Origin of the sequence: Pedobacter westerhofensis (genome assembly GCF_900182595.1) — a bacterium.
In the GTDB taxonomy this organism is placed as follows: domain Bacteria; phylum Bacteroidota; class Bacteroidia; order Sphingobacteriales; family Sphingobacteriaceae; genus Pedobacter; species Pedobacter westerhofensis.
In genome coordinates this window covers 576,714-630,285 of record NZ_FXTN01000003.1, presented here as the reverse complement: position 1 = coordinate 630,285, position 53,572 = coordinate 576,714, and the positions used below count along the sequence as shown (strand labels likewise).

The 53,572-nt window shown below is 43.1% G+C and carries 46 protein-coding genes, 3 tRNA genes and 1 rRNA gene (1 of these 50 running past the window's edge); 33 read left to right on the top strand and 17 right to left on the bottom strand.

The features are described 5' to 3' along the window. Positions 1-261: 261 nt before the first annotated feature. Positions 262-373 (top strand): 5S ribosomal RNA (rrf, locus tag FN831_RS08095). Between the two features lie 72 nt (positions 374-445). Here rrf and FN831_RS08090 read toward each other — a convergent pair. Both FN831_RS08090 and FN831_RS08085 read right to left on the bottom strand, forming a co-directional pair. Beyond that, positions 446-1,081: an FMN-binding negative transcriptional regulator gene (locus FN831_RS08090; protein WP_142527694.1), complete on the bottom strand. Its 636-nt coding sequence runs from the start codon at positions 1,079-1,081 to the stop codon at positions 446-448. A gap of 32 nt (positions 1,082-1,113) precedes the next feature. Further along, on the bottom strand, positions 1,114-1,590 hold the full coding sequence (locus tag FN831_RS08085; protein ID WP_142527693.1) for an Lrp/AsnC ligand binding domain-containing protein: 477 nt from the start codon (positions 1,588-1,590) through the stop codon (positions 1,114-1,116). Between the two features lie 154 nt (positions 1,591-1,744). Between FN831_RS08085 and FN831_RS27670 the strand changes: the two genes are divergently transcribed. Together FN831_RS27670 and FN831_RS27665 are read left to right on the top strand one after the other, a co-directional pair. Beyond that, positions 1,745-1,852: transfer RNA gene (locus tag FN831_RS27670), tRNA-Asp, on the top strand. 26 nt (positions 1,853-1,878) lie between these two features. After that, a tRNA-Asp gene (locus tag FN831_RS27665) sits at positions 1,879-2,024 on the top strand. Between the two features lie 77 nt (positions 2,025-2,101). On the opposite strand, the gene FN831_RS08080 is transcribed toward FN831_RS27665, so the two are convergent. Continuing rightward, positions 2,102-3,412 carry an amidohydrolase family protein gene (locus tag FN831_RS08080; protein ID WP_142527691.1) on the bottom strand — a complete coding sequence of 437 codons (1,311 nt, stop codon included), beginning with the start codon at positions 3,410-3,412 and terminating at the stop codon, positions 2,102-2,104. Further along, on the bottom strand, positions 3,405-6,419 hold the full coding sequence (locus tag FN831_RS08075) for an amidohydrolase family protein (RefSeq protein ID WP_142527690.1): 3,015 nt from the start codon (positions 6,417-6,419) through the stop codon (positions 3,405-3,407). Before FN831_RS08075 ends, FN831_RS08080 begins: the two co-directional genes overlap by 8 nt. Positions 6,420-6,611: 192 nt before the next feature. On the opposite strand from FN831_RS08075, the gene FN831_RS08070 reads away from it, so the two are divergent. From FN831_RS08070 to FN831_RS08035, 8 genes are all read left to right on the top strand, one after another. After that, positions 6,612-7,058, top strand: coding sequence for a cytochrome B (locus FN831_RS08070; protein WP_246101423.1), 447 nt, complete (start codon positions 6,612-6,614; stop codon positions 7,056-7,058). Positions 7,059-7,261: 203 nt separating this feature from the next. After that, complete coding sequence (locus FN831_RS08065) at positions 7,262-8,674, top strand: anthranilate synthase component I family protein (protein ID WP_142527689.1); 1,413 nt, start codon at positions 7,262-7,264, stop codon at positions 8,672-8,674. 11 nt (positions 8,675-8,685) lie between these two features. Then, on the top strand, positions 8,686-9,258 hold the full coding sequence (locus tag FN831_RS08060; protein ID WP_142527688.1) for an anthranilate synthase component II: 573 nt from the start codon (positions 8,686-8,688) through the stop codon (positions 9,256-9,258). A gap of 18 nt (positions 9,259-9,276) precedes the next feature. Continuing rightward, positions 9,277-10,068 carry an indole-3-glycerol phosphate synthase TrpC gene (trpC, locus tag FN831_RS08055; RefSeq protein WP_142527687.1) on the top strand — a complete coding sequence of 264 codons (792 nt, stop codon included), beginning with the start codon at positions 9,277-9,279 and terminating at the stop codon, positions 10,066-10,068. A 22-nt stretch (positions 10,069-10,090) separates the two neighbouring features. Then, on the top strand, positions 10,091-11,287 hold the full coding sequence (gene hflX / locus FN831_RS08050) for a GTPase HflX (RefSeq protein WP_142527686.1): 1,197 nt from the start codon (positions 10,091-10,093) through the stop codon (positions 11,285-11,287). A gap of 17 nt (positions 11,288-11,304) precedes the next feature. After that, positions 11,305-11,688 (top strand): 30S ribosome-binding factor RbfA, encoded by a 384-nt coding sequence (gene rbfA, locus FN831_RS08045; protein ID WP_142527685.1) that lies wholly within the window; start codon positions 11,305-11,307, stop codon positions 11,686-11,688. Between the two features lie 13 nt (positions 11,689-11,701). Next, the gene (locus FN831_RS08040; protein WP_142527684.1) at positions 11,702-12,394 is read left to right on the top strand and encodes a peptidoglycan DD-metalloendopeptidase family protein; all 693 of its coding nucleotides are present in this window, start codon (positions 11,702-11,704) and stop codon (positions 12,392-12,394) included. Between the two features lie 19 nt (positions 12,395-12,413). Further along, on the top strand, positions 12,414-13,064 hold the full coding sequence (locus FN831_RS08035) for an energy transducer TonB (RefSeq protein WP_142527683.1): 651 nt from the start codon (positions 12,414-12,416) through the stop codon (positions 13,062-13,064). 3 nt (positions 13,065-13,067) lie between these two features. On the opposite strand, the gene FN831_RS08030 is transcribed toward FN831_RS08035, so the two are convergent. Further along, positions 13,068-13,961 (bottom strand): diacylglycerol/lipid kinase family protein, encoded by an 894-nt coding sequence (locus tag FN831_RS08030; protein ID WP_142527682.1) that lies wholly within the window; start codon positions 13,959-13,961, stop codon positions 13,068-13,070. Positions 13,962-14,012: 51 nt separating this feature from the next. Here FN831_RS08030 and FN831_RS08025 point away from each other — a divergent pair, with 51 nt between their 5' ends. Continuing rightward, positions 14,013-14,993, top strand: coding sequence for an App1 family protein (locus FN831_RS08025; RefSeq protein WP_142527681.1), 981 nt, complete (start codon positions 14,013-14,015; stop codon positions 14,991-14,993). Here the strand turns inward: FN831_RS08025 and FN831_RS08020 are convergent. Then, positions 14,990-16,189, bottom strand: a complete 1,200-nt coding sequence (locus FN831_RS08020) for a DUF1501 domain-containing protein (protein WP_142527680.1) — start codon at positions 16,187-16,189, stop codon at positions 14,990-14,992. The two genes, FN831_RS08025 and FN831_RS08020, sit on opposite strands and share 4 nt — an antisense overlap. A 13-nt stretch (positions 16,190-16,202) precedes the next feature. Further along, positions 16,203-17,630 carry a DUF1800 domain-containing protein gene (locus FN831_RS08015; protein WP_246101421.1) on the bottom strand — a complete coding sequence of 476 codons (1,428 nt, stop codon included), beginning with the start codon at positions 17,628-17,630 and terminating at the stop codon, positions 16,203-16,205. A gap of 70 nt (positions 17,631-17,700) precedes the next feature. On the opposite strand from FN831_RS08015, the gene aat reads away from it, so the two are divergent. After that, positions 17,701-18,330, top strand: a complete 630-nt coding sequence (gene aat, locus FN831_RS08010; protein WP_142527678.1) for a leucyl/phenylalanyl-tRNA--protein transferase — start codon at positions 17,701-17,703, stop codon at positions 18,328-18,330. Here the strand turns inward: aat and FN831_RS08005 are convergent. Next, positions 18,327-21,224 carry a DEAD/DEAH box helicase gene (locus FN831_RS08005; RefSeq protein WP_142527677.1) on the bottom strand — a complete coding sequence of 966 codons (2,898 nt, stop codon included), beginning with the start codon at positions 21,222-21,224 and terminating at the stop codon, positions 18,327-18,329. The genes aat and FN831_RS08005 overlap by 4 nt on opposite strands. A 261-nt stretch (positions 21,225-21,485) precedes the next feature. Here FN831_RS08005 and FN831_RS08000 point away from each other — a divergent pair, with 261 nt between their 5' ends. Further along, positions 21,486-22,112: a GIN domain-containing protein gene (locus FN831_RS08000; protein WP_142527675.1), complete on the top strand. Its 627-nt coding sequence runs from the start codon at positions 21,486-21,488 to the stop codon at positions 22,110-22,112. Between the two features lie 64 nt (positions 22,113-22,176). On the opposite strand, the gene amaB is transcribed toward FN831_RS08000, so the two are convergent. Further along, complete coding sequence (gene amaB / locus FN831_RS07995; RefSeq protein WP_142527674.1) at positions 22,177-23,718, bottom strand: L-piperidine-6-carboxylate dehydrogenase; 1,542 nt, start codon at positions 23,716-23,718, stop codon at positions 22,177-22,179. A 320-nt stretch (positions 23,719-24,038) separates the two neighbouring features. On the opposite strand from amaB, the gene FN831_RS07990 reads away from it, so the two are divergent. The 7 genes from FN831_RS07990 (at position 24,039) to FN831_RS07960 (ending at position 30,008) form a co-directional block, all read left to right on the top strand. Beyond that, positions 24,039-25,442 (top strand): tetratricopeptide repeat protein, encoded by a 1,404-nt coding sequence (locus FN831_RS07990; RefSeq protein ID WP_142527673.1) that lies wholly within the window; start codon positions 24,039-24,041, stop codon positions 25,440-25,442. 147 nt (positions 25,443-25,589) lie between these two features. Further along, positions 25,590-26,357, top strand: coding sequence for a phosphosulfolactate synthase (locus FN831_RS07985; protein ID WP_142527672.1), 768 nt, complete (start codon positions 25,590-25,592; stop codon positions 26,355-26,357). A 13-nt stretch (positions 26,358-26,370) separates the two neighbouring features. Continuing rightward, the gene (locus FN831_RS07980) at positions 26,371-27,114 is read left to right on the top strand and encodes a shikimate dehydrogenase family protein (RefSeq protein ID WP_142527671.1); all 744 of its coding nucleotides are present in this window, start codon (positions 26,371-26,373) and stop codon (positions 27,112-27,114) included. Between the two features lie 9 nt (positions 27,115-27,123). Then, the gene (gene gldD / locus FN831_RS07975; protein WP_142527670.1) at positions 27,124-27,711 is read left to right on the top strand and encodes a gliding motility lipoprotein GldD; all 588 of its coding nucleotides are present in this window, start codon (positions 27,124-27,126) and stop codon (positions 27,709-27,711) included. 11 nt (positions 27,712-27,722) lie between these two features. Beyond that, complete coding sequence (locus FN831_RS07970; RefSeq protein ID WP_142527669.1) at positions 27,723-28,361, top strand: MBL fold metallo-hydrolase; 639 nt, start codon at positions 27,723-27,725, stop codon at positions 28,359-28,361. Between the two features lie 32 nt (positions 28,362-28,393). Further along, positions 28,394-29,626 carry an ABC transporter permease gene (locus FN831_RS07965; RefSeq protein ID WP_142527668.1) on the top strand — a complete coding sequence of 411 codons (1,233 nt, stop codon included), beginning with the start codon at positions 28,394-28,396 and terminating at the stop codon, positions 29,624-29,626. Position 29,627: 1 nt separating this feature from the next. Continuing rightward, complete coding sequence (locus FN831_RS07960; RefSeq protein ID WP_142527667.1) at positions 29,628-30,008, top strand: hypothetical protein; 381 nt, start codon at positions 29,628-29,630, stop codon at positions 30,006-30,008. 2 nt (positions 30,009-30,010) lie between these two features. On the opposite strand, the gene FN831_RS07955 is transcribed toward FN831_RS07960, so the two are convergent. Together FN831_RS07955 and mqnB are read right to left on the bottom strand one after the other, a co-directional pair. Next, positions 30,011-30,862 carry a menaquinone biosynthesis family protein gene (locus FN831_RS07955; protein ID WP_142527666.1) on the bottom strand — a complete coding sequence of 284 codons (852 nt, stop codon included), beginning with the start codon at positions 30,860-30,862 and terminating at the stop codon, positions 30,011-30,013. Positions 30,863-30,896: 34 nt separating this feature from the next. Continuing rightward, positions 30,897-31,529 (bottom strand): futalosine hydrolase, encoded by a 633-nt coding sequence (gene mqnB / locus FN831_RS07950; RefSeq protein ID WP_142527665.1) that lies wholly within the window; start codon positions 31,527-31,529, stop codon positions 30,897-30,899. Positions 31,530-31,707: 178 nt separating this feature from the next. Between mqnB and FN831_RS07945 the strand changes: the two genes are divergently transcribed. The 4 genes from FN831_RS07945 (at position 31,708) to FN831_RS07930 (ending at position 37,453) form a co-directional block, all read left to right on the top strand. Continuing rightward, positions 31,708-32,118 (top strand): 6-pyruvoyl trahydropterin synthase family protein, encoded by a 411-nt coding sequence (locus FN831_RS07945; RefSeq protein ID WP_142527664.1) that lies wholly within the window; start codon positions 31,708-31,710, stop codon positions 32,116-32,118. Positions 32,119-32,129: 11 nt separating this feature from the next. Next, on the top strand, positions 32,130-32,765 hold the full coding sequence (gene folE / locus FN831_RS07940) for a GTP cyclohydrolase I FolE (protein ID WP_142527663.1): 636 nt from the start codon (positions 32,130-32,132) through the stop codon (positions 32,763-32,765). Positions 32,766-32,824: 59 nt separating this feature from the next. Further along, complete coding sequence (gene fabD, locus FN831_RS07935) at positions 32,825-33,709, top strand: ACP S-malonyltransferase (RefSeq protein ID WP_142527662.1); 885 nt, start codon at positions 32,825-32,827, stop codon at positions 33,707-33,709. 129 nt (positions 33,710-33,838) lie between these two features. After that, complete coding sequence (locus FN831_RS07930; protein WP_246101419.1) at positions 33,839-37,453, top strand: ATP-binding protein; 3,615 nt, start codon at positions 33,839-33,841, stop codon at positions 37,451-37,453. A 3-nt stretch (positions 37,454-37,456) separates the two neighbouring features. Here the strand turns inward: FN831_RS07930 and FN831_RS07925 are convergent, their stop codons facing one another. Further along, a complete protein-coding gene (locus FN831_RS07925; RefSeq protein WP_142527660.1) occupies positions 37,457-38,365 on the bottom strand; it encodes a hypothetical protein in 909 nt (302 codons plus the stop codon). 218 nt (positions 38,366-38,583) lie between these two features. Between FN831_RS07925 and FN831_RS07920 the strand changes: the two genes are divergently transcribed. Next, positions 38,584-40,116, top strand: a complete 1,533-nt coding sequence (locus FN831_RS07920) for a glycoside hydrolase family 10 protein (RefSeq protein ID WP_142527659.1) — start codon at positions 38,584-38,586, stop codon at positions 40,114-40,116. 35 nt (positions 40,117-40,151) lie between these two features. Here the strand turns inward: FN831_RS07920 and FN831_RS07915 are convergent, their stop codons facing one another. Continuing rightward, positions 40,152-43,004 (bottom strand): M16 family metallopeptidase, encoded by a 2,853-nt coding sequence (locus FN831_RS07915; RefSeq protein ID WP_142527658.1) that lies wholly within the window; start codon positions 43,002-43,004, stop codon positions 40,152-40,154. 125 nt (positions 43,005-43,129) lie between these two features. Between FN831_RS07915 and FN831_RS07910 the strand changes: the two genes are divergently transcribed. Both FN831_RS07910 and FN831_RS07905 read left to right on the top strand, forming a co-directional pair. Next, complete coding sequence (locus tag FN831_RS07910) at positions 43,130-43,345, top strand: hypothetical protein (RefSeq protein ID WP_142527657.1); 216 nt, start codon at positions 43,130-43,132, stop codon at positions 43,343-43,345. Between the two features lie 91 nt (positions 43,346-43,436). Next, positions 43,437-45,131, top strand: coding sequence for a S41 family peptidase (locus FN831_RS07905; RefSeq protein WP_142527656.1), 1,695 nt, complete (start codon positions 43,437-43,439; stop codon positions 45,129-45,131). Here the strand turns inward: FN831_RS07905 and FN831_RS07900 are convergent. Both FN831_RS07900 and FN831_RS07895 read right to left on the bottom strand, forming a co-directional pair. Next, a complete protein-coding gene (locus FN831_RS07900) occupies positions 45,128-45,454 on the bottom strand; it encodes a 2Fe-2S iron-sulfur cluster-binding protein (RefSeq protein WP_142527655.1) in 327 nt (108 codons plus the stop codon). The two genes, FN831_RS07905 and FN831_RS07900, sit on opposite strands and share 4 nt — an antisense overlap. 2 nt (positions 45,455-45,456) lie before the next feature. Then, entirely contained in the window at positions 45,457-46,467 is a 1,011-nt protein-coding gene (locus FN831_RS07895) for an NAD(P)/FAD-dependent oxidoreductase (RefSeq protein ID WP_142527654.1), read from the bottom strand. Between the two features lie 192 nt (positions 46,468-46,659). Between FN831_RS07895 and FN831_RS07890 the strand changes: the two genes are divergently transcribed. The 4 genes from FN831_RS07890 to FN831_RS07875 all read left to right on the top strand — a co-directional run bounded on the left by FN831_RS07890 (position 46,660) and on the right by FN831_RS07875 (position 50,170). Then, positions 46,660-47,415 (top strand): UDP-2,3-diacylglucosamine diphosphatase, encoded by a 756-nt coding sequence (locus FN831_RS07890; protein WP_142527653.1) that lies wholly within the window; start codon positions 46,660-46,662, stop codon positions 47,413-47,415. A 56-nt stretch (positions 47,416-47,471) separates the two neighbouring features. Then, complete coding sequence (prfA, locus tag FN831_RS07885; RefSeq protein ID WP_142527652.1) at positions 47,472-48,545, top strand: peptide chain release factor 1; 1,074 nt, start codon at positions 47,472-47,474, stop codon at positions 48,543-48,545. Positions 48,546-48,633: 88 nt separating this feature from the next. Continuing rightward, positions 48,634-48,707: transfer RNA gene (locus FN831_RS07880), tRNA-Asp, on the top strand. Positions 48,708-48,952: 245 nt separating this feature from the next. Beyond that, positions 48,953-50,170, top strand: coding sequence for a site-specific integrase (locus FN831_RS07875; RefSeq protein WP_142527651.1), 1,218 nt, complete (start codon positions 48,953-48,955; stop codon positions 50,168-50,170). Between the two features lie 723 nt (positions 50,171-50,893). Here FN831_RS07875 and FN831_RS07870 read toward each other — a convergent pair. Together FN831_RS07870 and FN831_RS07865 are read right to left on the bottom strand one after the other, a co-directional pair. After that, the gene (locus FN831_RS07870) at positions 50,894-51,682 is read right to left on the bottom strand and encodes a hypothetical protein (protein ID WP_142527650.1); all 789 of its coding nucleotides are present in this window, start codon (positions 51,680-51,682) and stop codon (positions 50,894-50,896) included. An 8-nt stretch (positions 51,683-51,690) separates the two neighbouring features. Further along, positions 51,691-52,314 carry a hypothetical protein gene (locus FN831_RS07865; RefSeq protein WP_142527649.1) on the bottom strand — a complete coding sequence of 208 codons (624 nt, stop codon included), beginning with the start codon at positions 52,312-52,314 and terminating at the stop codon, positions 51,691-51,693. Positions 52,315-52,791: 477 nt separating this feature from the next. Here FN831_RS07865 and FN831_RS07860 point away from each other — a divergent pair, with 477 nt between their 5' ends. Further along, positions 52,792-53,572 carry the 5' portion of a hypothetical protein gene (locus tag FN831_RS07860; RefSeq protein WP_142527648.1) on the top strand. The gene runs 458 nt beyond the window's last position, so 781 of the gene's 1,239 nt are visible here — the first part of the coding sequence; the start codon lies at positions 52,792-52,794; its stop codon lies off the right edge, out of view.

The following is a 53,572-nucleotide window of genomic DNA, read 5'->3' as shown; positions in this document are numbered from 1 at the left end:
AGTCGAGTAATACTAATCATCCGAAGCTTTCAAAAAGCAGAATACTGTTGTTTGTTCTTCCTTACTAACTTCTTTCAATAATATGTCATTGTTTACAGTGATGAGGATCCAAAGGGTGTTTTAAACCCTGAAGGTGATCAAAGCTTAAACATTTATAACATATCAAAAATATAATCAGTCAACTGATCAGCAGCATGAGCCAAAGGCAAAAGCCGAAGCACATACGAAGCATGAAACAAGCAGTTGATTCGATACAGACATTTAGGTGCCTATATCGGTGGTGTCCACCTCTTCCCATTCCGAACAGAGAAGTTAAGCCCACCAGAGCCGATGGTACTGCGGTAACACGTGGGAGAGTAGGTCGGTGCCAAATCTTAAAGAAAGCCTTTCAGGAAACTGAGAGGCTTTTCTGGTATATTAGTATGCTAATTCAGATAGATCAACTTTATCTGGTTTTTAACCCGCTATTCTTCTTTATATTGGATTCCATGTATTCACCAGTGATACGTACTGAGCTGTCATTACTCTCTGCAAGGTGCTTAATGATTCTTTCCTGCTCTAAAGTTGTTTTATTCTGGCTTAACTTCTGACTGGCCTGCAGGTCAGTTACTGTCATAGTAAAAGGTACTATACCATTTAACATCTTGTCCTTAAAACTATCAGATAATGAATCCCACTGCATCTTATAATCCGCTTCATATGCGAGGATCATATCTTCAAGCGCATGTAGGATCTGTGAACGTTCATGCAGTACAGTACACTTCCCATAAGCATGCACCGCATAGTAATTCCAGGTAGGAACGCTTTCAATCTTATCATAAAGCTTTGGTGAAATATATGCATGTGGTTCACTGAAAATAACGAGCACACTTTGTTCTTCGATGTTTTTCCATTGCAGATTTGCTTTGGCAAAATGGCCGGTTAAGATAATGTCATCATGATCGTATTTGACGGTAAGGGGGAGATGTGTAGCCTGGGGTACATTATCAATAGCGGAAATTAAAGTTGCAAAACTAAATCGTTTCATAAATGATACAATTTCTGTTCTGTCAGATATTTGGTTTGCTTTAGGGATATACATAATTGGAACTTAAATCATCTGAACCTTCAAATTTAACCTAATTCAATCTGTCTTCTGATGCTTTCTTCAAGAGAGATCAAAGTCTCTGTTCTTTGTATACCCGCTACGGCCTGGATCTCTTCATTCAATACATGTCTCAAATGATTCGTATCCCTGCAGATAATCTTGGCAAACATACTGTAAGCTCCGGTAGTGTAATGAAGCTCCACAACCTCTTTAATATTGCTTAATTGCGCAACAGCATCCTTATATTGAATTCCTTTTTCAAGGTAAATTCCTAAAAAGGCACAAATATCATATCCCGCTTTTTGCGGATCGATGATAAGATGTGAACCTTTGATAATCCCCATTTCCTGCAGTTTCTTCATCCTGACGTGTATTGTACCACCTGAAACGATCAAATCTTTTGCGATTTCCGTATAAGGTTTCGTAGCATCCTGCATTAATTGCTTTAAAATATCAATATCGAGGTTATCAATTTCTAAATTTTGGCTTTCTTTTTTCAGCATGATTTCAATTAATTCTAATGATGCTCTAATATAATTACAATAGTCATAATAATAAAATTATATCATTAATATATTTGTAATGTATGGTAAGTCTTGTTACATTTGTATCAAGCAATTAAGAAAAACGGATTCTTTTTTACAATTGTTTACACTCTGTAGGGTGGCGAAACTGGCAGACGCACCTCCTTGTCTCGGTGGTGGAGAAAATGGGAAACCTGAAAAGGCTAACCACTCCTTGAAGGTTCGACTCCTTCTCCTACAGCTAAAGAATAGACGTTCTTTATTTAATGTTGGGTGGTGAAATTGGCAGACACACCTTCTTGTCTCGGTGGTGGGGATCATGGGATAAACACAGTTTATGGGTTGACCACAAATTAATTTTTTGAACTGAGGCTAACTTCCCCTTGAAGGTTCGACTCCTTCCCCAACAGCCAGTTTTTTTATTTAATAAGTTAGTTAATTAGGCAACCTGGAGGCGGGTTGCCTTTTTTATTGTTTAAGAAAAAACGGATTAGTTTGCAGCCTTCAATCCATATTTTTCACTGAACTTTTTATCCAGCTGTTTATGCAGGTTGTCCAGGTTGATATCCCTGCCCTGGATAAATGCTTTCTCTACATGATTTGTTCTCATATCGAGCGCATCGCCTGCTGAGATAAATAGTGTGGCATCTTTTCCCGTTTCCAGGCTACCTGTTGTTTTGTCAATACCCAAAATCTTTGCGGTATTCAGCGTAATTGCAGATAATGCTTTTTCTTTATCGAGTCCCCAGGCTACAGCAGTTCCGGCCATAAAAGGCAGGTTTCTTTGCTGCCAGTATCCTTCAATACTAATAGCAACGTTGATCCCTGCATTCGCAAGTACAGCGGCGTTTTTGTAAGGCATATTCACGTCGTCATCCGTAGAGTTTGGAAGCGCATGTGGTTGCTTCACAATAACTGAAATGCCATTTTCTTTCAGGAAGTCGGTAATCAGATAAGCTTCGTCTCCTCCAACGATCACCGGTTTGATATTAAACTTCTTTGCAAAATTGACCGATGCCACAATATCCTTTTGTGAATCTGCCGTAATAAACAATTGCTGTTTGCCATCAAACAGATGTTTCATTGCAGCAAAACGTGTATTGGTTACAGTAGGTTTGCCGATTGCGGCGTAACCTTTTGCTTCTGAAAAAAACTGTTCCAGTTCATTTATTGCATTTTGTCTGCGTTCGGCTATCACCTCGGGAGTTAACAATTGCCTGCGGCCCCCGAATTCTCCCCTTGACTGTGGAATAGCCGGCCAGGTCATATGCATGGCATCGTCAGTTTTGACAACAGCATCTTCCCAGTTCCAGGCGTCTAGCTGTACTACCGAAGAGCTGCCGGAGATTGTTCCACCTTCAGGGGTGATCTCTGCCATCAGGATGCCATTGCTCCTTAACGTTGCAGGAACTTTTGAATCTGTGTTGTAAGCTACCAGTGAACGGATATGCGGATTGAAATTCCCGATCTCGGCAAAATCCAGCGTGGCTTTTACTGAGGAAAACTCTGCAAGGCCGAGGTTGGTAATTGGTGCAATCAAACCAGGATAAACATGTTTGCCGTCTGCTTTGATCACTTCTATATCCTGTGGCGCCTGACCATTTGCAGTAACTGAAAGAATCTTGCCTCCACTAAAAACAATAGTTCCATTGGAGATAACCGTGCCGTTGCCCACATGGATAGTGGCACCGGTAATGGCAATTGTTTTTGTTTGTTTTGCTGCCGGGACGATATTGGCCTGTGCAAAACAGCCGATGGTGCCTGCTGTGCTCAACAACAGGGTAAATAAATACTTATTCATGTGTTTTTACTCCTTCCAGTTCATTTAATGCTGCAGAATAATCTTCCAATGATTCGCAGTTGTATATACGCGGTGTGTCTGCTGATGGGCGTTGTGTTTTCGCGCCTTTGCTTTTACTTTCAACCATCTTTTGTATGATCCGGGCTTTCTCAGACTGCTGCTGTGCACGGATTTGTGCATCTTTCTCCATATCCCAGTAAGGTATTCCGTCTACAAAGGTCTTTTCGGCCCTTGCATAGATCGATAAAGGATTGTCTGACCAGATCACCACATCGGCATCTTTGCCAGCTTTGATGCTTCCTACACGCTGATCGATATGCAGCATCTTTGCGGGGTTCAGCGTTACGAACTTTAAAGCTTCCTCTTCCGGCACATTACCATATAAAACTGATTTGCCTGCTTCCTGGTTCAGGTGGCGCGCCATTTCTGCATCATCAGAATTAAAGGCCGTGGTAATACCCACATTATGCATGATTTTTCCATTGTAAGGTATAGCCTCGGCAACCTCCATTTTGTAAGCCCACCAGTCGGAGAATGTAGAACCTGCAATGCCGTGTGACTTCATTTTATCTGCCACTTTATAACCTTCCAGGATGTGCGTAAAAGTATTGATTTTAAAACCTATGCTGTCTGCAGCGTGTATCAGCATGTTAATTTCTGACTGCACATAAGAGTGGCAGGTGATGAAACGCTTGTTGTCCAGTATTTCTACAATGGCATCCAGTTCCAGATCTCTGCGGACCGTATTTCCTTTGGCGGTTAAACCGGCCTTATATTCTTTTGCACGTGTAAATTCATCGATATAGGTTTGCTCAACGCCCATCCGTGTTACGGGGAAGCGCAGACCGGAACCGAAGTTACTTTGCTTTACGTTTTCGCCCAGCGCAAATTTGATAAAGCCATCATTGCCGCCGAACTTTAATTCTTCAGGTGTTTTTCCCCAGCGCAGTTTGATCAGCTGCGACTGGCCGCCGATCGGGTTTGCAGAGCCATGCAGCAGGTGAGAGGTAGTTACACCGCCCGCCAGTTGCCTGTAGATATTCACATCTTCAGAATTGACCACATCCGCAACGCGTACTTCGGCAGATGAAGACTGTGCGCCTTCATTTACGCCACCGGTAATGGCGATATGCGAGTGCTCATCGATAATCCCCGCAGTGATATGTTTGCCCGTGGCATCAATTACTTTTGCGCTGCCGGCAGAAAGGCCTTTTCCAACAGCTTTGATCTTTCCGTTTTCGAGCAGTACATCTGCATTAAGCAGCACGCCTTCTTTTTCGTTGGTCCATACCGTAGCATTTTTCAGCAGTACAGTTTCCTGCTTAGGGCTATTTTCAGTACCAAAGGCAACAAAAGGATAGATGAGCTTGCCGGCAGTAATAACAGCCCTGGGCTTCTCTTTTTTTGGTGGTTCTGTATTTGCTGAGATAAACTGTGCAGACCATTTTCCGGCAGTTCCGGAAGCCAGGACAGATTCGCCGCGTAACATCACAGGATTTGCCGAAGTAAGGTAGCCGCTGAGCCTCACCTCACCTGATGGTGTTTTTTTGAGGTTAAAACTGATTCCTACCCAGTCGCCATTACGGGTGATACTGGCTGTTATTTTTGTAGTATCTGCTCCCGGGCGCTGAACAAAAGCACTCGTTCCGTTAATTTTCAGGTTTAACGAGCCGAGGCTGTCTACAGTCAGATTGTAAATACCGGTTAGGTCGTTCACATTCATTTTGCTGACCACAAAACGTTTGCCCTGCACCCAGTTTTCAAAGATTACGTTGCTGCTTTTAAACAGATTATCGGAGGTAATCAGGAAGTTGGCTAGTTTACCTTTTTCCAGTGTGCCTGCCTGATCAGAGATCCCGATCATCGCTGCCGGAACTTCCGTTAATGATAGTAATGCCTGTTTCTCGGTAAGTCCGTTATCAATAGCCGTGCGGATGTTGGCCCAGAAGTCCTTCATGCTCTCCAGGCCGTAGGCCGTGAGGGAAAACCTGATACCTGCTTTCTCTAATGCTGCAGGGTTCGCCGGGGCCATTTCCCAGCCTTTCATCTGTGCCAGAGTAATATTTCTTGCTTCGGCAGGATCTTCGGCATCATATGCTTTCACAAAATTTACCGGGATAATCAGGCTGGCGCCAGTGGCTTTTACAGCGTCGATCCGCTGGTACTCATCACCTGTTGATTTGATAATGTATTGTTTGCCGAACTCTTTGGCGATCTTATCTGCGCGGAGTACGTTCTGCCAGCCATCAGCTTCGAAGATCTGGGGCAGGGCCTGCTGCCTGTTAAATTCCTGCAGCGAAATATTATATTCTTCTTTTTGCCTGCCATACCATTGCGCATCATAATAGGTTTGCCGTATCAATGCGATAGAGCCCATTAATGATGTCGGATAATCGTTCTGCGAACTTCCTTTGTTAAAAGAGTAGTTGGCCGCTGTCTGGTCTTTGAGGAAGATCTTGTTTTCCCTTTCATCACTGAGGCTCACTGCAGCAGAGGTACCTCGTGCAATGCCGTCGTGGTTCAGGGTGTTTACGCTTCCAAATCCTGCTTTGCGCAGCTCATCTGCTTTTTTGGTATCAATGGTAAACATTGTACGGGCCTCTGTTTCGGGACGGATGGCCTCGTTCCAGTTATAGGACCCTTTTTTTGTAGAGATAAATATGGATTGTCTGCCGCCGAAACCGCCTCCTGCTGTTCGGGCAGGTTCAGGAATACCATAGGTAGTAAAGGGGTCAATCAAAGAAGGGTAAATAAATTTGCCTTTGAGGTCGATCACCACATATCCGGCCGGAACAGTGGTTCCTGAGCCTACTGACTGGATGGTTTGACCTTTCACCAGCAATGTGCCATTGCTGATTGTTTGGTTAGCATTCACTACAATTGTAGCATTGGTAAAGGCAAACAGTCCCGGCCGGGTATCATATGACCCGTTGACAGGATAAGTTTGCTGACCAAATAAAACTGTAGCTGAAAAAACTAACGCGAGCGTAAGTAGCTGTTTCATCATGAATTGTAAATAGTGAGTTAATGATTTAAATTTAGAAAAAATAATGAGTCGTACGATTATCTATCAATCTTATTACCTGATTTTATAAAAGGCCTATTTAGAGGCAGTCTTTATAATGATTATAAATTTCACAAAGTATATATGGCCTGATATAACAGCAAGGATTTTGTTATTTTTGAAGAAAAAACTACTATGGGTATTTATGAAATCTTGAAGAGTGCACACTCCGGATGGCGTTATCTGGTAATCATTTTATTACTGGTGGCATTTATCAATGCGTTAATGGGATATCTGGGCAGAAAACCCTATACAGAAGGTAACCGCAAATTAAATGTGTTTACATTAATCAGTGCGCACATTCAACTCGTTTTGGGATTGCTGCTATACTTTATGCGCGACTGGTATAAAGGGGATATGTCTGTTGCGGTACAGCGTTACTGGAAAATGGAACACATCGCCATGATGCTGGTTGCTATTATCCTCATCACGGTAGGAAATGCAAAATCCAAAAGAATGGACAGTGCCTTAATGAAGCACCGTAAAATATTTGTGTATTTTGGTCTGGGACTTTTACTGATCACGGGAGCCATTTTCGGGATGATCCATGCCGACCCTACGCGCCACTTGTTCGCGATGTAAATAAATTGATGATTTAATTTTGGTTTATTAGATTTATTTCTATTTTTGCTACACATGATTTACAATATACATACCTGGCAATGGCGCGGTTATTCTGAAAAGAGTATCGTCGTAGCCCTGTGTACCTTATAGTTTATCAACCTAAACCAAACCACACATACTAACCCGACGTACCACGTCGGGTTTTTTTCGTTTTACAGCATATGGAAAGAGTTAAGATTACCACTATTTTTAAGAAGAGACTTGCAGATACCATTACTCCGGTAAGTATTTATCTACGTTTAAGAGACGTTTTTCCGAATACGCTTTTGTTGGAAAGCTCGGATTACCATAGCCGTGAAAACTCGGTGAGCTATGTTTGTGCAGATCCTGTAGCCGGGATTACGCTGCAGGGCGGTAAATTATCCACCTACTTTCCGGGCGGTGAAAAAGAGGTAAAGGAAAACTTTGTCCTCACTGAGGAAATTGATGCTTTTAAAGCGATGTTTGATATTGAGCCTGTTGAAGAAAAGCGCTATCTGTCTACAGGTTTGTTTGGTTATTTTACCTGGAATACGGTACAGCATTTTGAAGACATAACCCTGCAGGCCAAAGCGCGGAAAAATGAAGAAATCCCTCTGATGCAATACCATGTTTACCGTTATATTATAGCGGTAGATCACTTTAAAAATGAAGTAACCCTATTCAGGAACAACTTCAACGGCGAGGAGAACGGCGGACTGGAGAAGATTGAATACCTGATACAGAACAAGAACTTTCCAGAGTACAGTTTTAATACCGTGGGTGAAGAAGCCTCCAATATGACCAATGAAGGTTTTATGGAGATTGTGGAGAAAATGAAAAAGCATATCCTTCGCGGGGATGTTTTCCAGATTGTTCCTTCACGTGCTTTTAGCCAGGGTTTCCAGGGCGACGAATTTAATGTTTACCGCTGTTTGCGATCCATCAATCCATCGCCTTATCTGTTTTATTTCGACTACGGAAGTTTTAAGCTTTTTGGTTCTTCGCCCGAGGCGCAGATCACGATTAAAAACGGGGTGGCCAATATCTTCCCTATTGCGGGAACATTTAAACGTACCGGTAATGACGAAGAAGATGCTGAGATCGCAAAGAAACTGGAGCAGGACCCAAAGGAGAGCGCAGAGCACGTGATGCTGGTAGATCTGGCACGGAACGACCTGAGCAGGCACTGTACTAACGTGGAGGTAAAATCGTTTAAAGAAGTACAATATTATTCACATCTGATCCACCTCGTATCCAAGGTGAGCGGCAAACTGCAAAAGGGCATTTCTGCATTTAAGATTGTTGCAGATACTTATCCTGCAGGTACTTTGAGCGGGGCCCCAAAATATAAGGCCATGCAGCTCATTGATGAATATGAGGGTTTGGGCAGGAATTTTTATGCCGGGGCAATTGGATATATGGGATTTGGCGACGAGTTTAACCATGCGATTATGATCAGGACTTTCATGAGTAAAAATAATCAGCTTCATTACCGTGCCGGTGCAGGAATTGTGGCCGACTCCATTGCGATCAATGAACTGAACGAAGTAAATAATAAGATTGCTGCCCTGCGCAAAGCGGTGGAGATGGCTAAAGAAATTAATGTGATTTAAGATCAGAAAAGATGAATAAAAAAATATTGGTTATTGACAACTATGATTCATTTACGTACAACCTGGTCCATCTGATCAACGAGCTTGGCGGAGAGGTAGAAGTGTGGAGGAATGATAAGTTCGCGATTGAAGATGTGGAGCAGTTTGATAAGATTTTATTATCGCCAGGACCAGGCGTGCCTGAGGAAGCCGGTTTATTGCTGGAGGTAATACGTACATATGCGGCGAGCAAGAGCATCCTGGGTATTTGTCTGGGTCAGCAGGCTATTGCCGAAGCCTTTGGCGGTTCGTTGTTAAACCTGGGCCGCCCGATGCACGGAATAGCGACTCCGGTGGATGTGGTAGATGCAGAAGAAATTCTGTTTAAAGATTGTCCTGCTACTATCAATGTAGGACGTTATCACTCATGGGTGGTGAATCAGGACGACCTGCCTTCCTGCCTGCAGATCACGGCCACGGATGCCAGCACAGAGATCATGGCACTGAAACATAAAACTTTTGACGTGCGCGGCGTACAGTTCCATCCGGAGAGTGTGCTTACTGAACACGGAAAACAAATGATGAAAAACTGGTTGGAGAGTTAAACCCCTTATGGATTAAAAATGAATATTTTAGATAAAATCGTACTGCGGAAAACGGAAGAGGTGGAGCAGGCAAAAAAACTGGTCTCTATCAAAGAACTGGAAAGCGGGGCATATTTTAACAGAACACCGTATTCGCTTAAAGAATTTATGCTGGCAAAAGACCGTAATGGTATCATTGCAGAGTTTAAACGCCGTTCTCCATCCAAAGGAGTGATCAATGACCACTCCAGCGTGGTAGAAGTAACCAATGGATATGCAGCAGCGGGTGCCTCGGCAATTTCTGTACTGACGGATATCGATTTTTTTGGAGGCCATCCCAACGATTTGCTTGAAGCACGTGCAGCCAATACGGTTCCACTGTTGCGGAAAGATTTTATGATCGATGAATACCAGATTGTAGAAGCAAAAGGCCTGGGTGCTGACATTATTTTACTGATTGCTGCCATCCTGACACCTGCCCAGATCGATACCTTTGCGAAGCTTGCAAAAAGTTTGGATTTAAATGTATTGCTCGAAGTGCATAACCTTGAAGAACTGCAGCGCAGTATCAATCCTAATGTAGATGCGATAGGGGTGAATAACCGTAACCTGGGAGACTTTACCGTGAACATTCAGACCTCATTTGACCTTGTAAAGGAAATTCCGGCAGAATTCTTAAAAGTTTCGGAAAGTGCGATCAGTGATCCCAAAATTATTAACGAATTGAAAAATGCGGGATTTAATGGCTTTCTGATTGGAGAGAACTTTATGAAGACATCTGATCCTGGTGCTGCAATGCGCACTTTTGCCGGGGAGATGATCTCGGTATAACTTTTGTATCTTTGTATTTTACATGGGAAAAGAGAAAACTTATGATACCGCGGTTAAACAGGAACGTGCTGTTCTTGTTGGCGTGGTAAGACCGGGCGAAAAACCGGAAGAAACAAAAGAATATTTGGATGAGCTGGCCTTTCTTGTAGATACGGCCGGCGGTGTGGTGGAAAATACTTTTACACAAAAGATGCAGAAGCCGGATCGTGGCACTTTTGTAGGTACCGGAAAACTCGAAGAAATAAAAGCTTACGTTAAATCTGAAGAGATAGACATGGTTGTGTTTGACGATGAATTATCGCCTTCACAACTGCGGAATATAGAACGTGAACTGGAAGTGAAGATCCTGGACAGGAGCAACCTAATCCTGGATATTTTTGCCGGAAGGGCGCAGACTGCACAGGCCAAAACGCAGGTAGAACTGGCGCAACTACAATACCTATTGCCAAGGCTTACCCGCTTGTGGACTCACTTAGAGCGCCAGAAGGGTGGTATTGGTATGCGCGGTCCGGGTGAAACCCAGATTGAGAGCGACAGGAGGATGATCCTTGAGAAAATCTCCCTGCTCAAAGGACGCCTGAAACTGATCGACAAGCAGAACGAAACGCAGCGCAAAAACCGCGCAGCATTAATCAGGGTAGCCCTTGTAGGCTATACCAACGTGGGTAAGTCTACGATAATGAACATGATCTCCAAATCAGAAGTGTTTGCCGAGAACAAATTGTTTGCTACACTGGATACTACAGTTAGAAAAGTAGTGATTGAAAACCTGCCTTTTTTATTGTCTGATACCGTTGGATTTATCCGCAAGCTGCCTCACCATCTGGTAGAATGCTTTAAATCTACCCTGGATGAAGTTAGGGAAGCCGATATCCTGATCCACGTGGTAGATGTATCTCATGCAAGCTTTGAGGACCAGATCAACGTAGTAAATGAAACGCTGAAGGATCTGGGCGCCAGGGACAAGGACACCATCGTTGTTTTCAATAAGATTGATGCTTATGTGAGCCCGGAAGCCGATGAGTTCAATGAAGAGGAAGAAAAGGCTCCTTTTACGCTTGAAGAATTCAAAAAAAGCTGGATGGCGCAACATAATACGCCTTCATTGTTTATTTCGGCATTGCATAAGGAGAACCTGGAAGAATTTAAGCAGCTTTTATATGATAAGATCGTCGCTTTACACGTAGAGCGCTATCCTTATGACAAATTATTATACTAATACTAACATCAAAAATCATGGAAAGTAAACGTCAACAGAAATTTGCTGGTGTACTGCAAGAGGAATTAGCGACAATATTTCAGAGAGAAGGAGCAGAGTACCTACCCAATACACTGGTTACAATTACAAAAGTTCGTGTGTCTCCGGATTTGGCTGTAGCAAAAGTATATCTAAGCTTTTTAAGTACAAATAATACAGGTTTGTCCATTGCTACCGTAAACTCTCACGCGAGTGAGATCAGGTATAAACTGGGTACGCGCATCCGCCACCAGGCGAGAGTAGTGCCAACCCTCACTTTTTTCCTGGATGATACCAATACATATGTAGAACATATGGATAAAATCTTTGATAAGATTTCCAGAGAACGTAAAGAACACGGGGAAGAAGAAACTGAAGATTAAATAATCTGGTGCCATGGAAGATTTAAAGGCATGGTTACTGAATAATGCAGAAAAGATCAGCAGTGTGGTAGATTTTAACCCCGCTGCTGATCGTCTTTATCCTTTTGATTTTACTGTACAGAATCATGAACTTACCGATGATATCCTTGGAGATACGGCTGTTTTCTCTGCATGGGCATCAAACAAACTTGAAGTTTCCGGAAGCCGTTACGGCATTGGCGGATATAATGAGCACAGAACAATCTATACCCGCAGTGCACATTTCGATACTGAGGAAGAACCCCGCAGGTTACATCTTGGGGTAGACATCTGGGGAGAGGCCGGAACTCCTGTGTATAATTTTTATGATGGTGTAATACATAGCTTCAGGAATAATGATCAGTTTGGAGATTATGGCGCAACAATTATCATGAAATACGATCTGGGAGGAGAAGTACTGCATGTACTGTATGGCCACCTCAGCCTGGCCTCAATAAAGGGGCTGCAGGAAGGGGAATTTATAGCCGGCGGGGCGCAAATTGCTGCTTTAGGCAATCAACAGGAGAACGGGCAATGGCCACCGCATCTTCATATGCAGCTTATATATGATATGGAGGGCAAAAGAGGAGATTATCCCGGTGTCTGTCAGTTGTCTAAAAGCGCTGCTTATCTGGAAAACTGTCCCGATCCGGGGCTGATTCTGCGGTATACCTTTGGGGCTGCCTGAAAATTTAGTAAATTAGCATATGAACAAGATCCTGATTATACTTCTTCTTTTCTTTGGCTTCGGTCTAAAGGCGCAGCCTGTATTAAAGGGAGGTCTGGCAGCTTTTATCAACGAAAATATTATTTATCCAGCATACTCGTACCAGAACTGTGTGCAGGGAACGATCCGTATCAGCTTTAAGCTCAACAGGCTTGGTGAAGTATATTCATCCAACGTAAGTAGCGGGCCGGGTATAGATCTGGACCAGGAAGCACTGAGGCTGATCAGGATGAGCAGCGGGCATTGGAAGGTTCCGGCCGATTACGATACCACCTATGTTCTGGTGGCGCCTGTTGATTTCAGGCTCTCCAGCGAGGATTGTAACAGGGCAACGCAGCAGGATATGAATAAGGCCATTGCGGTTTATAAAGCCAATCAGGGGCTTACGGATGCGATCACCAACTTTTACCGCAACAAAGCGCAGGGTAAATACAATGAGTCGGAAGAGCAGAAGGTCACTGCGCTCAAAGCCGAACTTGGATATGACGATGATTATCTGAATAAGAAGATTGAGGAGGGTAAGAAAAAACTGAAGCAGAAAGACCGGCAGGGAGCCTGTGAAGATTTTCTTTTTGTAAAGTATATGGGATCTTCTCTGGCGGATGAGCTGTTAGCTAAATACTGCAGGTAAAGACTACAACTGAAATTCAGGATTTACAATCACGGATATAGCCGCTGGCAATATTTCTGCGTGAACCTCGCCAACTTTCCCCATATATTCTCCGTCCACCTGAAAATGCACTTTATGCCGGGTTTTAATCTTTAACTTTTTGGTGTGAAAAAGCTCAATTTTTTCCGGGTTAAATGGAAGGTTGGTAAAGCGGATCTTCAGTATTTCGGAGAATGAATATTTTTTTACGAGTATCACCTCAAAGACATCGTCATCCAGTTTGCCCTCCGGGTTGATCTTTACGCCGGTGCCATACATTGTTGCATTGGCAATCACAACCATAGCGGCTTCTGAGGAGAAAGTTTCTTCACCCATGCTGATCTCTACATCCATTTTATGATGGTTCCATAACGCTTTCCAGGTAGCCTTTGCGTAGCCCAGCATCCCCCTCTGTGCGAGGTCGTCAAACTTTTTAACGATATATGCGTTAAAGCCGATATCTGAAAGGTGGATACAAAGCTCGCCGTTTACAGACACCGCATGGATCTCTTTCGGTTCGCCGGATACAGTAAGTTCAAGTGCTGCCTGTATATCTGCGGGGATCCCCAGTTCTTTAGCCATGCCGTTTGCAGAACCTGCGGGTATGATTCCGATAGGTGTTTTTGTGCTTTTTAAACATTCGGCAACCAGCTTCAGCGTTCCGTCTCCGCCAACGGCAACCACACGGTCGGCCTTTGATTTGCTGATCGCATCTTTGATCTGATCCAGGTTACAGTCTTTCTGTAATTCATAGATCTCTGCCTTGTTGATGCCATTGCTGAAGAAATCAGTAATCACTGATTTGAAATCAGTGTCGTCACTTCCGGATCCCGGATTAACGATAAAGAGTAATTTTATTCCTTTTTCTTCAACTGACATTACTATTGTTTAAGAACCAAACAACTTCTTCAATGCTCTGTTTGAATTATAATGAATAATAATTCTTTCAGCATCAAACTCTATCATGGCTATGGCCACACCCACAATCTGGTGGTATACGGCCATGCCTTTAAATTCAGGGCAGAGAGCACGCAGAATTATAGCGATAACCTTTTTACCAATATCAGGTATCTTTTCAGGCTGTTCCTTTTAAAGCCCTATCCCTGGGCACAGGTGCAACTGACATTTAAAGACCAGGTGATCCGGCAAAATACCGAATACGACGGCTTCTTTAAGTTTGAGTGGGAGGCAGCCGAAAATATCAGTGCCGGCTGGCACGAGGTAAAGGCAGAGCTGCTTGATAAACAGGGACAGGTGCTTGCGGTAACCACAGGTGACGTATATGTGCCGCATATCACGCAGTATGCGTTTATCTCGGATATTGATGATACGGTCATGATTTCCCACTCTGCCACGATAGGCCGTAGATTAAGAGAGCTGTTCATCAAAAACCCGCATACCAGGAAAACCTTTACGGATGTAGCCCGGCATTACGAGCTGCTGGCTTTGTCGCATACCGATGCAGCACATCCCAATCCTTTCTTTTATGTATCCAGTAGTGAGTGGAACCTTTATGATTATCTGGTAGAAACTTTTAGCTTTAATAAGCTTCCGGAGGGTGTATTCCTGCTCAATCAGATCAAACGCTGGAAGAACCTGATCAAAACAGGCAAGACAGGCCACGAGGGAAAACTGATCAGGGTAATGCGCATTCTGGATGTATTTCCCAATCAGAAGTTTGTGTTTTTTGGAGACAATTCGCAGCAGGACCCGGATATCTATTCTTCAATTGCGGTAAAATATCCGAAGAACATTGAGGCGATCTACATCCGCAATATCAGGCCGGAAAAGGCGGCACACACCCTGGAAGTACTCGCAAAGGCAGCCGAATATCAAATCCATACCTGTATGTTCTCAGACAGCCAGGAGGCAATTGACCACTCCGTTAAAATTGGACTGATTAGTATTTAAATAAAATCCAGCGTGTTAAAGCGCTTATTGAGCACTTGCCCATTGTTCACATCCAGCCATTTCTCCAGTATAGTGCCATAAACCTCACGAAAATCTATCTGGTATTTCAGGTCGCCGTTGTCCAGGTTTGCCAGATTGGGTGCTGGATTGTAAATACCCTGTTTCTTCAATTTGCCACCAAACAGAAACATATTATTTGCAGTACCGTGGTCTGTTCCATTACTGGCATTCTGTGCCACGCGCCGGCCAAATTCCGAGAAGGTGATTACAAGGGTTTCATTCAGTTTATTATTCTGCTGCAGGTCTTTGATAAAGGCATTGATCCCTTCGGCACATTGCTGGAGGAGCCTTCCCTGCTGGTTATTTTGGTTCACATGTGTATCAAAGCCACTCAGCGACACATAGTACACCCTGGTTTTAAGGCCGGAGCAGATAAATTTAGATACTGTTTTCAGCTGATTGGAAAATGCTGTGGAGGGGTAAGTATAATTGGGCTGATATATCTTTGAAGTGTTTTGGATATAATTTGCCGATGAGGACGTTTCTATCATGGTTTTGTAGAGATAACCCAGGTTGTCTTCATTCAGATGTTCCTTATCGCCATTGATCATCTCCCTGAAAAAGGGTTCATTGGTATTCCTGAACAGGGCTGCCGGATCTTTCAGTGCGATTCCCTTCTTGCTGCTGCCCTTCATGGCCAGGGAAAGACTGTCGTCCACTTCAATTGCAGTGTAAGGAGAGTTGCAGGTAGCACAGTTAGAATCGAGATACCTGCCTATCCATCCTGTGGAAAGATATTGATTGGAGTCACTGGCTGTCTGCCAGATATCCATAGAACGGAAGTGCGAGCGGTCTGGGTTGGGATAGCCCACATCATTGATGACCGACATCCATCCCTGATCATACAATTCCCTCAGGCAGTTGAGATTAGGGTTGAGGCCCTGCATATCGTTCAGTTGTATCACATCCTGCGGTTTGATCGCAATATTCTTCCTCATCTGGTAGTAAATATCATTTCCGTAAGGAACTACGGTATTGAGTCCGTCGTTACCACCGGACAGCTGTATCACCACCAGGTTTTTATGCAGGCTCAGTTCATCCAGTGCCAGTGCTTCAAAAGGCTTCATGAACGCGGGGACAAATAATGTACCCGCTGCTGCAAAGGCAGCATTTTTTAAAAAATCTCTTCTTTTCATCTTGCAGATTACATTAGCACAATTGGTACTCAGGCATACTGGTTACCGCAATGGCTGTATTTTTTAAATTTACATTGGCACTTACCAGGTCGCTGATCTTTTGCCCAACGGCGGGCTGTAAAAGAAAAGCAGCCAGTTCTGCCTGCTTCATGTCTTTTGGCAGGTCGGCCAGGAACTTCTCCCAGTTGGCTTTTGCATTCACATAAGATTTTACCGGTTTTGGTTTAGCCCGTCTGTTGAGCGCAATTACGGCTTCGTCCTCAGGATCTGCCTTGCCATTAAAGTCCAGAACCCCGTCATTTAATACCAGTGAAGGGATTTTCATCCGGAGCATCAGCGAAGAACTGTCAATCCAGTTTTTTCCTCCGGCCCAGCCGGCCACATTTGGCGGATTAAACAGGTATTGGCCTAAACTGGTTTGCAGCTGGATAAGCACCTGGGGTTTGTTATAGGTAACATAGAATTCCCTGCTCAGGTTAACTAAAAACTCTACCGGCGATTTGATCTTATTGCCGGTATTTTCCTTGGCATAAAACCAGTCGGCAGTAAATAATTTCTTCATTACAGCTGCAATATCATACTGCTGTGCGTAAAAATAACCGGCCAGTTCTTTCACATGGCTCTCGTTAGGTGTATCATTTACAAAGAAAACGTAAAGTTTACGGCAGATAAAGGTGGCAGTTTCTGGTTTCGCCAGGATGAGGTCTATAATGGCTTCGCCGTCATACAGCCCTGTCTGGCCGAAAAATGTTTTTTGCTTTTCATCATGAACGCGCGGGTTAAATTCAAATTCGCCGGTCTTATTGTATGTCCATCCGGTAAAAGCACGTGCAGCTTCTTTAATATCCATTTCCGTATAATTGCCGCGGCCAAGTGTAAAAAGCTCCATCAGCTCCCTGGAGAAGTTTTCATTGGGCTTACCTTTTCGGTTTTGCTGATTATTCAGATAGTCCAGCATTGCGGGGGACTTGGAAACCTCTATCAATAGGGTTTTAAAGTTTCCGAGGGCATTGTTTCTCTGAATATTATTGAGCTGCTGGGCATAAAAGGGCTGGTTGGCGCGGCAGGCAAAGTGGCCATGCCAAAAGAGCGTCATCTTCTCCAGCAGGGAATTTGGTGTGGCCATCATCTGCTGCAGCCAGCTGATATTAAGGTCGCGGCTCTTTTCGTTACGTGCCTTTGTGATGTCTTCGCGCTGTTGTTTTTCTTCGGGTGTCTGTTCTTTTTTTGCGCCGAGCGTAGCAAGCAGGCTTTGCTGGGCAAGAAACTCGTCCTGGCTGAGGACCTGGAGATTTGCTGCAGGTTCTTTGTTATTAAATAGTGCATCAACCACCTTGCTGCGCTTTTTCCGGCTCAGCTGATGCAGGTCTGGGTAGGAAATTCCGAAACCTGCTCTGTTATAAAGATGCTTTATGTGGAGAAAATTCTCGTTCCTGTCCATAATAATTGTCTTTTACACTGCTACTATGACTGTTGTTATCAGTATAAGTTTAAATCCTTTACTTTTGTTTATGATATTTAGGCTGACAGAAGAATTGATTTTTCCTGATCCCTCTCTGGCAGAGCCTGACGGGCTGCTGGCAATTGGTGGCGACCTGAGCGGTGAAAGGTTAGTTCTGGCCTATCAGAATGGGATATTTCCCTGGTTCAGTGAAGGTGATCCGATCTGCTGGTATGCACCTCATGAACGCTGCGTGATCTTTCCTGAAAAAGTTAAAGTGAGCAAAAGCATGCGCAAGGTTCTCGCAGACGGTATATTTACTGTAACCATGGATCAGGCTTTTGAAGAGGTGATAGTCAATTGTGCGCAATCGCCAAGGAAGGGGCAGGATGGTACATGGATTACTACAGAGATGCAGGATGCCTATATCATGCTTCATCAAAACGGATGGGCACACAGCGTGGAAGTATGGCACGAAGGAAGGCTTGCGGGAGGATTATATGGCCTGGAGATTAATGGTGTGTTCTGCGGCGAAAGTATGTTCAGTTCGATGAGCAATGCTTCAAAAACAGCACTGATCTGGCTTTGCCGAAACCCTGCGTACAGACTGATCGACTGCCAGCTGCCCAATGATCACCTGCTGAGCCTGGGCGCAGAGATGATCCAGCAGGAACAGTATCTGTCAATTTTGGAAGATTAATTGAGGATCTCTCTGATGTCTTCCTTGCTCAGCGATTTAAAGAAACTTTCTTCGGTGGTAATCAGTGAACTTGCCAGGCGTTTCTTGCGGTTCTGCAGGGCAAGGATTTTCTCTTCAACAGTGTCTTTGGCGATAAATTTATAAATAAAGACCTTCTTTTCCTGTCCGATGCGATGTGACCTGTCTATTGCCTGTTGTTCTACTGCGGGGTTCCACCATGGATCCAGGATAAACACATAATCAGCCTGTGTAAGGTTTAAGCCCACGCCGCCGGCCTTAATAGAGATCAGAAAAACCTTCAGCTCTTTATTCTCCTGGAACTCAGCCACTATTTCGCCCCGGTTTTTGGTTGCACCGTCTAAATAGGCAAAAGGAATTTCTTCAGTTTCGAGATGCTGCCTGAAAATCTGCAGGTGTTTTACGAACTGTGAAAATATCAGCACTTTGTGGCCTCCTTTCAGCACGTTATCGAGCGTATGGATCACATTTTCAAACTTGCCGGAATCAGAAGTATACTTTTCGTCGATCATCCTTGGATGGTTTGCGAGCTGACGCAGAGCGGTGAGGCCCTGCAGCAACTGCACCTGTTTTTTTGCATAGGTGCCATCATCCATACTACTCAGCAGGTCGTTGCGGTAAGCCGACTTTGTTTTTTCGTAATAAAGGGCCTGGTCTTCACTCATATCGCAGTAGAAGATCTGCTCCGTTTTTGCCGGCAGTTCCTCTGCTACCTGTTCTTTTGTACGCCTCAGCACAAAAGGCTTGATGATTGCCTGTAGTTTTTTTGCCTTATCCTCATCTTTCCTTTTTTCAATTGCCTGCACATACTCTTCATTGAAAAAAGCCTGTGTACCCAGCAGCCCCGGGTTAAGAAAGGTCAGCTGTGTCCACAGGTCGCCCACAGAATTTTCTACAGGAGTACCGCTGAGCACCAGTTTATGCCTTGATTTAAGCAACCTGACAGCCTTGAACGATTTGGACGAGGGGTTTTTAATGTTCTGGCTTTCATCAAGGATGATATAGTTGAAATAGAAATCCTGAATTTCGTTTACATCAACCCGGGTAATCCCGTAGGTAGTGATGACAATATCATATTTGATAAAATGGCTTACATCTTTATTTCGGTTACTGCCCGTGTGCGCCAGGATCTTCAGTCTCGGTGTAAACTTCTTTGCTTCATTCAGCCAATTATAGATCAGGGAGGTAGGCATCACGATCAGCGACGTGCTGTGCGTATTGTTTGCTTCATCCTCTTCCTTTAGCTTTTGCAGCATGGCGAGGGTCTGTATGGTTTTACCCAATCCCATATCGTCCGCCAGGCAACCTCCAAAGTTATACTCACGTAAAAAGCTAAACCAGTTATATCCTGCTTTTTGGTAACTGCGAAGCTCTCCTTTAAAATTTACCGGCATCTGGGTATCGGTAATGTTTTCAAAGTCATTCAGCTTTTGCAGTTTACGCTGGAGGGTAATATTGGCGATGCCATCGCCTGCCAGGTCATTGATGAGGCCTATATGGTGTTTTTTCAGTTTCAGGCTCTTGCCGCCGTCTGAAAGACTGAACAGGCTGCCATATTGCGAAAACCATTTTTCAGGAATGATCGCTATCGTGCCGTCAGGAAGTGTAAACTCTCTCTTTTTATGGAGAATGTGTTGTTTCAGCGAGATAAAAGGCACGGGATGGATCCCGAAATAGACAATTGCATTGATGTCAAACCAATCGTTATCTTCTTTGATCTCAAAATCGATCTTGCTGGATGCAAAAAGGAATTTTTTATTGCTGGTGGATTGTTCAATGGTATATCCCTTTTCCTTGAGCTGGTCGATATGTTCGTTAACCCAGTTGAGGAGCCCATAGGATTGGTCTTCTCCTTCAATGACTGTATTCAGTTCAAGATTATAAAAAAGCGGGCTTACTTTTTTTAAGCCCATTTTAATCAGTTCATTGTATTTCATTTTCTCCCATGCAGTATCTCTTTTGATCCGGGTGAAAACATAGTTGTTATCCTGTTTATCTACATGTACCGTTACTTTTTTCTCATTGCCCACGGCAAAAGCATGGTCGCCATAGCAAAAGCAGAGCTGGATCTGTGAGATGCCTCCTTCTACGTAGATTACTTTGATCATTGCTGATGGATCGTGCTTCTCGGTTTTGATCTCAAAGCCTTCGGCATACACATGGTATTTCTCTATCAGCGGGGCAACAAATTTTTCGAAATACGTTTCTTCTTTGGCCGTAGGAATGGATATATAGCGTTTATTTAAAAAGGGCACCAGTTTTTTACCTTCGATATCCTGTTCAAAAAAGTAAAGCACATCGTTCAGCAGCATCCATGAAGGCTGGTTGCTGACAATTTGCGCGTCCTTAAACATAAATTCAATACGCAGGCCCTGATATTTGATGGTAGGGAAGTAGCGGGTTTCTTCTTCACTTCTTCTGAAATGAAAAAGGATAGTTGCCGGTTCTGATGCAAGCTCAATCTTACGCTCTGCGGGCCAGCCGTCCTTGTCCATCAGGTACAGATCGTCCTTATCTTTGAGGATCTCCAGTACTTCGGCCAGTTTCTTTTCAATCCTGGGGCGTACCGACTCATAAAAGCCGTCGTCATAAAACTTACTGAAAAACTCAAAGGGCCTGATGGCTTTTTTATGAAATTTCTTGATTACATGGTCCTGCTCGGTTTCATCCAGGATTTTAATCACTCTGAGGTCTGATTCTGAGAGATGTTTGGTGAATTCCTTTGCTGTATGGCTGAACAGCCGCTGATAGGTCAGGGAAAAATCGCCCTGGGGATTGAGTTGAACGATATGTGGTTCAATCAAATAACCCAGATATTCATGCTTGCACAATGAATAAACGATTTTGCAGGGTTTTGAGCTATCTACGCGTAACATGAGCTGATTAATTAAAAAAGAGAGGAGTTAAATCTTATTAAATCTCTAAACATACGTCAAATTTGAATTGCTGTCAACAAGATTGGAAATTAAACATGATTTTCTGTAAGGGGTTGGTCGAAATTGAAAGGGAGTTCGTCGGATAATTCAGGCTTGTGGTATAATATCCCTGATTCTGTGCAACGTTCCATAGGAGTTTGCGTCTTAATTGTAAACTATTTAAAAACAACGGTTTATAATCAACCCTAAAAACTTAAAAATATGAAAACGTTAAAAACATTACTCGCCTCAGCATTCACTGCAATCGTTTTATCTGCAACAGTACTCGCCTCCACTGCTGCAGCACGAGGTACTACGATTGACATCAGGTCTGCTAATCCGGACATCAAAAAAGTTGTGGTTAAGGGTAACCTCAGGGTATTTGTAGTTCAGAGCAACTCGGAATGGATTTCTATGGACGAAGAAGATCGTGATCAGGTATCTATCAAACAAGTAGGAAACACGCTGACAGTTGGTACAGAGTTGAAAAGGCCTGTTTCGATCACGGTATACGTGAAAGATATCTACCGTATTGATGCTTCTGATCAGGCTTGCGTAAAAACTATCGGAAAGTTTAATGTAAAATATCTTCAGGTAATGCTGAGTGACAACGCCACCGCCCGCATTAAAGCCAGTACACATAGCATCTATACTGTAGTGCATGATCAGGCAGACCTGGAGCTATTGGGCACAACTGAAAAACATATCATCAGAACTCATGGCACTGCAACTATGAACACAGAAAGACTGGCTGCTTTGGTTACCAGCCATGAGCCAGCTGATACTGAAACTGCCATGATTAAAGATGCGACTGGTAAAAGACAGGGAAGTAACTCTGCGCTTAAATAAGTACGTCTATCAATGATAAGTTGCAAGAAAAAAGCGTCCTGTTTATATAGCAGGACGCTTTTTTTTACAGGTCAAATTTGATCCCCTGTGCCAAAGGCAGCGTATCTGCATAATTGATCGTATTTGTCTGTCTGCGCATATAGCCCTTCCAGGCATCAGAACCACTTTCTCGGCCGCCGCCGGTTTCCTTTTCCCCGCCGAAAGCACCGCCGATCTCTGCCCCGGATGTACCGATGTTTACATTGGCAATGCCGCAGTCTGATCCTGCTGCAGACAGAAACAGTTCTGCCTCTCTCAGGTTGAGCGTCATGATCGCTGAAGAAAGCCCCTGGGGGACGTCATTCTGCAGCGCAATAGCCTCTTCCAGTGTTTTATATTTAATAAGGTACAGAATAGGTGCAAAGGTTTCTTCCTGTACAATCTGAAAATGGTTCTCTACTTCAGCAATGCAGGGCTTCACATAACATCCCGAGGTGTAAGCATCTCCTGTAAGGACACCGCCCTCCACCACATAGCGTGCCCCCTGGGCTTTTCCCTTCTCAATAGCTTTAGTGTACATTTCCACGGCATGCTGATCGATCAGCGGGCCAACATGGTTGTTCTGATCAAGAGGGTCACCAATCCTCAGCTGACCGTAGGCTTTCACCAGTTTATTTTTAAAATCTTCATAGATATCCTCATGGATGATCAGCCGGCGCGTTGAGGTGCAGCGCTGCCCGGCAGTACCTACGGCTCCAAACACAGCGCCGATGATGGACATATCCAGATCGGCATCCTTTGAGACAATGATGGCATTATTGCCGCCAAGCTCCAGGATGCTCTTTCCAAATCTGGAAGCCACAGCTGCAGAAACAATCCTGCCTACACGGGTAGAGCCTGTAAACGAAACCAGCGGAATACGCTTGTCGTTGTTGATCATATTACCGATCAGTTCCTCGCTGATCAGCAGAGAGCTGATCCCTTCTGGCATCTCATTTTTTTTGAGCACGGCAGCCAGGATTTGCTGGCAGGCTATAGCGCACAATGCGGTTTTGGAAGAGGGCTTCCACACACATACATTGCCGCAGACGAGTGCCAGCGCGGCATTCCAGCTCCACACCGCTACGGGAAAGTTAAATGCCGAAATAATCCCTACGATGCCCAGTGGGTGCCATTGTTCATACATACGGTGATGCGGCCGTTCAGAATGCATCGTTAAACCATAAAGCTGGCGTGAAAGGCCCACTGCAAAGTCGCAGATGTCTATCATTTCCTGTACTTCGCCGAAACCTTCCTGCAGGCTTTTTCCCATCTCATAAGATACCAGTGTTCCGAGATCCTGTTTATGATCGCGCAGGGCATCGCCCAGCTGCCGTACAATGTCGCCCCGCTTTGGAGCAGGTATGCCGCGCCAGAAAGCGAAGGCCGTTTGGCCCCGGGCAATTACAGTCTCATAATCTTCATGGCCTGCCAGCTGTACAGCTGCAATCTTCCTGCCATCAGCCGGAGAATAGCTGTCCAGCGTTCCTGAACTGCCCTTGGCGCCCCAGGTACTGCCTGTGCTGTATGCCGGATTGATATCGGCAATGCCCAGATTTTTTAAAACAGATTGGATATCAGTTTGCATTTTTGATGGAGATTGGTTTATACAAATCAACAAAAAAAATCGGGAAAGGATGAAAACCTGCCTGTTCATTTCCTGACCTGAATTTTACCGTTATTACAATAAAGTTGCGTTTCTTTGTATAAATTCTGGAAACGATCCCAACAGCAATAAAAAGATGCTGACACTGCTTACCATTCAATCGTAGTTAAAATTAATATTATCAGCTGATTAGAGTCCAATATGTTTGGATGTTGATAATTATTTCGGTCAGATGCTACACAATACTGTAAACTTATACTGTATTTTAGAAAAAGGGAGATGTTCTTTAATTATTAAATACAATGGAAGAGGAATTTTACTTTGATTTTAGTGATGATGCACAGCGTTCTGTAGAACGCTACGAAGAGATGTTAAGGAATCAGGATCAGTATTTCTTTGATGCCCAGGCTTTCGAAAACATTATCGACTATTATATAGAAAAGAGCGACCCCGTAAAGGCACTTCAGGTGATAGAATACGCACTGAACCAGCACCCGTATGCTGCAGTCTTTCTGATAAAACAGGCGCAATTATATTTTATAACCGATCAGACTGACCGGGCATTTTTCTCCCTTCAGAAGGCAGAGCTGCTGGAGGCATCTGAAGCAGAGATCTATGTGCTCCGCGGAAATATTTATAACAGTTTAGAGCGTTATTCAGAAGCACTGGATAATTTCCAGATTGCACTTACTTTTGCGGAAACAACAGACGAGATCCTGCTGCAGATTGCTTATGTATATCAGAATATGCTTGATTATGAAAGCGCTATCAAGTACATCAAGCAAAGCCTGGAGCAAAATATGGAGAATAAAGACGGGCTGTATGAACTGGCCTTTTGTTATGATATCCTGGATAAACAGGAAGAAAGCATCCAGTTTTACCAGGAATATATCGACAATGACCCGTATTCATATGCCGCCTGGTATAACCTTGCCAATTCATATCATAAGCTGGACCTGTTTGAGAAAGCGATCGATGCCTATGATTATGCAATCCTGATCAAAGACAACTTTGCATCGGCCTATTATAACAAAGGAAATGCACTGGTACAGCTTGACCGTTATGCTGAAGCCATTGAGGTGTACAAGCAAACCTGGGAATATGAGCAGCCTAATGCCGATACCTACTGTGCCATTGGCGAATGTTATGAGAAGCTGGAACGTATGGACGAAGCACGTGCCTATTACAAGAAATCTGTAAAGATGGACGGTAAGCTTGCCGATGCCTGGTTTGGGATCGGCGTAACACTGAACTTTGAGGAGCGTTATTTTGAATCCCTTCATTTTTATAAAAAGGCAATAGAGCTGGATGATGAAAATCCTGACTTCTGGTTTGCCATGGCTGATGCGTATTATAAACTGGGACAGATTGAACAATCTGTTGAAGCCTACTACAAGGTACTGGAATATAACCCGCTCGATATCGAAGCATGGCTTGATTTTTCTACCGTATTGTACGAACAGGGCAGATTGCTGGAGGCTTCGGAAACGATTGCCGACGGAATAAAAAATAATCCTGACGCTGCCGAACTGTATTACCGCATGGTGGCTTACCTCTTTGCGCTGGGCCAGAACAATGAAGCCATTGTTTACCTTGAAACTGCATTGGTAACTGATCCGGATAAGCACTATATCCTGTTTGAATACCTGCCCCAGTTACAGGATAACAGAGCGATTGTAGAAGTAATCAACAAATATATCAAATAAGGTTATACCAATAACAGGTCATTTTGATCCGTAAAAAGCCTGTTAAAATCATTCAGACTGTTCATTAGTGTTACCATAAAAAGGTGACTAAAATCAAAAATATTCTAATGAACAGTCTTGATTTTTTTTATCACCTTTGCACCAGATATGAATTACCCATTAAATAATATTCCGGAACGTCCGGTTAAACCACGCCAGAGCGGCATTACCATGGTAATGGACAAAGGCCTTAGTTTAAGACAGACAGAAGACTTTATAGATGTTGCAGGCATACATTCAGACATTGTTAAATTAGGTTGGGCTACATCCTTTGTAACACCAAAACTAAAGGAGAAACTTGATATCTACCGTAGTGCCGGTATTCCTACCTACTTTGGAGGAACGCTCTTTGAAGCTTTTATCATCCGTAACCAGTTTGAAGATTACATCCGCGTACTGGAGCAGTACGGAATGGAGTATGCTGAAGTATCAGATGGTTCTATCGAGATTGAACACGATCTTAAATGTGAATATATCAGTAAGCTGTCTAAATATGTAACCGTTATCTCTGAAGTTGGTTCCAAAGACGCAACTAAAATATTTGCGCCTTATAAATGGATCAAACTGATGAATGCAGAGATTGAAGCGGGTGCATGGAAGGTGATTGCTGAAGCCAGGGAAGGTGGAAATGTAGGTATTTACAGGGGCTCAGGCGAGGTGCGTGAGGGACTGGTAGATGAGATCCTTACACAAATCCCGCAGGAAACCATTATCTGGGAAGCTCCACAGAAAGAGCAGCAGGTATGGTTTATCAAACTGATTGGCAGCAATGTGAATTTAGGTAATATCGCACCTGCAGAAGTAATCCCGCTGGAGACCATCCGTTTGGGTCTCAGAGGCGATACTTTCGATTACTTTCTTAATTCAGGCAAGTAAAAAATTACCTCTGATGAAGACATTTGGACTCATAGGCTTTCCGCTCGGACATTCTTTTTCGAAGAAATTCTTTTCGGAGAAATTTGAGCTGGAAGGTATCCGGGATTGCCGCTATGAGCTGTTCCCTATGGAGAACATTGATTCTATCCGTCACTTACTTGCCGGGGAAGAGACCTTAAGAGGCTTGAATGTTACGATCCCTCATAAAGTTAATGTACTGCCCTTTCTGAATGAGCTGGATGATGCGGCAAAAACGATTGGTGCCGTAAACTGCATCTCTGTGGAGAAAAAGAACGGTAAAACATGGCTGAAGGGTTATAATACCGACGCTTTTGGTTTTGCAGAATCTCTTAAGCCTTTTTTAAAGGAAAACCATACCAAAGCCCTAGTTCTGGGTGATGGCGGTGCTGCAAAGGCGGTAAAATACGTGCTGGACCAGCTGAATATCTCTTATCTTTCTGTGGTGCGGACGCCCGTAGCCGGTGCGGTTTTATATGACCAGATCAGTGAGGAACTCATGTCTTCGCACCAGCTGATTATCAATACAACTCCTCTGGGGACCTTCCCGAATGTGGAGACGGCCCCTGCAATACCCTATGAATTCATTACAGATCAGCATCTTGCCTACGATCTGGTATATAACCCGGAAGAAACCGAGTTTATGCGCCGGGCAAAAGTCCGGGGTGCTGCGGTTAAGAATGGTTTGGAAATGCTGCAGCTGCAGGCTTTGCGTGCATGGTCTATCTGGAATGCTTAAGATGAACCCATGAAGAGAAACCTTTTACTGTGCGGTCTGTTCGTGTTCATCTGTTTTGCCTCCGCCTGCAACAATGAAAGTTATGTACCTAAGCCCAGAGGTTATTTCAATATCAAATTTCCCAGAAAGGAGTACCTGAACTATAACGAAGGTTGTCCCTTTTCTTTCGAATATCCCCGGTATGCAACAATGGAAGCCGATAAAGAGCGCGGTGCAGGAAACTGCTGGAACAACCTCAGTTTTCCGCAGTTCAACGCCCGTCTGCATCTTACATATTATGATATTTCATCAGCCAAAGAATATTATGGGCTGGTGGAAGATGCCAGGACGCTTGCTTTTAAACATACGGTAAAAGCCAATGCAATTGATCAGAAACTGATCAATTTCCCAGAGCGTAAGGTTTATGGCATTTATTATGCTATAGAAGGGAATACTGCATCCTCAGTACAGTTTTTTTTAACTGACAGTGCCAAACATTATTTCAGGGGAGCCTTATATTTTAATGAGCGCCCGCAATATGATTCTATTGCTCCTGTGGTGAGTTTTATAAAAAAGGATATTGAGCGAATGATCGATACCTTTGAGTGGAAAAAATAAATACCAATCCGATGATTACTATTCAGCAGTTTACCTTTAACCCTTACGGGGAAAATACTTATGTTTTATATGACGAAACAGGAGAATGTGTAATCATTGATCCGGGCATGTTTAATGGCAATGAACAAAATGTTTTTGTCAAATGGATGAAAGAAAGCGGATTAAAGCCGGTATTGCTCCTCAATACACATTGTCACATTGACCACGTGCTGGGCAATAAATTTGTATTTGATAACTGGGGCTTAAAACCAAGGTTCCATCGTGGTGAATTACCTGTATTGCATGCGGTTGCTGGTTACGCCCCTCAGATGGGAATTCAGTATGAACTTTCTCCCGAGCCCGAAGTATTTTTGGAAGGGACAGGAAAGGTGATTTTTGGGAACAGTGAACTGGAACTGATCTTTGCTCCGGGACATTCGCCGGCACATCTGTGTTTTTATGCAAGGGAAGACAGCTTCCTGATCGGAGGCGATGTGTTATTTTATAATAGTATAGGCCGTACGGATTTGCCGGGCGGTAACCACAAACAGTTGCTTGCCAGTATCAGGGAGAAACTTTTTGTTTTGCCAGACAACACAGCGGTTTATCCGGGCCATGGTGGTATCACCAATATTGGGTATGAGAAGGAAAACAATCCTTTTTTAAGATAAGTACCTGTATATTTGAATAAACAGAACCACATTTGAACACAGCCCTATATATTGCCCGCAGGTATCTTTTTGCAAAAAAGTCCACCAATGCCATAAACATCATTTCTACAATTTCTGTATTGGGGGTTTTTGTGGGAAGTGCAGCGCTGATCATCATCCTCTCGGTTTTCAACGGCTTTGAAGAAGTGGTGCTCAAGATGTTCAATACGATTACACCGCAGTTGGTGATTGCGCCGGCAAAAGGCAAGACCTTTGACCCAAATACGGCCTATTTTAAGCGGCTTAGCGCCAATAAATCAATATATTCCTATACTCAGGTGCTTTCAGAAAATGCGCTGCTCAGGTACCATGACAAGCAGTCAGTTGGACTTGTAAAGGGGGTAAGTACCTCTTATTTAAAAAACAAAAGCCTGGATAGTATTACCATCCAGGGCAAGTTTGTGATCCAGAACAGCGGCGGGCCCAATGCCGTGATCGGTTCTGCGATACAGAATTATCTGATGGTCAATACCAATGATCCATTTACCCAGCTGCAGGTATTTTCTCCAAGAAAGGGTATCAAAACAAGTTCGGTGAATCCTGCGGATGATTTTGTAGATCTTTACATTCCGGTATCCGGCATTTTTGAGGTGCAGCAGGACTTTGATAATATTGCGATCGTGCCGCTGAGCTTTGCACGCCGGTTGTTGCAGGAAGAGAATAAGATATCGTCCATCGAGATCAACCTGCAAAAGGGAATTGATGCAGATGACTTTAAAGACGTGATACAAGAGCAGCTTGGACCCGGGTTTATTGTTAAAGACCGGATCGAGCAGAATAAGGCATTGTATAATATTTTGGGTACAGAGAAATGGGCTGTTTACATCATCTTAACCTTCATCCTCATTATTGCCATATTTAACATTATCGGTTCGCTTACCATGCTGGTGATCGACAAACTAAAGGATATTGCCATTCTGAGCAGCCTTGGTGCTGGTAAAAACCTGATCAAAAAGATATTTCTTTTTGAAGGAATGATGATCACAATGGCGGGTTGTATCTTTGGCCTCCTTGTTGGCTTTGGCTTTTGTTTGATGCAGCAGAAATTTGGCTGGATTAAGATGTCGCAGGAAAATCTTCTGATCAGTAATGCCTACCCAATTGGCCTTAAATGGAAAGATTTTCTATTAGTCTTTGTTACGGTGAGCATTTTCTCTTTTATGGCATCAGCTTTGTCATCTAATTTGAGCGTTAAAAACATCAATAATTTAAATCAAGATCTTTAACATGAATTCCTTTAAACATACAGCATTATTATTATCTGCGATGTCTGTTTTTTTTGCTGCCTGTAACAGGCCGTCGTCACATGAGCAAAAAGACACTACCAGGATAATAAAGGGATTGTATAGCTACGGGCCTGAAATACATTCCTTTACAGACTGTGAAGAAGGAAGGGAATTTTGGGTGGCAGACAGCGCTAAAACACTGGAACTTGCATACAGTAAATTTAATTTTGAGAAGCCTTATGAACCTGTCTACATTGAGGCAGAGTGTCATATCATCAAGTCTGACAGCCTTATGGTGTCAGCAGATTTTGATTCTACCCTGGTAGTCACCAAATTAATCAGGATTACCAAAGAAATCCCGGACGGCCCCTGTAACCAGTAGGGTTATTTTGTAACGTAAAGATCTTTGGTGATGGCAGGAATAATTGCTTTTTCCTCTGCCATTTTAAACATGGTATCTATCGCATTTCTGCCTTCGGTACCCAGATCTGCAGAATATTGGTTCACATACAGTTCAATATGCTTGTACATCACAGCTTCGTCCATTTCCTGGGCATGGCTGGAAATAAATTCAATGCCGGATTTTGGATTTGCAAAAGCAAACTCTACCGACTTGCGTATCAGCCTGTTCACTTTCAGCTGAACCTCTTCATCAAGCTTTCTGTTGATCACAATGCCGCCTAAAGGAATGGCACAGCCGGTCAGTTCTTCCCAGTAACTGCCCAGGTCTACTACCTTATGAAGTCCCTTATCCATATAGGTAAAGCGGTTTTCATGGATAATCAAGCCCAGATCGATCTCGTCGTTCAGCAGCGCATTTTCAATATCTGAGAAAACCATGACCTGTTTATTGCGTAAATTGGGAAAAGCGATACCCAGCAGAAAATTCGCGGTGGTCAGCTGTCCCGGAATACCTACCCGCAGTGCAGAATTTTCTGCTTTTAACTCTTCGCTGCTGATCAGTTCTTCATTTTTGCAGATCAGCAGGGGCCCGACGCCAAATCCCAGTGCGCTGCCCGCATCCAGCAAGGCATATTGATCTGCCAGGTGTGCGAAAGCATGAAAACTCAGTTTTGTGATATCCAGCTCAGACCTCACAGCCTTTTGATTTAATGTTTCTACATCATCAAAGGATACTTCAAACTCCAGTCCTTCAGTATCAATTTTATGGTGGATCAATGCATCAAATATAAAGGTATCGTTAGGGCAGGGGGAAAATCCGAGTGAAAGTTTCATGCGGTAAATGTAAGGAGTTAGCAAAGCCGATCGGTTAACCGTTTGTCAAAAATTCGATTGCCCACTCATTTAGGTTTTTTATGGCCAGGCCAATTTTCCAGGATTCGCGATTTCTTTCTTCTACATAGTTAGAGATGCTGCGGACCTGCAGGCAGGGGATGCCCATTTGTTCACAGCTGTATAATACTGCTGCGCCTTCCATACTTTCGGTAGCCGGCTGAAGGCGTTTTTCCGTGGCTTTAATGCTGGTTTTATTGCCGCTTACTTTGTTCACAGTGATGCCTTTTACTTTGGGCAAAGCAGTAACCAGCGTTGTGCTGAGCGTGTTTGCTGCGATATACCTGCTTTGTCCAAATCCAAGCGTATCAATCGTTAGAAATTCGTCTTTATCTTCGGCGCCCAGTTCTGCAAAGATATCCTCTGTAATATTCAGCAGGCTGCCTAAGGGATATTTCCATTCATAACAGCCGGCTATCCCCAGGTTAAGCACCAGGCTGTAGGCGGCAGATAAATGTTTTCCCAGTGCAAAAGCCGTAGCGGTCATTCCTACGCCGGTGATCAGCAGGTCAAACTGTTTTGTTTCGGCAAAATCTCCTTCAGGCAAAGTAAAATGGTTGCACAGGCCGGATACCTCGGCCCTTGTTGCCGCTACAATCAATATCTTCATTTAACGAAGTTACAAGAATTTTCATCTGGTTAAAGCTAATTGCTGCTAAGCATTTAGCTGGCCACAGTCGTGCGGAATTTTGATGACCTGGATATGGTGTAATGATGACCTAACCAAAACCCGATAAAACTTTCTACTTTGAGCTTTCTGCGTATATTTGCAGTCAATTACAATAGCAATGATTTATATAACCCGCAAGGAATCTTTTAATGCTGCGCATAAACTGGCCAGGCCCGACTGGTCTGAAGATCATAATCTGGAGGTTTACGGCAAATGTGCCAACCCTAACTGGCATGGTCACAACTATCAGCTTTTTGTTACGGTTAAGGGTGAAATCAACCCCGAGACGGGTTTTCTGGTAGACCTGAAATGGCTGAAAATGATTATCAATGAGCATATCATTGATAAGCTTGACCATAGAAATCTCAATCTGGATGTGGATTTTATGAAAGACAAACTGGCATCTACAGAAAATCTGGCTATTGCCATCTGGGAGCAATTGTTACCACATATCACTGCTGGCGGGGCGCAACTGCACAGCATCAAAATTTACGAGACCGAAAATAATTTTGTTGAATACTTCGGTTAATAAACAAATCAATGGAAAATCATATACAAGATCCTTTTGATGAGGATAACGATGGTTATATCAAAGTAGACCGTTACAATGCTTCAAAGATCACATCTATTGCAAATCATTATACAGAGATCCTGAGTACAATCGGAGAGGATCCATCACGTGAAGGTTTACTGAAAACCCCGGAGCGTGTAGCAAAATCACTGCAGTATCTGACCCACGGTTACGATCTGGACCCGGCAGAGATCTTACGGTCTGCTATGTTTAAAGAAGATTACAGCCAGATGGTTGTAGTAAAGGATATAGAAGTTTATTCCATGTGCGAGCACCACATGCTTCCTTTTTTTGGGAAAGCACATATCGCATACATTCCCAATGGCCATATTGTAGGCTTAAGCAAGATCCCGCGTGTAGTGGATGCCTTTGCGAGGCGGCTGCAGGTACAGGAGCGCTTAACCAATGAGATCAGGGACTGTATCCAGGAAACTTTAAATCCTGCAGGTGTTGCCGTGGTGATCGAATGCCAGCATTTGTGCATGGCCATGAGAGGTATACAGAAACAAAATTCTGTGACTACTACTTCTGCATTCACCGGTGGATTTGCGAGTGATAAAACCCGGGCAGAGTTTTTGAGGTTGATTACCGCAAAGCTACACTAGATACTTTTTTATACAATTACCGGTTCTTCAGGAACTTTTATAACAATAGATCAATACAAATGAAGGCATATTTATTTCCCGGACAGGGAGCACAATTTTCGGGCATGGGCAAGGAACTTTACGAAAGTGAAGCAGCCAAAGCATTATTTGAGAAAGCTAATGATATCATCGGCTTCCGTATCAGTGATATCATGTTCTCCGGTACTGAAGAAGAGCTGAAACAAACAAAAGTTACCCAGCCCGCGATTTTCCTTCATTCGGTCATCCTCGCCAAATCCCTGGGCGATGATTTTAAACCTGATATGGTTGCAGGACATTCTCTGGGTGAGTTTTCTGCCCTCGTTGCTGCTTCGGCGATCTCATTTGAAGACGGCCTGAAACTGGTAATTGCAAGGGCAAATGCGATGCAGAAAGCCTGTGAGCTGCAGCCATCAACAATGGCGGCTATCCTTGGGCTGGCAGATGATGTAGTAGAAAAGATCTGTGAAGAAATAGATGAAGTTGTGGTTGCGGCAAATTATAACTGCCCGGGACAGCTGGTCATTTCCGGAAGTATCGAAGGGATTGATATTGCCTGTGCAAAGCTGACTGAGGCGGGTGCAAAAAGAGCGTTGAAATTAAATGTTGGCGGTGCTTTCCACTCACCTTTGATGGAGCCTGCCAGAATTGAACTAAAGGAAGCGATTGAAAATACGACAATCCTGCCTCCTGTATGTCCAATTTATCAGAATGTAGATCCTATGCCGCAAACGGATCCTGAAAAGATTAAATTTAACCTGATCACACAGCTGACTGGTGCAGTACGCTGGACACAAACTGTAGAGCGGATGCTGGCCGATGGCGCAGATGAATTTATTGAAGTTGGGCCCGGCAATGTACTTCAGGGCCTGGTCAAAAAAGTAAACAGGGCTGTACAAACCAGTTCGGCAGCAATACCGGTCTAATTTGAATTTTTATTAATTATATCCGGTGTGAATATTGGGGCTAAAATTAGATTTCTATTATTGATCCTGGGGGTATGCTGTATTGTGACGGCATTATCTTTAAAGCATTCAATAACCAAAAAAGACCTATTGCAACACGAAGCAGAGACTCTTCAGGAGAATCTCGCTTCAAATGAACGGATAGTATACAGTTATCTTGCAGACGCACAAAAGGTGGAACGTACAAAACAGTTTCACCTCAATGAAGTGTATGCCTTAAACTTTATCAATAACTACAGAACCAAGGGAATCAACATACTGACTTACGAAAATTCGGTATTGAAATTCTGGAGTTCCTATAAAGCCATACCATCTGATCCTTCCAAGATAAAGGAAGGATCTTCTTTTATCCAGTTTCCCAACGGATGGTACGAAGTAATTAAAAAAACGCAGGGGAATTATACCATCATCGTGCTGCTTGATGTAAAAAATCAGTTCAGTATTCAGAACAGGTATCTCCGGAATGGGATTGTAAAAGGGATGTCTTCTACAAATTCACTGGTCCTGGCCTCTTTTATGGATGAGGAGGTCTTTGGGATTACCAACCTAGACGGGAAACTACTCTTCGAGGTTAAACTTAATCCTGCCTATACACAGGGCATCTATGCGACAATACAAATCTGGCTTTGGGTAATTGGACTGTTTTGCTTTGCATTATTCACCAATTCATTCTGTGCCTGGCTGGTTAAAAAAGGGCACCTGGGCAAGGCCACATTATTGCTAATCCTGTTTTTCCTGGTCAACAGGATCACGGACCTTGAATACGGATGGTTTAATCACCAGTTTAACCTCGAAATTTTCAGCCCCACCATTTATGCGCAAAGTTTCTTCCTTCCTTCTGTGGGAGACTTCCTGCTCAATGTATTGGCTTTAACATGGGTAGTATTATTTATTTATACTTACAGGGACAAGTATAAATTTCCTTCATGGCTTTCGGCCAGCAGACCGGCCGGCCTTGCATTCCATGCGATTGCCATCCTGCTCTTTTCAGGAATCGCATTCCTGATCAACACTGTTTTTTTCGGGCTGATCTATAACTCCAAAATCAACTTCGATATTACCAATATCATTAATCTGGGCTGGATGAGCTGGGTTTGCATCATTATACTCTGCCTGGTCTGGTTTAATGTGTATCTGATCGCCAGCATTACCATTGAACTTACCAAACAGCTGAAAGTAACACATAAGGAGCGGCTGGTACTGTTCCTGTCGATGTTCGGGCTGTATTTCATCTATATGATGTGTACCGCTTTTACTGCATTCTTTATTGCCTATGCGCTGTTTCTTTTTATCATTTCGTATAATATCTATATCCAGCGTAACCGTTTCTCTATTGGGGTTTTTGCATCCATTTTCTTTTGCCTGGCCTTTATCTCGTCGATCAAATATCTGAAATTCAATGATATCAAAGAGCGTAGCAACAGGTATGTCATTGCCCAGAAACTGCAGTCTTCTGATGATCCTAAAGTGATCAACTCTATTGAAAGTTTAGGCAACGGTATCTCCAACGACCTGTTTATTGCAGATTACTTTAAGAGCCCGAAATCCAACAGGCACCTGGCTTTACAAAATTATATTACCAAAACCTTTTTAGACGGCTACCTCTCGCCCTTTGAGCATAATTTTTATGAGTTTAATGCCAAAGATTCTGTCAGGACGCAGGGGAGCGACAACTCGCTTGAGCATTACCAGAACCTGGTACGTTCAGGATCAGTAAAAATCTCCGGTTTTTTCTACCGCCTCAATGATACTTTCGGATACCAGAATTATTTTGGTATCGTACCGATATTTGACGACAGCCATATTCTGGGCACACTGGTGGTGGAGCTGAAATCACAGCAGTACAATTACAGCAGCCAGTTTCCGGAGATACTGATTGATGGGAAACTGAAAAATGAAGACGACTACAGTAACTATTCATTTGCGTTTTATAACAATAATAAGCTGATTAAACAGTCGGGCAAGTACACGTACAAGCTGGCCAATACAGAGTTTAAAGGTAAGTTTGGCGAACCCGTTTTTGTGAACGAGCCAAGAGCAGGCTACAGTCATCTGATCTACACGGCAAGCAATTCAAAAATCATTGTGATCAGTAAAGAGAAAGTGACCTACATTGTGCGGCTCGCTGCACTATCTTTCTTTTTTCTGGTTTTTATCATCTTTTCTGCCGCCCTGTATGTGATGATCTGGCTGTTGAAGAATATCGATCAGAGCTGGGGGGGCTGGTTCAATATCAACAGATCTCTGATGATCAATGCCAACAAAATTCTTTACAAAACAAGGATACAGCTGTCTATCGTACTGTCGGTTGTTGCCACCTTACTGATCGTGGGCTGGTCTACCTTTTTTTATATCAGGGACGAATACAGAAAGCAGCAGGATGATTTCATCAGGGAAAAGATCAGGAAAGTACAGCTGTCTTATGAAAAGCAAATTTTTGCGACAGGGATCCCTAAAAATACAGACCAGGCAATCATGAACTTTAACCAGTTTGCAGATATTAATTCTGCCTATCTGAACCTGTTCGACGTAAACGGGAATCTGTTGTTTACCTCGCTGCCCAAGATGTACGACTATGGTATCGTTGGCACAAAGATGGGCGCCAGGGCGATGATTTACCTGAAGCTGCTGCAGCGGTCAGAATATACCAACCCAACAGAGTCTATCGGTGAATTTGTTTACTCTGCGGCCTATGCACCGATCCGGAATGCGCAGAATCAGACGGTAGCCTACATCGGGCTGCCTTATTACGGGAACGAGGCAGACTATCAGGCTAAGATTGGCCTGTTTATCAATACCCTGATCAATATCTATGCGCTGGTGTTTGTGGCGATTGGCGTGCTGGCCGTATTTTTGGCCAACCAGATCACCAGTCCGCTGACCTTCATTCAGGAGAGCATCAGAAAGACCAAGCTGGGGCAAAAGAATCAGCCTATTTTATGGTCAAGACATGATGAGATCGGCTCTTTGATCAAAGAATATAATAAGATGATCTCTGCCCTTGAGGACAGTGCGGTTAAGCTGGCAAAGTCTGAACGTGAGAGTGCCTGGCGGGAAATGGCAAAACAGGTGGCGCATGAGATTAAAAACCCCCTCACACCCCTTAAACTGGGTGTACAGCTCCTGGAAAAATCATGGAAAGAGAAAGACCCTAACTTTGAACTCAAGTTTGAGCGGTTCTATAAGTCTTTTGTAGAGCAGATCGACAGTCTGGCAACAATTGCGTCAGAATTCTCAAATTTTGCTAAAATGCCTGATACCAAGCTGGAGCAGCTGCTCCTGGTACCTATTATTGAACAGAGCAGGAATGTTTTTGTCAATTCTTCAGGTGCAGAAATTTATATCTCTAACCTCACAAACAAGGAGATGCTGATACTGGGCGATAAAGACCAGTTGCTGCGGTCATTTAACAATTTGCTGAAGAATGCGATTGAAGCCACCTCGGGCAAAGAAAAATGCCTGGTATATGTGAAGATCACGAACGATTCTGATTATGTATTTGTGGAGGTTGAAGACAATGGTAAAGGCATTGACCTTGATCTGCAGGAGAAGATCTTTGTTCCTAATTTTACCACTAAATCTTCCGGTACGGGGCTTGGGCTGGCCTTTGTAAAACAAGCTGTTGAGAATGCCGGAGGATCGATCAATTTCACATCCTCCGCTGATACGGGAACAGTATTTTACCTAAGTTTCCCTTTAGCTTAAACCTTATTTTAAATCCAGTGAGGCTTTGCCCATAGTGAAACCGTTTGCATACAGGATCACTGAATAAGTACCCTTGATAAAAGGTTTGGGGTTTACCCATTCCAGGGTGTACTGGGTATCATCATTATTATATGAAATGCTGATCATATCACTGTACTGCATTTCCTGGCCATCTGCTTCAAACATATTGGTTTCATTTGCGATCAGATTGCCCGCAGGATCAAAAATACGGATGTAAATCTTATGGTAATCTTTCTCCGCCAGCTGATTGGGAATGATATTAAAATAAGTGGTCAGTTTTTTTGCAGCAGAAGCTTTTGATACCTCAACGTTTTTACCGCTGTTTTTTACCTTATAGGCTAGAATGCGGACATTAAATGCCTTTAAAGCAGCGCTGCTCTTCACTTTAGCGGCCAGCTCTGTGTTTTTCTTTTCGAGGTCGATCGCTTTTGCCTTTACAGAGTTTACCGAGGTGGCAAGACTATCCCTTTCGGATTTAAGATAGGTGTTCTCTTTCTCCAGATGTCCTATATCTTCTTTATAATCTGTTAAGAATGCTTTGAGCTTTTTCAGTTCATCCTGTGCTGCCGCCAGCTCTGCCTCCGTCACATCTCCTTTTTGGAGTGCTTTTTTCAGCTCTGCAATTTTTGTTCTGGCCTGCTGCTGCTCATTCTGCAATTTTTCTGTGAGCGCAACATTCATCAGGTTTACTTTGTCAAATTCTACTTCGATCTTTTCTACTTCCAGTTTTAATCTGTCCTTTTCGGTATTGGTAGTTACAAATCGTTCTTTTTCGTGCTTGTCCCTGAAGAAAAGAAAGGCATTGGTCCCCAGCAGTGCCAGGATAACGACGATTAGAAAGTAAATTTTATTGCGGTCTCCTTTGTTAACAGGATCTTTTTGGTCTGACATTTGAATCAAAAAATTGAGGTCTCTATGCTTTGTTTATTTGCGCTTACCTATGTATTAAAGAGAACGAACATAGGATAAATTATATAAATCGCGGTAAAAAATGTAAAAATTGTATAAGACCTTTAAAAAAAAATCGTTTACTTGCTGAGGTTGAGAACTACTGTTCACCAGTTATTCCCCACATTGAGTTAAACTGTACACTACCAAAAACAAGTATAATGCTGAAAAAGATTGTTTTTACAATTTTCACAACTTTTATTGCCCCTTACGCCTTATTTGCACAGATACCAACAAAAATTGCTCCAAAAAGGGAGTTTAGAGGCGTATGGGTGGCTACTGTAGAGAACATTGACTGGCCCTCAAGAGCCGGTTTAAGTATAGATCAGCAAAAGCAGGAACTGATAGGCTTGCTGGAGCAGCATAAGAGAAACGGGATGAACGCGATCATCCTGCAGGTAAGGCCGGCAGCAGATGCCTTTTACCGGAAATCGCGCGAACCCTGGAGCCAGTGGCTGATGGGAAAGCAGGGACTTGCACCGGCTGCAGGATATGACCCGCTGGAATTTGCGATCAAAGAAGCACATTCACGCGGGATGGAACTGCATGCCTGGTTTAACCCATACCGTGCATCTATGTCGGCAAACTCCTATGCCAGCGATGACCACATGACCCGTAAGCGGCCGGATCTTTTCTTTACCTATGGCGGAAAGAAGCAGTTTGATCCCGGACTGCCCGAAGTAAGGGAATATATCGTTCAGGTGATCCTGGATGTGGTAAAGGGATATGATGTAGACGGAATTCATTTTGATGATTATTTTTATCCTTACCCGATTGAAGGGCAACGCATCAATGACAGCGTCACCTTCAGTAAATACTCAAACGGATTTACGGATATCAAAGACTGGAGGAGGAACAATGTAGATCTGCTGATCAAACAGCTGGACGATAGTATCCACCATTACAAAAACTATGTTAAGTTTGGTATCAGCCCTTTTGGGATCTGGAAAAACAGCAATGAAGATACACTGGGCTCTGCAACACATGGGCTTTCCAATTACCATGAACTCTATGCAGATTCGAGAAAGTGGATTAAAGAAGGCTGGGTAGATTATATCAATCCGCAGATCTATTTCAGTTTTACACGAAGAGCTGCGCCCTTTGCTACCCTGGTAGACTGGTGGAGCAACAATACTTACGGAAGACATCTCTACATCGGTCAGGCGGCCTACCTGGTAAACCAGCGAATGGAAGCTGCATGGAGAAAGCCGGAGGAGATCCCTAACCAGATCAGGTACATCCGTGCCAATAACCGTGTACAGGGGAGTATATTTTTCAGCTCAAAATCCTTTTCAAATGTAGCGAGAGGGGCGGCAGATTCCCTGAGAAACGATTTGTATAAATACCCTGCGCTTCCACCGCAGATGCCATGGCTGGACGAAGTAGTGCCAAATTCACCACAAACGTTCACCGCAGATGCTACGGCCACTGGTGTGCAGCTGAAATGGGCTGCGCCACTAAAGGCCAGTGATGGCGAAACGGCTTCCGGATATGTCATCTATCGCTTTAGTGAAGGTGAAAAGATTGGTATCCTTGATCCAAGGAATATCATCAGGATAAGTTTTGAGGATTTCACTTTCTTTATGGATACAAACGTAGAAAAAGGGAAGAGGTACAATTACCTGGTAACCGCGCTTGACAGGTTAAAGAACGAAAGCGACCCGAGCGGGCCGGTAGGAGTAGAAGCAAAATAAACAAAAGAGGCCAGAAATTTTCTGGCCTCTTTTGTTTATTTCTGCGGCATCAATACCAGCCGGATATAATTGTTCTCATTCAGGTACTGCTGTGCAGTGGCCTTTGAAGATTCAACAGTAACTGCATCAACCCGCTGGTTATTGCCCAGTACAAGGTTCAGCTCATCACCATATTTAAGCCTGTTAGACAGGTATCCCAGCCAGTAGCCGTTGTTACGAAGGTTCAGTTCCATCTGGCGGTGCTCTTCAGATTTGAACTTGGAAATGTCATCTGGCGTAGCACCATTGGATTTGATATGCTGCACCTCTTCCATTGCCGCTGCGATCAGCTTTTCTACATTCGCGGTAGCGCAGCTGAATGAAATGGTAAAATAGTAGTGGGCGGTAGGGAATTTGGCTACGCTAAGGCCAACCTGAGGACTGTAAACACCGCTTTCCTTCTCGCGCAGCCGCTCCAGGATCTTGTTTTCCAAAGCACTCTTTACTGCTTCCAGCTGTGTATTGTTTTCTGCCGTGAAATTATAATCACCGTGGATATAGAGCTGTACACTGGCTTTATCTTCCAGTCCTTTATAAACGGTTTTGCTCACAATGCCCTTGGGTGGATTGGAGCCGATATCCACAAAATTCTGTTTTTTGCCCAGCGTTGGCAGGCTGGCAATATAGGTTTCTACAAGCGGTTTTAGTGTTGCCAGGTCAAAGTTGCCTACGAACACAAATGTTTGTTCTCCCAGATCGGCAAAACGGTCTTTGTAAAAGGCAAGGGCTTTGTCCAGTGAAACTTTATCAAGATCAGCCATCGTATTGGGCATGTCTCTTTTGTTGTAGGAAGAAAGCACAGCCTGTACCGTATCGGCAAAAACACTCGAAGGGTTGGCATTTTTATTTTCCAGGGTCACCCTGTAATCACTCATGTTCTTATTGTAGATCTCGGTATCTTTTCTCGGTTGTGTTGCATAGGCGTATACCATTTTAAACGCCGTTTCTACATCCTTTGGAGAAGAACTGCCGGAAAATCCCTGGTATAGCTCATCAATGTAGGATGCTGCCCTGCCTGTATTTCCTGCGAGTAATTTGTTGAGTTGGGAGGGATTAAAGTCTCCTACACCACTTTCCTGGATGATACCGGAGAAGTCGGCCGACTGGTAGTCATTTGGATCCGCCACAGAAGTCCCGCCTTTGCCAAAAGAACTGAAAACGATCTGGTCATTTTTGAAATCCGTGGGTTTTAGGAGTACCTTAATGCCATTGCTCAATGTCCACTCTGTGACACCAATATCTTCGTATTTCTTTTCTGCGGTCACTTTGCCGGCAGCCGGAACCTTAGCCAGCAGCGGTTTATTCACCGCGTTGTCTACATAAGGGGTTATGTTTTTGCCTGCGTTATTAAAGGCAGCAAGCAGGGCGGCAGCCGCTGGAAGATTTGCTTTATCCTTTTCAGGAGCCTGTACAATCAGGATCTGGTTGTTTGGTGTGATCAGCGTTTTCGCCAGGGCGTTTACCTGGGCAAGCGTGATTACGGATAAGTTTTTCTTTGTTTCAGCATAGCTGAAGTCAATAGAGCCCATGGGAGAGCCGGTAAGGAAATTGCTCAGGTACTGCTGCACAAATGCAGAAGAAGCAGTTTTATCTTTTTCCTTTAGTTTTTTCTCATTTCCTGCTTCGATGTTCCTTTTTACTACGTCCAGTTCGGATTGTACAAAGCCAAATTTAGCTACCCTTTCCGTTTCGGCCACTGCGGCTGTAATAGCGCTTTCCAGATCTTTGCCTGATTTGGCAGCAACTACGGTTTGAAAGGCATTCACACCGGCGATCATGCCCCCCTGGTACGGTCCGTAAGAACTTTGTGCAAACAAGAAAGGTGCATTTCCTTTTTGCAGGATCTCCTGGAAACGGGCGGCAATCATGGTATTGATCATGCTGTACATCAGGCTCTTTTGCAGGTCGGCCGTAGTTTTTGCAACCGTGGCAGGATGCTTGTACATGGCAAAGGCAATATTATACTGCTGTTCCGGATCAGTGATGATCTTTACCAGCGGCTCTTTATTGTCCGGCAGGGTGTATTTGATCCTTTCCTTTTCTTTCAGGGGATTTTTAAGGTCAGAGAAATTCTCAATGATCAGTTTTTCAACTTCGGCCACATCAAAGTCGCCCACTGCAATTACCGCCTGCAGGTCTGGCCTGTACCAGTCAGCATAAAAATTTCTGATCTTATCATGCGTAAAAGTTTTGAGTAAGTCTATTTTACCGATAGGGATACGGTTTGCATATCTTGAATCCTTCAGCAATACCGGAAGCAGCAGCTTGCTCATTCGTTCCTGTGCATTTTTGCCGCGCTGGCGATCCTCTTCAATGATTACACCACGTTCCCTGTCTATCTCTTCGCCATCCATCGTGATGCGTCCGGCCCAGTTGGACAGGATCTTGAATCCCGTTTTAAAGACCTCAATGCTGTCTGTTGGAATTGGCAACTGGTATACGGTCTGGTCAAAAGCGGTATAAGCATTCAGATCTGCGCCAAAACGCACGCCTGCTTTCTGCAGATAATTGATAATGTCATTCTTTGGGAAATCCCTGGTACCGTTAAAGGCCATGTGTTCTGTAAAATGTGCCAGTCCCTGCTGGTCATCATTTTCCATCAGCGAACCTATCCGGTTGGCCAGATACAGTTCTGCCCTTTTTTTAGGCTCTGTATTTTTTCTGATATAGTAGGTAAGGCCATTCGGCAGCTTGCCGATTTTAACATTAGGATCAACAGGAATAGGTTTTCCTGCCGTTACCGGGGCCGGCTGTTTAGGTTGAACAGCCTTTTTCTGCGCTGATACCGACGTGCTGATTGCAATGCAAGCAGCCATTCCAAGTAAGGCAAAAGTGGTTTTTTTAATCATGAGTCAGTTTATATAATATGTTTGTTGCGTTAATTCAGATAATTGTGCTGGTTGGTTGCCGGTAAATATAAGAAGTACGATCGATCTGCTGTTTTTTTTATATTTTTGTACTAAAGAATTTATATATGGCAAGTTTTACATTCACTCCTGAAACGGCACAAAGAGTTAAAATCAAAGTTTTGAGAAAATACAGAGAGTTAGCTAAAGAGAATTTATCATTTGCTCCCGGTAATGAAGATCAATTGGTAGATCAATTGACTCAGTTGCTGAAAAGGGACGTCAGATATGTAGAGTTCACGATCAATAAAGCACTGGCCGATCCGGACGGTAACAGGTTGTAACCTTTATCGGAACGCCTCTCATCTAATAAGGCCTGATGGGCATTTGGCTCAAAAGGATGCAGGTTCATCTTTTTTAACAAATTGCATGCTCATGAAGAAAAATAAGTTTGCATTGCTGATTGCAACTGTTGCAGTTACTACCCTCACCTGGTCTTTTAAAGAAGACCTTTTCCTGGTTTCCAAGAATCTTGATATTTTCGCTTCGCTGTACAAAGAGATCAGTATCAACTATGTAGAAGAAACTGATCCCACAGACCTGATGAAAAACGGCATAGACGCTATGCTGGATACCCTTGATCCCTATACGGTATATGTGCCCGAATCTGAGGTGGAAGATTTTAAGCTGAAGTATGTGAGCACACAGTTTGGCGGCATAGGCGTAAGCACCGTTTTTATTGAAGGAAAGTTATTTATAAATGAAGTGACTGAAGGTTACCCTGCCTTTAAACAGGGAATGGTGGCGGGTGATCAGATCATGAAGATCAACGGAACGGAAGTAAAGGGAAAAGACCGTATGCAGGTAAGCCAGCTGCTGCGCGGTCCGCGCGGCTCTGCACTTGACCTCCTCCTGCTCAGGGAGGGCTCACTGGTCCATAAAGAATTAATCCGTGATGAAATCCGGCAGCCTAACGTGATCTACTCCGGGATGGTAGGCGATGTCGCGTATATCAGGCTCGATAAATTTCTTGAAAATTCTGCCCAGGAAGTACAGAACGCAGCGGTAGAACTAAATAAGCAACATCCGCGGGGCATGGTACTTGATCTGCGGTACAACGGCGGTGGTATCTTACAGGAAGCTGTAAAAATCGTAAACCTGTTTGTGAATAAAGACATGGTGATTGTTACCCAGAAAGGGCGCAACCCGGAAAAAACTATAAACTACAGAACCACTGCAATGCCTTTGCTGCCAGATCTTCCGCTTACTGTGCTCATTAATGGCTCTTCGGCTTCAGCCTCAGAAATTGTTGCCGGGGCACTTCAGGACCTGGACAGGGCAGTAATCGTTGGGCAACGCAGCTATGGCAAAGGGCTGGTTCAGCAAACTTTTAACCTGCCTTATAACAGCCTCGTAAAAATTACGGTTGCCAAATACTTTACCCCTTCCGGAAGGTGTATTCAGGCGATCGACTACTCACACAAGACCGCGGTAGGGAAAAACGGAAAAATAGCGGATTCACTCATTGCAAAATTTAATACAAGGACAGGCAGGAGCGTATATGATGGTAATGGCGTTTATCCTGATGTAGTGGTTGGAACCAATAAGCTAAGCCCGGTAACGATCTCACTGATCAGTAAAAGCATGTTCTTTGACTATGCCAATTCCTATAAGAAAAACCATCCTTCAATTGCTCCGGCAGAGAATTTTAAATTAAGCGACGAAGATTATGCGGCTTTTACCAACTCACTGGATGGGAAAGATTATGCCTATGTATCCAATACAGAGAAGTTGCTTGCTGATTTAAAAACAGAAGCAGAAAAGGAACAAAAGCTGGCAGAAGTTAAAGCTGATCTCGAAGACCTGAAGGCAAAGATGCTGATCGCGAAGAAAACAGATCTGATGACCCATAAGCCGGAAATCAAAAGAATTCTTGAAAGCCAGATTGTAAGCAGGTATTATTTTGAGAAAGGTAGAATAGTGCAAGCATTCCAGTATGACAAGGAGTTGGAGACAGCTAAATCAGTGCTGGCCAGTTCCACTAAAATGCTTGCAATATTGAAAGGTGAAGGCGCTTACAGAACTATCGGTGACCCTGCAAAAACTATTGCGGCCACTGATAATAATTAAGTACCGTGTAATTTAACAACCAGCCCATCCATATCATGACTCAGCTGCAGCTGGCATGCCAGTCTGGAGTTGGGCAACAGATCAGGAAGGGTATCCAGCATCGCATATTCGTCGTCTGTCATTTCCTTTAACTTGTCTTCGCCTTCTAAAACATCCACGCAGCAGGTGGCACAAAGAGCCATTCCACCACAGGTAGCCAGAATATCATATTCACAGGCTTTCAGGTATTCCATCAGGCTAAGCCCCATATCCACGGGTGCTTCAAGCGCTGTTAAAGTGCCATCCGGATTTTGGACGTGTACGGTAATATTATTTTCTTCCATTCTTAAAATTCTGCTACTCCATTTACAGTTGTATATTTCATGGTGTATTTAACACCTGGGTTCATATACTGGTAAGCACTATGGCTCATCAATGCTGCCTCATGGAATCCACAAAGGATTAGTTTTAATTTATTTGTATAAGTATTGATATCGCCAATGGCATAAATGCCCGGGATATTGGTAGAGTAGTCGTCTGTATTTACTTCAATCGCACTTTTATTGATGTTCAGGTTCCATGCTTCAATAGGGCCTAATTTAGGGCTCAATCCAAAAAGAGGGATCAGGTGGTCTGCTTCTACATTGGTAACTTCCAGTGTTTTGTTATGGGTGATCTCTACGTTCTCCAGTTTTCCTTCTCCTGAAACAGATTTAAGGTTGCTGTTTAAGATCAGGTTGATCTTACCGCTTTCTGCAAGCTCCATTACCTTGTTTACTGAGTCTGGTGCACCACGGAAGCTTTCGCTGCGGTGAACAAGTGTTAGCTCATCAACTACGTCGGCAAGGAAAATTGTCCAGTCAAGGGCCGAATCACCACCACCAGCAATTACCATTTTCTGTCCCCTGTACTTTTCAGGGTCAAGGATCATATAATTGACACCGCGGCCGTTTTCAAACTGCTCTAATCCTTCAACCGCTGGTTTACGTGGCTCAAAACAACCCAGTCCGCCTGCAATCACAACCACTTTGGATTCAATAACAGTACCCATATTGGTAGTCAGTACAAAATCGGCCTCGCCGCGTTTCTCCAGGCTTTCAATACGTTCTCCCAGCGTAAAACCAGGGTGAAAAGGTTTAGCTTGTTCAAGCAGGTTATCTACCAGCTCCTGCGCAAGAACGCTCGGATAACCAGGGATATCATAGATAGGTTTTTTAGGATATATCTCAGACAGCTGACCGCCGATCTGTGGCAAATAGTCAATCAAATGACAACGCATTTTCAATAAACCTGCTTCAAAAATAGCAAACAACCCTACGGGTCCGGCGCCTATAACGGCTATATCTGTAGAAATCATGTATTTAAATTTGACGCGAATTTACAAAAATAGTTTGTAATGGTTCTGAATTGTACACAAATGGTTCAAATTTTAGTTAATTCTGACAAAGTTGACCAACGTTATAGTCTTTATTGCCCTTTTTGATGGGCTCAGGCATAAATTTATTTTAGGGTATGATTGCTAAAATGGTTCACTATCTTTGAACTACTGATGACAAAGAACATATATTTTGCTTCTGATTTTCATTTGGGATCTCCAAATCATGAACAGAGCCGTATCCGTGAAGACCGTATTGTACGGTGGCTGAATTTCATAGAACCTACCTGTTCTGAGTTATTTCTGATGGGCGATATTTTCGATTTCTGGTTTGAATACAAGACAGTAATCCCTAAGGGATATATCCGCCTGCAGGGCAAACTGGCAGCCATGTCTGATGCCGGCATTAAGCTTTATTTTTTTAAGGGCAACCACGATATGTGGGTAGAGGACTACTTTACCATAGAAATGGGGATGCAGATTGTGAGTGATGAACTGGTGATCCACAGGGGCGGTAAAAGTTTTTACCTGCACCATGGCGACGGACTGGGGCCGGGCGACCGTAACTACAGGATGCTGAGAAAGATCTTCAGGAACCCGTTGTGCCAGTGGTTATTTTCATTATTGCCGCCCAGGATCGGATTGGGTATAGCAACCGGCTGGTCTATTAAAAGCAGAAATGTAAATATTGTTCATGATGAACCTTTTCTTGGAGAGAAAGAAGAGTGGCTGGCAGTGCATTCAAAGGAAGTGCTGGCAAAACAGCATTATGATTACTTTATATACGGGCACCGTCACCTGCCGATGATCATTGACCTGGGGGACAACAGTACATATTATAATACCGGGGATTGGTTTAACTATAATTCTTATGTAGTTTTTGACGGGGAAGAGTTGAGCTTGAAGTACTTTGAAAAGAGCGGCGCTTAGGCTATCCTGAAAAACAGTATATAATTCTAAGAAAAAGCTTATTTTTGTAATCGATTATGTTAGAAAAATTAGAAGCAATAAAGATCCGCTGGGAAGATGTTGAAGAACAGTTGAGTAATCCTGACACCATGCAGGATATGAAACGGTTTGCCCAGTTGAATAAAGAATATAAGGACCTCACCAAGATTGTAGATGAGTATAAAATCTATAAAAACGTGATGAGCAATATCGACGCCAATAAGGAAATCCTGTCTACTGAGAAAGACGCCGAAATGCGGGAAATGGCCAAGGATGAACTGGACGGGCTGTTAAAACAACAGGAAGAGATTGAAGAGCGGGTACGCCTGATGCTGATCCCTGTTGATCCTGAAGATGCCAAAAATGCAGTGTTTGAGATTCGTGGCGGTACAGGCGGTGATGAAGCTGCTTTGTTTGCCGGTGATTTATACAGGATGTACAGCCGTTTCTTTGAGCAAAAGCGATGGAAAGTTGAAGTGGTGGATGTAACCGAAGGCACGGCCGGCGGATACAAAGAGGTGATCATGAAGGTTTCTGGCGAAGATGTTTACGGACAGCTTAAGTATGAATCTGGTGTACACCGCGTACAGCGCGTTCCTGATACAGAAACTCAGGGCAGGGTACATACTTCTGCAGCTTCTGTTGCCGTGTTGCCTGAGGCCGAGGAAATCGATTTTTACCTGAACCCGGCAGATATTGACCTGCAAACTTCCCGTTCGGGTGGTGCTGGTGGTCAGAACGTAAATAAGGTGGAAACTAAAGTGCAGCTTACGCACAGGCCTTCGGGACTGGTGGTGGTTTGTCAGCAGGAACGTTCTCAGCTGGGTAACCGCGAGATTGCAATGGAGATGCTGCGAAGTAAACTGTATGATATCGAGGTGCAGAAGAAAAATGGCGACATTGCTGCAAGACGTAAAACTATGGTTTCTACAGGAGACCGTTCTGCCAAGATCAGAACATACAATTATCCGCAGGGAAGGGTAACGGATCACCGTATCGGATTAACCCTTTATAACCTTAACGGAGTAATGGATGGAGGTGTTCAGGAGCTTATTGATGCGCTGCAGTTCGCTGAAAATGCAGAAAAAATGAAAGAGGGCTCTGTAGCTTAATGAGTTAGATTTTATTTCAAAAATAGTTGAAATATTAATTTTGTAATGCCATTATAGTTCCTATATTTGCATTCCCGAAAGGGAGAACGGACCGGTAGTTCAGCTGGTTAGAATGCCGCCCTGTCACGGCGGAGGTCGCGGGTTCGAGTCCCGTCCGGTCCGCAAGATAAGTAGTAAAACATTCAAAAAGCCTTTAATCGTATGATTAGAGGCTTTTTTGATTTAGTGGATTCCCGAAATATTCAATATTTCTACTACTTATAGTGAGTAATTCATGAGTCAATTAATTAAAAAGCCGGACTCACTGAAAAGCCTATATCGAATTGATTGTCAGCTAGTTCAAAATTTGAACATCTTGACCACTCGTATCTGCAACGCTAATTTTGTTTAACTCTAATCTTAAGAAGATGAAAAACACTTTTAGTCTGCTCTTCTATTTGAAGAAGCCAAAAAATTATGTTTCCGGCGAAATGCCAATTTACATGCGTATTACCGTAGATGGAGTACCCAAAGAACTTTCCACCGGGAAAATAGGTGATCCAAAGGACTGGAATACTAAAACCTGTCGTTTGGATAGTAGAAAAGAACATGCTAGAACAATCAACCGCTATTTGAAAACAGTTGAGGATAAGATTGATCAGGCACATATTGATCTAATCAAAGCAGATCAGGAAATTACAACCGAATCCCTTAAAAACAAATATCTAGGCATTGAAGAAGACCGGCACAATCTGGTCGCGGTTTTTCAAGACCACAACGATAAGATTAAAGCTCTTATAGGTAATGGATTTGAAAAGGGTACGCTGACTAAATATAACAGTACATTGAAGCATACAAAATCCTTCATACTCGAAAAGTACAAGGCTAATGATATAGCAGTAGACAAGGTAGATAGCTTCTTTATCTCAGAGTTCGAATTCTACCTGAGAAGCAGATGTAAATGCGCAAATAATTCGGCGGTGAAACATATCAAGAATTTTGGAAAGATCATACGCATCTGCCTGGCTAATCGCTGGATGAAGCACGATCCATTCCTAAACCATAAGAATAAGATTGATAAGGTTGTTCGGGTAATCCTAACCCCCACCGAATTGGAGGACATCAATAATAAAGAATTTGTGATAGAGCGTTTAAGAATTGTCCGGGACATCTTTATTTTCTGCTGTTATACAGGATTAAGCTTTATAGATGTTCAGGAATTGACCAAATCCGAGATCAGGAAAGGAATAGACGGTGCATCGTGGATAATGAAGAAGAGGCACAAAACTTCCGTTCCTTGTCATATTCCGCTGTTGCCTGTTGCCGAAGATATTATCAATCGCTATGTGGATCATCCCTTTTGTGAAAATACTGAAAGGGTTTTGCCAGTGAGCAGCAATCAGAAGATGAATGCCTATCTGAAAGAGATTGCAGACCTTTGTGGTATCACTAAACATTTAACCTTTCATATAGCAAGGCACACATTTGCCACAACAGTGACGCTAGGCAATGGTATCCCTATTGAGAGTGTGAGCAAGATGCTTGGACATACCGATATTAGGACAACGCAGTTTTACGCTAAAATCATGGATACCAAGGTTGGTGCAGATATGGCAGGATTGAAACGAAAATTTGTAGTAGCGTAATTTTATCAGCAACACAATATAAATCGTTATTCAGCGTCTTTATTCTGAGAGCGTTAATTTAGATGAGCGGAATGGTCAAATGAGATCATTCCGCTTTTTTATTATTCATACTGCGACGCGAGAGCCTTCGGTTACTTCAGCTCCAGTGAAGGCCATTGGCCTTCACTGGAGCTGAAGTAATATTGACAGCAGCGAGGGAAGTAGCAAAGGAAGCGGTTAAGGCAAAGAAAAAAGCCAAAAGGCTAAAGAAAGTTTCAGGCAAATTATAAATCGTTAAATATTTCTGGTCAATATTAGGAGTTTAACGGCTTATGTGGTTTATCACGTGAGCCGTTAAACTTTTCATATTTACATTGAATATTGATATTAACAGCTTCAACATTAAGTATCAGAGATGTTACATGAAGATTTTCCATATCCTAATATGGAAGAATGGAATTATTATCGCCGATTTTCAAAGTCTTAGTTCAAAAAAAATAACAATTAAACATTTTAGCTAAATTCTTGAAGCACAACGTGTGGCATTATTTTAGATATGTGTGTTTACAGTATAAATGACAATAAAGATAAAATGAATTTTTAAAGTAATTGATTTTATGTTTACATCTTCTCTTTATCCGAGATGTCTTATCTTTAACTAACCATTTATAAATAAAAATAATTGTTATGAAGGCCTCCGTTATGGAGGCCCTGATTGACTCATCATTAAAGAGGATACCAATCTTATTTATTTACCATCTCGAATTTTCCAATTAAGTCCAAAACGTTTGTGAGTTCCGCTTCTGGAATATCAAATTCTGTAATTTCAAATGAATGTTCGTACTTTCCCACATCGAAGGGAACATTTGAGAATCTGCCTTTCGGAGTTGCATTACATATAGCCCTCGCTTTATACAGATACATATTATCCTTCCGCTGTTCTTTTAGGTTGAAAGATACCTCCAGTGGCTGCTTTCTAAAATAAAAGTAAAGAGAGTCTGGCTCCTGTATCTCCCGTCTTTTGTAAATATATTTTTCAACCATTAACCCGTTGATCTCGTCCCTGTCGATATTTACCGAATCTTTTCCTTTACTTCTTAATTTGTAAAAAAAAGCTGGGGCACCTAACGTGGATTGAACGATTGAGTCTACATTAGCTTTTACGGGTTTACCAGTACTAATTGCCAATGAATCGAAGGCAAGTCCAAATTTATCACCTCTTATGGATATGTAGTAGACATAACTTGAATCAATGGTCAATCTACCATCCAATACTTTACCAGTGGTTTGATCCATTGTGGTTTTAGAAGTGAAATTGCTTAACCTTGTCTTTGCAACTAAAAAATCTTTTGAATAAAAAATATCAAGAGATTGGCTCATCGGGATAACCTTGCCATTTTGAACCATCTGGAAAGCCCCACTGAAATGTATGGCTTTAAATTTTGAATCTACTTTGGCAGAAATAATCCCCGATAAAGTTGCTATTACAGCAATGTAAGATAATATCGTACCTCTTTTAAAAGCGATTTTCATATGTTTTGTTATACGTAAAAATTATGTTGGGCGTACCCATCTATGGTTCCATCGGCAAACTTAAGGTTCCACTCAAATGGAAAACCCCCGCAATAGAATACTGACCGTACTCTAAAGTTTAACGTTATGGTTGCTACATTGGATGTAACTGACGTAGCTGGTGCAATGGTGTCAACCCATTGCAGGGTAAATCCCGTTGATATACCAGCCAGTGTTACACTCTGATGTGAAAGTCCGGTAAATTCCCATGATCCACCTATTAGTTGTTGGGTGGCTATCTCCCGGCTTTCAAATCTATAGATATTAGCTACCTGTTTAAACGGTACCCAAGTATAGGTAATTGTCCTATGGGTAGCGTCAATATTATTTGTAGTTTCTGATATAAAATCACTAGCTTCTGTTACACCGCCAGCCATCCAGTCGCCATAGCCTCCGCATCCTCCACCTGCACCACCACTGCCGGGATCTCCACCGGGAAAAGGATCATTACCTGGAAAAGTTGGCCCGCCACCGCCGCCGCCACCTTCCCAGGGCGGGGTAGAAATATTTCCGAACAATATAATCGGTCCTCTCGCCCGGCCTTCAGCTTTGTTCGCCAAGCTTTCTCTCTGCTTTAACATTGTTGCTTCCATTTTCTTACAGACTTATTTATGCCTCAATTTTTGGCTTCAGCACTTCCATTTCCTGTTTTCCTCAAGTCAGGAACTTCAATGATCAGATGCAACTTTTGCAGTAAATCATCGAAATAAAATTAGGGCAAAATAACGTGCGGATCAAAGCCAGATGTAACATAAAGCAAGCCTGTAATTTAAGAACAAGTTAGAATAGAAACATGAAAATTACAAACGAAAAACAAACTAAGTTACTGTTAATTAACTAAATAGATTTAGTTAATAGGTCAAGAGGAAGATATTTGAAATACCCGGTTTTTTTGTTAAAAAGCAGCCTGTGCAACGCACCGTTCTAAAACACGGTTTATAAAGGGTTAGCTGAGATCGGAAAGCGGAATGTAAATCTTTACATCTAATATCAGGTTGAAGGGAAATTGTTTCTTTTGCCCCTGTTGAATCCCTCATGTTGTAGGTATTTTAGTATGATAGAGATTAAACATGGGCAACAAAACTCCCCAAGAGGAAGATATTTTAGAAATTGAAACCTCAGTATTCCAAAGGATAAAATCCAGATCCAATTATTGGCCGTTTGAATTGAATGCAGAGCCGTGGCTGATTTCAGATTTGTCAGGCAATTATGGAGCGCTTTTTATCAGAGCAATGCTTTATTATTTACAGGTTGATGAACATCATGTTCTGAAATGGAGGCTTGAAAATAAATATAAGCAGTATGAAGTATTTGAATATTATAATCCGGGTTCCTGCCCGCGGTCCATTAGCTTATGCTCCTTATTAACCTCTGCCGGAGGAGTTCAAAAAGTTAAAGACCTTTTCAATGAAGGATATTTTCTAAAATCCACGTTGGGCGATGCTTCCTATTCAACACATTCATGGGACAAAAGTTGGCAGTTAGAACAAATAATACAACAAACAGATATTTGTGAAGGAAGGTATGAGAGGTTTATGTTACAAAAAAAACTTCAAATACAATCGGAGTTTAGGATACACACCTTTTGCAAGGATATTATACCATCTTTAACCTCTCTTATACAGGGAAATAAACAATACCGGGACGGTGGGGAAGAATTTCTCAATAACATTCTTCCTAATCTTCCTGATGCAATTCTGGAAGGAACCATGATTGGATGGGATGTCGCGTTAACTCATGATAGTCAATTTCATATCATAGAAGCAAATTTTACCGGTTTCCATCCTAAGTACAGAAAAGGGTTCCAGACCTCCGGGTTTTTTGACAACCACAGGTATGGTCCAATTATTT

Bases quoted from the DNA above. Each gene is read 5' to 3' on its own strand.
- FN831_RS08090 (WP_142527694.1), bottom strand. From the start codon at position 1,081: ATGTATATCCCTAAAGCAAACCAAATATCTGACAGAACAGAAATTGTA.
- FN831_RS08085 (WP_142527693.1), bottom strand. From the start codon at position 1,590: ATGCTGAAAAAAGAAAGCCAAAATTTAGAAATTGATAACCTCGATATT.
- FN831_RS08080 (WP_142527691.1), bottom strand. From the start codon at position 3,412: ATGAATAAGTATTTATTTACCCTGTTGTTGAGCACAGCAGGCACCATC.
- FN831_RS08075 (WP_142527690.1), bottom strand. From the start codon at position 6,419: ATGATGAAACAGCTACTTACGCTCGCGTTAGTTTTTTCAGCTACAGTT.
- FN831_RS08070 (WP_246101423.1), top strand. From the start codon at position 6,612: ATGGGTATTTATGAAATCTTGAAGAGTGCACACTCCGGATGGCGTTAT.
- FN831_RS08065 (WP_142527689.1), top strand. From the start codon at position 7,262: ATGGAAAGAGTTAAGATTACCACTATTTTTAAGAAGAGACTTGCAGAT.
- FN831_RS08060 (WP_142527688.1), top strand. From the start codon at position 8,686: ATGAATAAAAAAATATTGGTTATTGACAACTATGATTCATTTACGTAC.
- trpC (WP_142527687.1), top strand. From the start codon at position 9,277: ATGAATATTTTAGATAAAATCGTACTGCGGAAAACGGAAGAGGTGGAG.
- hflX (WP_142527686.1), top strand. From the start codon at position 10,091: ATGGGAAAAGAGAAAACTTATGATACCGCGGTTAAACAGGAACGTGCT.
- rbfA (WP_142527685.1), top strand. From the start codon at position 11,305: ATGGAAAGTAAACGTCAACAGAAATTTGCTGGTGTACTGCAAGAGGAA.
- FN831_RS08040 (WP_142527684.1), top strand. From the start codon at position 11,702: ATGGAAGATTTAAAGGCATGGTTACTGAATAATGCAGAAAAGATCAGC.
- FN831_RS08035 (WP_142527683.1), top strand. From the start codon at position 12,414: ATGAACAAGATCCTGATTATACTTCTTCTTTTCTTTGGCTTCGGTCTA.
- FN831_RS08030 (WP_142527682.1), bottom strand. From the start codon at position 13,961: ATGTCAGTTGAAGAAAAAGGAATAAAATTACTCTTTATCGTTAATCCG.
- FN831_RS08025 (WP_142527681.1), top strand. From the start codon at position 14,013: ATGAATAATAATTCTTTCAGCATCAAACTCTATCATGGCTATGGCCAC.
- FN831_RS08020 (WP_142527680.1), bottom strand. From the start codon at position 16,189: ATGAAAAGAAGAGATTTTTTAAAAAATGCTGCCTTTGCAGCAGCGGGT.
- FN831_RS08015 (WP_246101421.1), bottom strand. From the start codon at position 17,630: ATGGACAGGAACGAGAATTTTCTCCACATAAAGCATCTTTATAACAGA.
- aat (WP_142527678.1), top strand. From the start codon at position 17,701: ATGATATTTAGGCTGACAGAAGAATTGATTTTTCCTGATCCCTCTCTG.
- FN831_RS08005 (WP_142527677.1), bottom strand. From the start codon at position 21,224: ATGTTACGCGTAGATAGCTCAAAACCCTGCAAAATCGTTTATTCATTG.
- FN831_RS08000 (WP_142527675.1), top strand. From the start codon at position 21,486: ATGAAAACGTTAAAAACATTACTCGCCTCAGCATTCACTGCAATCGTT.
- amaB (WP_142527674.1), bottom strand. From the start codon at position 23,718: ATGCAAACTGATATCCAATCTGTTTTAAAAAATCTGGGCATTGCCGAT.
- FN831_RS07990 (WP_142527673.1), top strand. From the start codon at position 24,039: ATGGAAGAGGAATTTTACTTTGATTTTAGTGATGATGCACAGCGTTCT.
- FN831_RS07985 (WP_142527672.1), top strand. From the start codon at position 25,590: ATGAATTACCCATTAAATAATATTCCGGAACGTCCGGTTAAACCACGC.
- FN831_RS07980 (WP_142527671.1), top strand. From the start codon at position 26,371: ATGAAGACATTTGGACTCATAGGCTTTCCGCTCGGACATTCTTTTTCG.
- gldD (WP_142527670.1), top strand. From the start codon at position 27,124: ATGAAGAGAAACCTTTTACTGTGCGGTCTGTTCGTGTTCATCTGTTTT.
- FN831_RS07970 (WP_142527669.1), top strand. From the start codon at position 27,723: ATGATTACTATTCAGCAGTTTACCTTTAACCCTTACGGGGAAAATACT.
- FN831_RS07960 (WP_142527667.1), top strand. From the start codon at position 29,628: ATGAATTCCTTTAAACATACAGCATTATTATTATCTGCGATGTCTGTT.
- FN831_RS07955 (WP_142527666.1), bottom strand. From the start codon at position 30,862: ATGAAACTTTCACTCGGATTTTCCCCCTGCCCTAACGATACCTTTATA.
- mqnB (WP_142527665.1), bottom strand. From the start codon at position 31,529: ATGAAGATATTGATTGTAGCGGCAACAAGGGCCGAGGTATCCGGCCTG.
- FN831_RS07945 (WP_142527664.1), top strand. From the start codon at position 31,708: ATGATTTATATAACCCGCAAGGAATCTTTTAATGCTGCGCATAAACTG.
- folE (WP_142527663.1), top strand. From the start codon at position 32,130: ATGGAAAATCATATACAAGATCCTTTTGATGAGGATAACGATGGTTAT.
- fabD (WP_142527662.1), top strand. From the start codon at position 32,825: ATGAAGGCATATTTATTTCCCGGACAGGGAGCACAATTTTCGGGCATG.
- FN831_RS07925 (WP_142527660.1), bottom strand. From the start codon at position 38,365: ATGTCAGACCAAAAAGATCCTGTTAACAAAGGAGACCGCAATAAAATT.
- FN831_RS07920 (WP_142527659.1), top strand. From the start codon at position 38,584: ATGCTGAAAAAGATTGTTTTTACAATTTTCACAACTTTTATTGCCCCT.
- FN831_RS07915 (WP_142527658.1), bottom strand. From the start codon at position 43,004: ATGATTAAAAAAACCACTTTTGCCTTACTTGGAATGGCTGCTTGCATT.
- FN831_RS07910 (WP_142527657.1), top strand. From the start codon at position 43,130: ATGGCAAGTTTTACATTCACTCCTGAAACGGCACAAAGAGTTAAAATC.
- FN831_RS07905 (WP_142527656.1), top strand. From the start codon at position 43,437: ATGAAGAAAAATAAGTTTGCATTGCTGATTGCAACTGTTGCAGTTACT.
- FN831_RS07900 (WP_142527655.1), bottom strand. From the start codon at position 45,454: ATGGAAGAAAATAATATTACCGTACACGTCCAAAATCCGGATGGCACT.
- FN831_RS07895 (WP_142527654.1), bottom strand. From the start codon at position 46,467: ATGATTTCTACAGATATAGCCGTTATAGGCGCCGGACCCGTAGGGTTG.
- FN831_RS07890 (WP_142527653.1), top strand. From the start codon at position 46,660: ATGACAAAGAACATATATTTTGCTTCTGATTTTCATTTGGGATCTCCA.
- prfA (WP_142527652.1), top strand. From the start codon at position 47,472: ATGTTAGAAAAATTAGAAGCAATAAAGATCCGCTGGGAAGATGTTGAA.
- FN831_RS07875 (WP_142527651.1), top strand. From the start codon at position 48,953: ATGAAAAACACTTTTAGTCTGCTCTTCTATTTGAAGAAGCCAAAAAAT.
- FN831_RS07870 (WP_142527650.1), bottom strand. From the start codon at position 51,682: ATGAAAATCGCTTTTAAAAGAGGTACGATATTATCTTACATTGCTGTA.
- FN831_RS07865 (WP_142527649.1), bottom strand. From the start codon at position 52,314: ATGGAAGCAACAATGTTAAAGCAGAGAGAAAGCTTGGCGAACAAAGCT.